This window comes from Ralstonia sp. OTU4908 (assembly GCF_038440115.1).
Lineage (GTDB): Bacteria > Pseudomonadota > Gammaproteobacteria > Burkholderiales > Burkholderiaceae > Ralstonia > Ralstonia pickettii.
The window spans coordinates 113,138-164,926 of the sequence record NZ_JASATD010000011.1; the positions used below are offsets into that span (position 1 = coordinate 113,138).

At 64.1% G+C, this 51,789-nt stretch carries 50 protein-coding genes and 1 pseudogene (1 of these 51 running past the window's edge); 35 read left to right on the top strand and 16 right to left on the bottom strand.

Translation table 11 applies throughout. From position 1 onward, the window contains the following. From AAHM38_RS12270 to AAHM38_RS12290, 5 genes are all read left to right on the top strand, one after another. On the top strand, positions 1–1,773 hold the 3' portion of the coding sequence (locus AAHM38_RS12270) for an efflux RND transporter permease subunit (protein ID WP_116576275.1). 1,323 nt of this gene lie to the left of the window's left edge; only the last 1,773 of its 3,096 coding nucleotides appear in the window; its start codon lies off the left edge, out of view; it ends in the stop codon at positions 1,771–1,773. 48 nt (positions 1,774–1,821) lie between these two features. Continuing rightward, positions 1,822–2,592, top strand: a complete 771-nt coding sequence (locus tag AAHM38_RS12275) for a crotonase/enoyl-CoA hydratase family protein (RefSeq protein ID WP_103518981.1) — start codon at positions 1,822–1,824, stop codon at positions 2,590–2,592. A 384-nt stretch (positions 2,593–2,976) separates the two neighbouring features. Continuing rightward, positions 2,977–3,660, top strand: coding sequence for a CsgG/HfaB family protein (locus AAHM38_RS12280; protein ID WP_004634882.1), 684 nt, complete (start codon positions 2,977–2,979; stop codon positions 3,658–3,660). Positions 3,661–3,709: 49 nt separating this feature from the next. Next, positions 3,710–4,075 carry a DUF4810 domain-containing protein gene (locus AAHM38_RS12285; RefSeq protein WP_004634880.1) on the top strand — a complete coding sequence of 122 codons (366 nt, stop codon included), beginning with the start codon at positions 3,710–3,712 and terminating at the stop codon, positions 4,073–4,075. After that, positions 4,075–4,737 (top strand): DUF799 domain-containing protein, encoded by a 663-nt coding sequence (locus tag AAHM38_RS12290; protein ID WP_004634877.1) that lies wholly within the window; start codon positions 4,075–4,077, stop codon positions 4,735–4,737. The genes AAHM38_RS12285 and AAHM38_RS12290 overlap by 1 nt, the downstream gene beginning before the upstream one ends. Before the next feature lie 73 nt (positions 4,738–4,810). On the opposite strand, the gene metE is transcribed toward AAHM38_RS12290, so the two are convergent. Next, positions 4,811–7,141, bottom strand: a complete 2,331-nt coding sequence (gene metE / locus AAHM38_RS12295) for a 5-methyltetrahydropteroyltriglutamate--homocysteine S-methyltransferase (protein ID WP_116576276.1) — start codon at positions 7,139–7,141, stop codon at positions 4,811–4,813. 124 nt (positions 7,142–7,265) lie between these two features. Here metE and AAHM38_RS12300 point away from each other — a divergent pair, with 124 nt between their 5' ends. Beyond that, positions 7,266–8,183, top strand: coding sequence for a LysR family transcriptional regulator (locus tag AAHM38_RS12300; RefSeq protein WP_065855413.1), 918 nt, complete (start codon positions 7,266–7,268; stop codon positions 8,181–8,183). Here AAHM38_RS12300 and AAHM38_RS12305 read toward each other — a convergent pair whose 3' ends face one another. Then, positions 8,184–9,104 (bottom strand): LysR family transcriptional regulator, encoded by a 921-nt coding sequence (locus AAHM38_RS12305; RefSeq protein ID WP_116576277.1) that lies wholly within the window; start codon positions 9,102–9,104, stop codon positions 8,184–8,186. It abuts the gene before it with no gap. A 113-nt stretch (positions 9,105–9,217) separates the two neighbouring features. On the opposite strand from AAHM38_RS12305, the gene AAHM38_RS12310 reads away from it, so the two are divergent. Both AAHM38_RS12310 and AAHM38_RS12315 read left to right on the top strand, forming a co-directional pair. After that, entirely contained in the window at positions 9,218–10,375 is a 1,158-nt protein-coding gene (locus AAHM38_RS12310) for an acyl-CoA dehydrogenase family protein (protein ID WP_116576278.1), read from the top strand. A gap of 103 nt (positions 10,376–10,478) precedes the next feature. Then, the gene (locus tag AAHM38_RS12315; RefSeq protein WP_116576279.1) at positions 10,479–11,117 is read left to right on the top strand and encodes an FMN-binding negative transcriptional regulator; all 639 of its coding nucleotides are present in this window, start codon (positions 10,479–10,481) and stop codon (positions 11,115–11,117) included. 41 nt (positions 11,118–11,158) lie between these two features. On the opposite strand, the gene fahA is transcribed toward AAHM38_RS12315, so the two are convergent. The 3 genes from fahA to AAHM38_RS12330 all read right to left on the bottom strand — a co-directional run bounded on the left by fahA (position 11,159) and on the right by AAHM38_RS12330 (position 15,558). Continuing rightward, the gene (gene fahA, locus AAHM38_RS12320) at positions 11,159–12,430 is read right to left on the bottom strand and encodes a fumarylacetoacetase (RefSeq protein ID WP_116576280.1); all 1,272 of its coding nucleotides are present in this window, start codon (positions 12,428–12,430) and stop codon (positions 11,159–11,161) included. Positions 12,431–12,738: 308 nt separating this feature from the next. Continuing rightward, on the bottom strand, positions 12,739–14,085 hold the full coding sequence (gene hmgA, locus AAHM38_RS12325; protein ID WP_116576281.1) for a homogentisate 1,2-dioxygenase: 1,347 nt from the start codon (positions 14,083–14,085) through the stop codon (positions 12,739–12,741). A gap of 63 nt (positions 14,086–14,148) precedes the next feature. Further along, positions 14,149–15,558: an MFS transporter gene (locus tag AAHM38_RS12330; protein WP_116576282.1), complete on the bottom strand. Its 1,410-nt coding sequence runs from the start codon at positions 15,556–15,558 to the stop codon at positions 14,149–14,151. A 133-nt stretch (positions 15,559–15,691) separates the two neighbouring features. Here AAHM38_RS12330 and AAHM38_RS12335 point away from each other — a divergent pair, with 133 nt between their 5' ends. Next, the gene (locus AAHM38_RS12335) at positions 15,692–16,609 is read left to right on the top strand and encodes a LysR family transcriptional regulator (RefSeq protein ID WP_116576283.1); all 918 of its coding nucleotides are present in this window, start codon (positions 15,692–15,694) and stop codon (positions 16,607–16,609) included. A gap of 210 nt (positions 16,610–16,819) precedes the next feature. After that, positions 16,820–17,872, top strand: a complete 1,053-nt coding sequence (locus tag AAHM38_RS12340; protein ID WP_116576284.1) for an aldo/keto reductase — start codon at positions 16,820–16,822, stop codon at positions 17,870–17,872. 201 nt (positions 17,873–18,073) lie between these two features. Here AAHM38_RS12340 and AAHM38_RS12345 read toward each other — a convergent pair whose 3' ends face one another. From AAHM38_RS12345 to AAHM38_RS12355, 3 genes are read right to left on the bottom strand one after another with little or no spacing between them, the layout of a single operon-like run. Next, positions 18,074–18,283, bottom strand: a complete 210-nt coding sequence (locus tag AAHM38_RS12345; protein ID WP_039375072.1) for a DUF2783 domain-containing protein — start codon at positions 18,281–18,283, stop codon at positions 18,074–18,076. A gap of 31 nt (positions 18,284–18,314) precedes the next feature. Next, positions 18,315–19,994 carry an FAD-dependent oxidoreductase gene (locus tag AAHM38_RS12350; protein WP_116576285.1) on the bottom strand — a complete coding sequence of 560 codons (1,680 nt, stop codon included), beginning with the start codon at positions 19,992–19,994 and terminating at the stop codon, positions 18,315–18,317. Between the two features lie 2 nt (positions 19,995–19,996). Beyond that, entirely contained in the window at positions 19,997–20,956 is a 960-nt protein-coding gene (locus AAHM38_RS12355; protein ID WP_116576286.1) for an MBL fold metallo-hydrolase, read from the bottom strand. A 275-nt stretch (positions 20,957–21,231) separates the two neighbouring features. Between AAHM38_RS12355 and AAHM38_RS12360 the strand changes: the two genes are divergently transcribed. The 4 genes from AAHM38_RS12360 (at position 21,232) to AAHM38_RS12375 (ending at position 25,869) form a co-directional block, all read left to right on the top strand. Then, positions 21,232–22,116 (top strand): IclR family transcriptional regulator, encoded by an 885-nt coding sequence (locus AAHM38_RS12360; protein ID WP_116576287.1) that lies wholly within the window; start codon positions 21,232–21,234, stop codon positions 22,114–22,116. Positions 22,117–22,230: 114 nt separating this feature from the next. Continuing rightward, complete coding sequence (locus AAHM38_RS12365) at positions 22,231–23,283, top strand: branched-chain amino acid ABC transporter permease (RefSeq protein ID WP_116576288.1); 1,053 nt, start codon at positions 22,231–22,233, stop codon at positions 23,281–23,283. Between the two features lie 4 nt (positions 23,284–23,287). Next, positions 23,288–25,114, top strand: coding sequence for a branched-chain amino acid ABC transporter ATP-binding protein/permease (locus tag AAHM38_RS12370; protein WP_116576289.1), 1,827 nt, complete (start codon positions 23,288–23,290; stop codon positions 25,112–25,114). 11 nt (positions 25,115–25,125) lie between these two features. Beyond that, positions 25,126–25,869 carry an ABC transporter ATP-binding protein gene (locus AAHM38_RS12375; RefSeq protein ID WP_103518993.1) on the top strand — a complete coding sequence of 248 codons (744 nt, stop codon included), beginning with the start codon at positions 25,126–25,128 and terminating at the stop codon, positions 25,867–25,869. An 18-nt stretch (positions 25,870–25,887) separates the two neighbouring features. Here the strand turns inward: AAHM38_RS12375 and AAHM38_RS12380 are convergent, their stop codons facing one another. Then, positions 25,888–26,211, bottom strand: a complete 324-nt coding sequence (locus AAHM38_RS12380) for a hypothetical protein (RefSeq protein WP_004634841.1) — start codon at positions 26,209–26,211, stop codon at positions 25,888–25,890. A gap of 104 nt (positions 26,212–26,315) precedes the next feature. Then, the gene (locus AAHM38_RS12385) at positions 26,316–26,825 is read right to left on the bottom strand and encodes a GNAT family N-acetyltransferase (protein WP_103518994.1); all 510 of its coding nucleotides are present in this window, start codon (positions 26,823–26,825) and stop codon (positions 26,316–26,318) included. Between the two features lie 164 nt (positions 26,826–26,989). Between AAHM38_RS12385 and AAHM38_RS12390 the strand changes: the two genes are divergently transcribed. Both AAHM38_RS12390 and AAHM38_RS12395 read left to right on the top strand, forming a co-directional pair. Further along, positions 26,990–27,862 carry a D-amino-acid transaminase gene (locus AAHM38_RS12390; RefSeq protein WP_116576290.1) on the top strand — a complete coding sequence of 291 codons (873 nt, stop codon included), beginning with the start codon at positions 26,990–26,992 and terminating at the stop codon, positions 27,860–27,862. A 66-nt stretch (positions 27,863–27,928) separates the two neighbouring features. After that, positions 27,929–28,483, top strand: a complete 555-nt coding sequence (locus AAHM38_RS12395; RefSeq protein WP_103518996.1) for a surface-adhesin E family protein — start codon at positions 27,929–27,931, stop codon at positions 28,481–28,483. A 48-nt stretch (positions 28,484–28,531) separates the two neighbouring features. Here the strand turns inward: AAHM38_RS12395 and AAHM38_RS12400 are convergent, their stop codons facing one another. The 3 genes from AAHM38_RS12400 to AAHM38_RS12410 all read right to left on the bottom strand — a co-directional run bounded on the left by AAHM38_RS12400 (position 28,532) and on the right by AAHM38_RS12410 (position 30,887). After that, positions 28,532–28,756, bottom strand: a complete 225-nt coding sequence (locus AAHM38_RS12400; RefSeq protein WP_009239764.1) for a hypothetical protein — start codon at positions 28,754–28,756, stop codon at positions 28,532–28,534. 171 nt (positions 28,757–28,927) lie between these two features. Beyond that, positions 28,928–29,878, bottom strand: a complete 951-nt coding sequence (locus AAHM38_RS12405) for an alpha/beta fold hydrolase (RefSeq protein WP_103518997.1) — start codon at positions 29,876–29,878, stop codon at positions 28,928–28,930. Positions 29,879–29,966: 88 nt separating this feature from the next. Next, positions 29,967–30,887: a LysR family transcriptional regulator gene (locus AAHM38_RS12410; RefSeq protein ID WP_103518998.1), complete on the bottom strand. Its 921-nt coding sequence runs from the start codon at positions 30,885–30,887 to the stop codon at positions 29,967–29,969. 106 nt (positions 30,888–30,993) lie between these two features. Here AAHM38_RS12410 and AAHM38_RS12415 point away from each other — a divergent pair, with 106 nt between their 5' ends. The 16 genes from AAHM38_RS12415 (at position 30,994) to AAHM38_RS12490 (ending at position 46,613) form a co-directional block, all read left to right on the top strand. Continuing rightward, positions 30,994–31,245 carry a DUF2798 domain-containing protein gene (locus AAHM38_RS12415; RefSeq protein ID WP_039375976.1) on the top strand — a complete coding sequence of 84 codons (252 nt, stop codon included), beginning with the start codon at positions 30,994–30,996 and terminating at the stop codon, positions 31,243–31,245. Positions 31,246–31,723: 478 nt separating this feature from the next. Beyond that, positions 31,724–32,191 carry a GNAT family N-acetyltransferase gene (locus tag AAHM38_RS12420; protein ID WP_039375977.1) on the top strand — a complete coding sequence of 156 codons (468 nt, stop codon included), beginning with the start codon at positions 31,724–31,726 and terminating at the stop codon, positions 32,189–32,191. A gap of 271 nt (positions 32,192–32,462) precedes the next feature. After that, a complete protein-coding gene (locus AAHM38_RS12425; RefSeq protein ID WP_039375978.1) occupies positions 32,463–32,768 on the top strand; it encodes a recombinase-like helix-turn-helix domain-containing protein in 306 nt (101 codons plus the stop codon). Positions 32,769–32,847: 79 nt separating this feature from the next. Continuing rightward, on the top strand, positions 32,848–33,915 hold the full coding sequence (locus tag AAHM38_RS12430) for an aromatic ring-hydroxylating oxygenase subunit alpha (RefSeq protein ID WP_004634822.1): 1,068 nt from the start codon (positions 32,848–32,850) through the stop codon (positions 33,913–33,915). Then, positions 33,908–34,681, top strand: coding sequence for an SDR family oxidoreductase (locus tag AAHM38_RS12435; RefSeq protein WP_116576291.1), 774 nt, complete (start codon positions 33,908–33,910; stop codon positions 34,679–34,681). Before AAHM38_RS12430 ends, AAHM38_RS12435 begins: the two co-directional genes overlap by 8 nt. A 32-nt stretch (positions 34,682–34,713) precedes the next feature. Continuing rightward, complete coding sequence (locus AAHM38_RS12440) at positions 34,714–35,250, top strand: cupin domain-containing protein (RefSeq protein ID WP_116576292.1); 537 nt, start codon at positions 34,714–34,716, stop codon at positions 35,248–35,250. A gap of 4 nt (positions 35,251–35,254) precedes the next feature. Continuing rightward, complete coding sequence (locus AAHM38_RS12445; protein WP_116576293.1) at positions 35,255–36,157, top strand: alpha/beta fold hydrolase; 903 nt, start codon at positions 35,255–35,257, stop codon at positions 36,155–36,157. A 12-nt stretch (positions 36,158–36,169) separates the two neighbouring features. After that, positions 36,170–36,997 carry an IclR family transcriptional regulator gene (locus AAHM38_RS12450; protein WP_116576294.1) on the top strand — a complete coding sequence of 276 codons (828 nt, stop codon included), beginning with the start codon at positions 36,170–36,172 and terminating at the stop codon, positions 36,995–36,997. 2 nt (positions 36,998–36,999) lie between these two features. Then, positions 37,000–37,803, top strand: a complete 804-nt coding sequence (locus tag AAHM38_RS12455; RefSeq protein ID WP_116576295.1) for an SDR family oxidoreductase — start codon at positions 37,000–37,002, stop codon at positions 37,801–37,803. Continuing rightward, positions 37,796–39,535 (top strand): thiamine pyrophosphate-binding protein, encoded by a 1,740-nt coding sequence (locus AAHM38_RS12460; protein ID WP_116576296.1) that lies wholly within the window; start codon positions 37,796–37,798, stop codon positions 39,533–39,535. The genes AAHM38_RS12455 and AAHM38_RS12460 overlap by 8 nt, the downstream gene beginning before the upstream one ends. Before the next feature lie 32 nt (positions 39,536–39,567). Continuing rightward, on the top strand, positions 39,568–40,371 hold the full coding sequence (locus AAHM38_RS12465; protein WP_116576305.1) for an aspartate dehydrogenase: 804 nt from the start codon (positions 39,568–39,570) through the stop codon (positions 40,369–40,371). A gap of 16 nt (positions 40,372–40,387) precedes the next feature. After that, the gene (locus AAHM38_RS12470) at positions 40,388–41,890 is read left to right on the top strand and encodes an aldehyde dehydrogenase (RefSeq protein ID WP_116576297.1); all 1,503 of its coding nucleotides are present in this window, start codon (positions 40,388–40,390) and stop codon (positions 41,888–41,890) included. A gap of 36 nt (positions 41,891–41,926) precedes the next feature. After that, complete coding sequence (locus AAHM38_RS12475) at positions 41,927–42,889, top strand: VOC family protein (RefSeq protein WP_116576306.1); 963 nt, start codon at positions 41,927–41,929, stop codon at positions 42,887–42,889. Positions 42,890–42,910: 21 nt separating this feature from the next. Further along, positions 42,911–43,861 carry a PDR/VanB family oxidoreductase gene (locus AAHM38_RS12480; RefSeq protein WP_065855341.1) on the top strand — a complete coding sequence of 317 codons (951 nt, stop codon included), beginning with the start codon at positions 42,911–42,913 and terminating at the stop codon, positions 43,859–43,861. Positions 43,862–44,037: 176 nt separating this feature from the next. Next, on the top strand, positions 44,038–45,138 hold the full coding sequence (locus tag AAHM38_RS12485; protein ID WP_116576298.1) for a porin: 1,101 nt from the start codon (positions 44,038–44,040) through the stop codon (positions 45,136–45,138). Between the two features lie 71 nt (positions 45,139–45,209). Beyond that, on the top strand, positions 45,210–46,613 hold the full coding sequence (locus AAHM38_RS12490; RefSeq protein WP_116576299.1) for an MFS transporter: 1,404 nt from the start codon (positions 45,210–45,212) through the stop codon (positions 46,611–46,613). Between the two features lie 66 nt (positions 46,614–46,679). On the opposite strand, the gene AAHM38_RS12495 is transcribed toward AAHM38_RS12490, so the two are convergent. After that, the gene (locus tag AAHM38_RS12495; RefSeq protein ID WP_116576300.1) at positions 46,680–47,558 is read right to left on the bottom strand and encodes a 2-hydroxy-3-oxopropionate reductase; all 879 of its coding nucleotides are present in this window, start codon (positions 47,556–47,558) and stop codon (positions 46,680–46,682) included. 300 nt (positions 47,559–47,858) lie between these two features. Between AAHM38_RS12495 and AAHM38_RS12500 the strand changes: the two genes are divergently transcribed. Further along, on the top strand, positions 47,859–47,981 hold the full coding sequence (locus AAHM38_RS12500) for a hypothetical protein (RefSeq protein ID WP_009239746.1): 123 nt from the start codon (positions 47,859–47,861) through the stop codon (positions 47,979–47,981). Here AAHM38_RS12500 and AAHM38_RS12505 read toward each other — a convergent pair whose 3' ends face one another. After that, on the bottom strand, positions 47,982–48,500 hold the full coding sequence (locus tag AAHM38_RS12505; protein ID WP_103519009.1) for a cupin domain-containing protein: 519 nt from the start codon (positions 48,498–48,500) through the stop codon (positions 47,982–47,984). A 17-nt stretch (positions 48,501–48,517) separates the two neighbouring features. Beyond that, positions 48,518–49,723, bottom strand: coding sequence for a sterol desaturase family protein (locus AAHM38_RS12510; RefSeq protein WP_103519010.1), 1,206 nt, complete (start codon positions 49,721–49,723; stop codon positions 48,518–48,520). A 305-nt stretch (positions 49,724–50,028) separates the two neighbouring features. Between AAHM38_RS12510 and AAHM38_RS12515 the strand changes: the two genes are divergently transcribed. Both AAHM38_RS12515 and AAHM38_RS12520 read left to right on the top strand, forming a co-directional pair. After that, positions 50,029–50,601 (top strand): DUF4337 domain-containing protein, encoded by a 573-nt coding sequence (locus AAHM38_RS12515; RefSeq protein WP_009239743.1) that lies wholly within the window; start codon positions 50,029–50,031, stop codon positions 50,599–50,601. 126 nt (positions 50,602–50,727) lie between these two features. After that, positions 50,728–51,430: pseudogene (locus AAHM38_RS12520) on the top strand (hypothetical protein). Positions 51,431–51,789 lie beyond the last annotated feature (359 nt).

Sequence of the window (51,789 nt, forward strand, 5' to 3'; positions counted from 1 at the left end):
GCGGTGTTTCTGCCGACGGCGTTCATGGGCGGTATCTCGGGCAAGTTCTTCAAACAGTTCGGATGGACAGCCTCGCTGGCGGTGCTGGCCTCGCTGCTGGTGGCGCGGCTGCTCACACCCATGATGGCGGCTTATATGCTCAAGCCGCAGGACGAGCCCAACCGTGACGGCTGGGTCATGACGCGCTATCTGCAGGCGGCACGCTGGTGTCTCGAGCATCCGTGGAAGACAGGCGGCATGGCCGCAGCGTTCTTCGTCGTGTCGGTTGCCATCATCGGGCTGATTCCTGCAACGTTCCTGCCACCCGAAGACTGGGCGCAGCTGCAGATGACGGTGGAAAGTCCGCCCGGCAGCACCATCGCCCAAACGCGCGACAACACCGAGCGCGTGCGCAAGATCGTGATGCAGCACAAGGAAGTCCGTCACGTCTATACGGCCATCGGCTCCGGTGTGATGGCCGGCGTGCCGGGCTCCAGCGGGGGAGAGGTTCGCACCGGCACGCTCACGATCTCGCTCACTGACCGGCATGACCGGCACATCAAGCAGCAGGGCGTTCAACGGCAGTTGCGCGAAATGCTGGAAGGCGTGCCGGGCGTGCGGATTTCGTTCGGCGCGGTGGGCTCCGGCGAGCAACTCCAGGTGGTGCTTGCCGGCGACGACCCGGCCACGCTTCAGCAAGCCGCACGCGATGTGATGCGTGATCTGCGCACCGTGCCCGGGCTCGGCGCAGTGACCTCTTCGGCAAGTTTGCTGCGGCCCGAAATCGTCATCCGCCCGGACTTTGCGCGCGCGGCACAGCAAGGTGTAACGGCCGCCGCCATCGGCCAGGCCGTGCGCGTGGCCACCGCCGGCGACTACGACGTCAACCTGCCCAAGCTGAATCTGCCCGAGCGGCAGGTGTACATCCGCGTTGAACTCGATCCGAAGGCACGCAACCAGATCGACACGATCCGGCAGTTGCGCGTGCCGGGCCGCAACGGCGCGGTGCCGCTGGAAAACATCGCCGATATTTCCATCGGCAGCGGCCCCGCACAGATCGACCGGTATGACCGCAGCCGCAACGTCACCATCAGCGTCGGGCTGGAAGGGCGCGCGCTGGGCGACACCAACATGGCGGTGGAGGCGCTGCCGTCCATCAAGAACTTGCCGCCGGGCGTGCGCCGCATTGCCTCGGGCGATGTGGAGGGCATGCAGGAGCTGTTCAGCAGCTTCTTCCTCGCCATGTTTGCGGGGGTGCTGTGCGTGTACGCGGTGCTGGTGCTGCTGTTCCACGACTTCACACAGCCGGTGACGATCCTGGCGGCGCTGCCGCTGTCGGTGGGTGGCGCGTTCGGGCTCTTGGCGCTGTTTGGTTTCAGCTTGTCGTTGCCGGCGCTGATCGGCTTGCTGATGCTGATGGGCATCGTGACCAAGAACTCGATCCTGCTGGTCGAATACGCCATCGTTGCGCGGCGCGATCTCGGCATGTCGCGCACCGAGGCGATCATCGACGCCTGCCACAAGCGCGCCCGCCCCATCGTCATGACCACGGTCGCCATGACTGCCGGCATGGTGCCGATGGCGCTCGGCCTGGAGGGCGATGCAGGTTTCCGCGCGCCGATGGCGGTGGCGGTGATCGGCGGTCTGCTGACGTCCACGCTGCTGAGCCTGCTCGTGGTGCCGGTGGTGTTCGAGAAGGTCGACGACTTCAAGGAGTGGGCGCTACGCAAGTTCCGCGGTGCGCGCCATCACGGGCACCGGGCCAAGGCCGCGTCGGAGCAAGGGCTGCGCTAGGTGTAGCATCGGGCGGACCGTCAACATACCGCGCTGTGGAGACCGCCCATGCCCGATGCCGTGCTGTTCCAGACCGATGGCCCGGTCTGCACCATCCTGCTCAATCGGCCCGAGTGCCGCAATGCGGTGGACGGGCCGACCGCCGCGGCGCTGCTCAACGCGTTCGAGCGTTTCGAAGCCGATAGCGCGCTACGCGTTGCCGTGCTGGGCGGCACCGGCGGCCACTTCTGTGCCGGCGCCGATCTGACGGCCGTGGGCGATCCTGGCCGACGCAATCATCTCGATCCCGATGGCGGCATGCCCGGCCCGATGGGCCCTTCGCGCATGGCGCTGTCCAAGCCGCTCATTGCTGCGGTCAGCGGCTATGCCGTGGCGGGCGGGCTGGAACTTGCGCTGTTGGCCGACCTGCGCGTGATGGAGCGCGATGCCGTGTTCGGCGTGTTCTGCCGCCGCTGGGGCGTGCCGCTTATCGACGGCGGTACGGTGCGCTTGCCGCGCATCATCGGCATGGGTCGCGCACTGGACATGATCCTGACTGGCCGTGCCGTGCCCGCTGACGAGGCGCTCGCCATGGGGCTTGCCAATCGCGTGGTCGGCCCCGGCGAAGCGCTGGCCGCGGCGCAGAAGCTCGCCCGAGACATCGCCGCGTTTCCGCAGCAATGCATGCTGGCCGATCGGGCATCGGCGTATGCACAGTGGGATTTGCCGTTGGCGGCCGCGTTGCAGCAGGAGGGCGCTCGAGGTACGCCGATCGTGTTTGCCGAAGGGGTGGAAGGCGCCGCGCGATTCGTGGGCGGCGCCGGGCGGCTTGGCGAATAACCGAATTGCGCGCCGAGCGGGTTTTTGCCTCTAAAAAGTCAACCCGAAATCCGAGGGGGCTTTGAGTTGACCGATTGCTGCTTTCATCAATGGCATCAGCCGTTACAATTCTCGCTTTCCTGAAAATAATGGACGCAATGACGTCCAGATAATGTAAGGGTGGTGTGGGAGTTTCGTCGCGACATACAGCGTTGCCAACGCTGTCGGCGCTGCATCCGCGACGGTTTTGCCTCTCGCGCGGAGCGTTGCGGGCCGATGCAAAATTTCCTCTGTTTTCAATCAAGCGCGGGTCATCCCGTGCCGATAGTGCCTGGGCGCTTTGCGTGAGTGCTCGAAATAACATTTTAGAAAATCAGATTTAAGTGTTTTTAAGGGAGAAGTCGAATGAAGCAAACCTCGAAATTGATGATTGCCGGCGCCGCAGCGGTGGCACTCGGTATGCTCGGCGGGTGCGCGACCGAATCGTCGCAGGCGCTGCCGGTTGCCAAGGTGGAAAGCGCAAGCCGCCCATACGCTGGCGTGCGGGCCCCGATTGCGGTGGGCAAATTCGATAACCGCTCCGCGTACATGCGCGGCGTGTTCTCGGACGGCGTGGACCGCTTGGGCGGCCAGGCCAAGACCATCCTGATCACGCATCTGCAGCAGACGAACCGCTTCTCGGTGCTGGACCGCGACAACATGGCCGAGATCAAGCAGGAAGCCGCCATCAAGAACACCGCGCAGAAACTGAAGGGCGCCGACTACGTCATCACCGGCGATGTGACCGAGTTTGGCCGCAAGGAAACCGGCGATCAGCAACTGTTCGGCATCCTCGGTCGCGGCAAGGAGCAGGTCGCCTACGCGAAGGTCGCGCTGAATGTGGTCAACATTTCGACGTCGGAAGTCGTGTATTCGGTGGGCGGCGCGGGTGAGTACAAGCTGTCGAACCGTGAAGTGATCGGCTTTGGCGGAACGGCCAGCTACGACTCGACGCTCAACGGCAAGGTGCTGGACCTGGCGATGCGTGAAGCGGTGAACAACCTGGTCAACGGCATCGAAAGCGGTGCGTGGAAGCCGGGCGCGCAATAAGCGCAGACGCAGTCAAAACGAAAACACGAAATAAGGGGTAACAACTGTCATGAGCAAGGTGTTTGCGATGTGGCGCGTGGCGGCCGGCGTGGCCGTCGGGAGTGCAATGCTGGCCGGTTGCGCCGGCCCCAAGCCGTTGTACCAGTGGGAAGGCTACCAACCGCAGGTGTATCAGTACTTCAAGGGTGAGGCGAAGGAAGCCCAGGTGGCTGAACTCGAGCGCGGCCTGGAGAAGATCAAGGCCACGAATGGCGCCGTGCCGCCGGGCTATCACGCCCAACTGGGCATGCTGTATTCGGGCCTCGGCAAGGACGACCAGATGGTCCAGGAGTTCAATACCGAGAAGGCACTGTTTCCGGAATCGGCAACGTACATCGATTTCCTGATGAAGAACGTGAAGAAGGGGACCAACTGATGGCCAAGCGCTTTCTGAAACTGTTTGCCGCGGCCGGTGTGGTGACCCTGATGGCGGGTTGTGCTGTGCCGACCAAGAACGTCGACTATGCAGCCTTCAAGGCCAGCAAGCCGCGTTCGATCGTGGTGCTGCCGCCGCTGAATGAATCGCCAGACGTGGGCGCCACCTACGGCATGCTGTCGCAAGTGACGGTGCCGCTGGCAGAGGCGGGTTATTACGTACTGCCGGTCGCGCTGGTGGACGAAACCTTCCGCCAGAACGGCCTGAATACGGCAGGCGACATCCACGGCGTGCCGGTGGCCAAGCTGCATGACATCTTCGGTGCAGATGCGGCGCTGTACATCACGGTCACGCAGTACGGCAGCAAGTACATGGTGGTGAGCAGCTCCACCGTCGTGTCGGCCGATGCCAAGCTGGTCGACCTGAAGAGCGGGCAGACGCTCTGGACTGGCCGCGCCAGCGCGTCCAACAACGAAGGCGGAAACAACTCGGGCGGCGGTCTGATCGGCATGCTGGTGTCGGCGGCGGTCAACCAGATCATCGCCAACGTCACCGACCAGGGCTATAAGGTGGCCGGTACGACGAGCGCGCGTCTGCTGTCGGCCGGGCAACCGGGCGGGCTGCTGTATGGTCCGCGCTCGCCGAAGTACGGCACGGACTAAGCTGCCGTCTGCCGCAAGAAAAAACGCCAACCAGCGCAAGCCGGTTGGCGTTTTTATTTGGTGCTATCGACTTTTAAGCCGTCGCACCTTCGTCCTGCGTCGCCTTGCTGCCCGCATGCAGCGCCTTGGCATGCTTGGCGCGCAAGCGGCGCGTGGCTTCCACCATGCCTTGCAGTGCCGCTTCCACTTCCGGCCAGCCGCGCGTTTTCAGGCCGCAGTCGGGATTCACCCACAGGCGTTGCACCGGCACAACCTGCGCGGCCTTGTCGAGCAGCGCTTCCATCTCTTCGACACGCGGCACGCGCGGCGAATGGATGTCGTACACGCCCGGGCCGATCTCATTGGGGTACGCAAATTCGCCAAACGCGTCGAGCAGTTCCATGTTCGAACGCGACGTCTCGATGGTGATCACGTCAGCATCCATCGACGCGATGGCCGGGAGGATGTCGTTGAACTCCGAGTAGCACATGTGCGTGTGGATCTGCGTGTCGTTGCGCACGCCGGAGGCCGATACGCGGAACGCACGCGCCGCCCACTCCAGGTAGCCCGGCACATCGGATGCGCGCAACGGCAGGCCTTCGCGGAAAGCCGGTTCGTCGATCTGGATGGCGGCAATGCCGGCGGCTTCCAGGTCGCACACTTCGTCACGCAGGGCCAGGGCGATCTGCAGCGCGGTCTGCTCGCGCGGCTGGTCGTCGCGCACGAACGACCACTGCAGCATCGTCACGGGGCCGGTCAGCATGCCCTTCATCGGCTTGGCGGTCAGGCTTTGTGCGTACTTGGACCACTCGACCGTCATCGCTTCCGGGCGATACACATCGCCGTAGATCACGGGCGGCTTCACGCAGCGCGAGCCGTAGCTCTGCACCCAGCCGTTGGCAGTGAAAGCGTAGCCCCACAGCAGCTCGCCGAAGTATTCGACCATGTCGTTGCGCTCGGCTTCTCCGTGCACGAGCATGTCGAGGCCGAGCGCTTCCTGGCGGCGCACCACGTCGGTAATTTCGGCGCGCATGCGCTGCAGGTAATCCAGCGCAGGGAGTTCGCCACGCTTGTGTTGCGCGCGCGCCTGACGAATTTCTGCTGTTTGCGGGAACGAGCCGATGGTGGTGGTCGGCAGCAGCGGCAGGTTCAGGCGGGCTTGCTGGGCTTCTGCGCGGTCGGCGTAAGGTGCTGCGCGTTCTGCGTCTTCTGCGCGGATCGCGGCCACGCGCTTCTTGACGCTGGCGTTGTGCACGCGGCGCGATTCGGTGCGCGAGGCGATGGCGGCGCGATTGTCGTCGAGCGCCTGCTGCACGGCGGCCGGGCCTTCGACCAGCGCGAGCCTGAGGATCGCCAGTTCGTCCAGCTTCTGGCGCGCGAAGGCCAGCCAACCCTTGAGTTCGTCGTCGAGCTTGGTTTCGGCGGACAGGTCGACCGGCACATGCAGCAGCGAGCAGCTCGGCGCCACCCACAGCCGATCGCCAAAGGCGTCGGCCAGCGGCGCCACGCGCTCCAGCACGCGCGCGAGATCGGAGCGCCAGATGTTGCGGCCGTCGACCACGCCAACGGAGAGCACCTTGTCTGCGGGCCACGGCGCGAAGGCGCCAAGCTGTTCGGGCGCACGCACGAGGTCCAGGTGCACGCCATCGACCGGCAGGGATTTGATGAGCGCGGCGTGGTGGGACGCGGCTTCGAAGTACGTCGCCAGCAGCACCTTCGGGCCGTTGGCAGCGGCCAGCGCCTGGTAAGCGGGGCCGAATGCATCTACCCAGGCTTGCGGGAGATCCAGCACCAGCGCTGGTTCGTCGATCTGCACCCATTCCACATTCAGGGCGGCCAGGCGCTGCAGCACAGCGGCGTAGGCCTGAAGCACTTGCGGCAGCAGCGCGAGCTTGTCGGTCAAGCCGTTGCGCGCCTTGGCCAGATGCAGGAACGTGACGGGCCCGGTGAGCGCAACCTTCACGCGGTGCCCAGCGGCCTGTGCCTCGCGCACTTCGTCGAACAGCCATTCGGTGCCGGGGCCCCATGGGCGATCGAGGAGGTCCGGCGTGAGTTCGGGCACGAGATAGTGGTAGTTGGTGTCGAACCACTTCGTCATTTCCATGGCGGCGTGGTCGGCATTGCCACGCGCAAGGACGAACGATTGCGCCAGCGTGAGCTGCGCGGCGTCAAAGCCGTAGCGCGTCGGAATGGCGCCGAGCAGGGCGGCAGTCTGCAACACCTGGTCGTACCAGGCGAAATCGCCCACGGTCACGAAGTCGAGGCCGGCCTCGCGCTGGGCAGTCCAGTGGCGCTCGCGCAGGGCGCGGCCGGTGGCCCGCAGGTCGTCTTCGGACGAGGCCCCCTTCCAGAACGATTCGAGCGCGAACTTCAGCTCGCGTTGGGCGCCGATGCGCGGGTAGCCGAGGGTATGGATGGTCGTCATGGTGGTCGCAGGAGAGGCGATTCGGTTTTCAGTCCAGCGATGATCGGCGACCCGCTTTCATGAATCAAATGATATTATTTTCGATAGCCTTGAATGAGATTCATACATCGGAAGTCGCACGAACATGCTTGAAATTCGCCATCTGCGCACGCTGATCGCCCTGGCCGACGGAGGCTCCGTCTCGCGCGCCGCCGAGCGGCTGCACCTAACGCAATCGGCGCTGTCGCATCAACTGCGCGCACTGGAGTCGCATTACGGGCTGGCCGTCGTGCGCCGCAAGGGGCAGACGGTGGAATTGACCGAAGCCGGGGAGCGCATGCTGGAACTCGCGCAAAAGGTCGTCGCCGACATCCAGGCCGCCGAGCGCGACCTTGAGCGCATCAAGGGCCGCGCGGCCGGCACGCTGCGCATCGCGCTGGAATGCCACACCTGCTTTGACTGGCTGATGCCCGTGATGGACGCCTTCCGCCAGCGCTGGCCCGAAGTGGAGATGGATCTTGTGTCGGGTTTTCACACCGATCCGCTTGCGCTGCTCAAGGACGGACGCGCCGACGTCATCATCGGCTCTGATGCCAAGATGCGGCGCGGCGTGGTGTTTGCGCCGCTGTTTCGCTTCGAGATCCTCGCCGTGCTGCCCGTCGACCACGCCCTGCGCAACAAGAAGTGGCTCGACGCGAAGGACTTTACGGACCAGACGCTGATCACGTATCCCGTGCCCGAAGAGCGCATCGATCTGATCCGCCAGGTGCTGACACCGGCCGGCATCGTATTCAACCGCCGCACGGCGGAGCTGACCATCGCCGTGCTGCAGCTCGTTGCCAGCCGCCGCGGGCTGGCCGCGCTGCCGAGCTGGGGCATCAAAAACTACGTCGATTACGAATACGTGGTGGCCAAGCGTGTCGGCAAGGAAGGCCTGTGGAGCGATCTCTACGCCGCCATGACGCGCGACTATGCGCAGGCGCCGTTTGCCCAGGACTTTATCGAGACGGCCAAGTCGATTTGCTTTGCGCAGCTGCCCGGGCTGATGCCGCTGGAGGCGTGATCAGGCGCGTTCCTTCTGCGGCAGGCGCGGCAGCTTGCCTTGCAGCCCGTCCTTCAGGAAGTCCAGCAAGTGTCGCGTCGCGAGCGTCCGGTATCGACTCGGCATCGCCAGCATGTAAAGGCGGCTGCCAAACACGCTGAACCGATATCCGGGCAGCACGCGTTTGACGTGACCGTCGCGCAGATCATCGGCTGCGGCGTAATAGGGCAGGATTCCGAGGCCATTGCCCGAACGCACGGCGGCTTGCAGAAACAGGTAGTTGTCGGAAGAGACGCCCGGGTCCAGCGTCACGAGTGTCCGTTCATCGCCCAGTTGCGCCGACAGCCGCAACGGTTGTCCGACCGCGGGCGCGCTGACGATGGTGTGGGCTGCGAGCGCGTCGAGCGTTTTCGGCACGCCATGCACGGCCAGGTAGTCCGGCGCGGCGCACAGCACCCAGTCGACTTCATCGAGCAGCGTGGCGACCAGCGATTCCGGCGGGTTCGAGACAATGCGCAGCGCCACGTCGACGTCCTCGCCAATCAGGTCCGACACCCGGTTGTCGAACCGCACATCCAGGCGGATATCCGGATACGCCCGCTTGAAGGCCACCAGCAGCGGCGACACCAGCAAATGCCCCAACCCAGTCGGCACCGACAGCCGCACGCTGCCTTGCAGCGATTTGCCGAGCGACGAGACCAGCGCGTCGGCGGCAGCCATTTCGCGCAGGATGCTTCGGCCGTGTTCATAGATGCCGGCGCCGACCTCCGTGGGTTCCACGCGGCGCGTGGTCCGGCGCAGCAGTTGCACGCCCAGTGCGCGCTCGAACGCCTTCAACCGGTGGCTCACGTTGGAACGTGTGGTTTGCAGCCGGCGCGCCGCCGCCGACAGGTTGCCCGCATCGACAATTTCCACGAACAGCTTGAGCGCATTGAGATCCATGACCGCCCGTCAGATTGGTGAATCGAATTCGACATTCTGTTGATGCCGGCGCGGATTGTCAAAGTGTGCCAACCCGGTAACATCCCCCCGCATATCCCACAGGAGCAGGTGACATGGCGCTCGACGACGAATCCTTCGGCTTGCTGCAGCAATCGGTGCAGCGCTTCATCCAGGAACGGCTCGTGCCGGCGGAGAACATCCTCGAGGAAGAGGACGACGTGCCCGCCGACATCGTTGCCGACATGAAAGAGATGGGCCTCTTCGGCCTGTCGATTCCGGAAGAGTACGGTGGCATTGGCCTGGCGATGGTGCAGGAATGCGAGGTGGCGTACGACCTCGGGCACACGGCGCTGGCGTTTCGCTCGGTGTTCGGCACCAACGTCGGCATCGGCTCGCAGGGCATCCTGATGGACGGCACCGATGCGCAGAAGGCCGATTACCTGCCGCGCATCGCCAGTGGCGAACTGATCATCTCGTTTGCGCTGACGGAACCGAACGCGGGGTCGGATGCGGCGTCGCTGCAGACGCGCGCCACGCTGGACGGCGATCACTACGTCATCAATGGCACCAAGCGCTACATCACCAACGCGCCGCGCGCCGGGGCGTTCACGCTGATGGCGCGAACGGGAAGCGAAGGCGCGGGCGGCATCTCGGCCTTTATCGTGCCGGCCGACACGCCGGGCATCACGCTGGGCAAGCCCGACAAGAAGATGGGCCAGCGCGGCACCAAGACGTGCGATGTGATGCTCGACAACGTGCGGGTGCCCGCCGCCAACATCATCGGCGGCGTGGCGGGGCAGGGCTTCAAGACGGCGATGAAGGTGCTGGATCGGGGCCGTCTGCATATCTCGGCGCTGGCCTGCGGCATGGCGCATCGGCTCATCACCGATGCGGTGGCCTACGCCAAGGAGCGCAAACAGTTCGGTCAGCCTATCGCAGACTTTCAGTTAATTCAGGCCATGCTCGCCGATAGCCAGACTGAGCTGTACGCCGGCATGTCGATGGTGCGGGATTGTGCGCGCCGCTACGACGCAAAGCCCGTCGGCAAACAGGATCACGAGGTCAGCATGCTGGCTTCCTGCACCAAGATGTTCTGTACTGAGATGGTCGGTCGCGTGGCGGATCGTGCAGTGCAGATTCACGGTGGCGCGGGCTACATTGCCGAGTACAAGGCCGAGCGCTTCTATCGCGATGTGCGCCTGTTGCGCCTGTACGAAGGCACCACGCAGATCCAGCAGCTCATCATCGCCAAGAACCTGCTGCGCGATTAGGTTGGCTCTAATAATCCGCCGGAATCTGGCTCTATGTTGGAGCCACGTTCGGGTTCAGAATAGGTGCTTCCTGTCAGATTGCACGGTTGCTGCCGGAGTCGCCATGTACATTCCCGCCCACTTTGAAGAATCGCGCCCTGACGCGCTGCACGACCTGATCGCGCAGAATCCGTTCGGGACGCTCGTCACGCATGGCGAGCATGGGCTGGACGCGAACCACATCCCGTTCTTGCTGCTGCCGGAAGAGGGCAAGCTTGGCGTGCTGCATGCCCACGTGGCGCGCGCCAACCCGGTCTGGAAAGACGTGGCGAATGGCGATGAGGTGCTCGTCATCTTCCGCGCGGGCGATGCGTATATTTCACCGACGTGGTATCCGAGCAAGCACGAAGCCCACCGGCAGGTGCCGACATGGAACTACCGCGTCGCGCATGCGCATGGCCGTATCACCGTGCGTGACGACGAGCGTTTTGTGCGCGGCGTCGTGGCTCGCCTGACGCGCGTGCATGAGGCATCGCAGCCGACGCCGTGGAAAATGTCCGACGCCCCAACGGACTACACGGACGCGCTGCTCAAGATGATCGTCGGCATCGAGATCGAGATCACGCGCATCGAAGGCAAGCTCAAGCTGAGTCAGAACAAAGAGACGCGAGATATCGTCGGCGCCGGTGAGGCGCTCAGGGCCAGCGGCGAGCGTGTGATCGGCGATGCGATGCTGGCCTGCGCCGCTGCCAAGACGGAATAAAAGCGGAGCGACGGACTGTTGATCCGTCGCTCTGCACTGCCTTACTTCACACTGCGCGCCGGCAGAATCTCGCCGCGCACTTCCCCGAAACCCACACGATAGCCATCGCCCTGGCACCAGCCGGTCATGGTGACTTCGTCGCCGTCTTCCAGGAAGGCGCGCGTGGTGCCGTTGCCGAGGTCCAGCGGCTGCTTGCCGTTGACAGTCAGCTCCAGCAGGCTGCCGTAGGAATCCGGCGTTGTTCCGCTGATGGTGCCCGAGCCCATCAGGTCACCCACGCGCACGTTGCAGCCGGACACCGTGTGGTGCGCGAGCTGCTGCGCCATCGTCCAGTACATCGCGCGAAAGTTTGTGCGGGCGATGGTGGTGCGTTCGCCACCGTGGGGCCGCAATGCAGTTTCGAGAGCGATGTCGTACGCGTTGGGCCGGCTCTGCCGCAGGTACTCCAGCGGCTCGGGCGACTGCACCGGGTTGGCCACGCGGAACGGTTCCAGCGCCTCCATCGTGACGATCCACGGCGAGATCGATGTACCGAACCCCTTCGAGTTGAACGGGCCGAGCGGCACGTATTCCCATTGCTGAATGTCGCGTGCGCTCCAGTCGTTGAGGAGCACGACGCCGAACATGTAGTCCGGTGCCGCGTCGACGGAAACCGGCTCACCCAGCGCGCTCGGCTTGCCAACCACAAAGGCCATCTCGAGTTCGTAGTCCAGCTTGCGGCAGGCCGTGAAGATCGGACGCGGCTGGTCGGGCAGCTTGATCTGGCCCATCGGGCGGTGCAGCGGTGTGCCGCTCACCACCACGGAGCTGGCGCGGCCGTTATAGCCGATCGGGATTTCCAGCCAGTTGGGCAGCAGCGCGTTCTCGGGATCTCGGAACATGCGGCCGACGTTGGTGGCGTGTTCTTTCGATGAATAGAAATCCGTATAGCCGGGGATGTCGATCGGCAGATGCATCACGGCATGTGCCTGCGGCACCAGCGCGCGAGCGTGCAGCGTGGCGTTGTCGCGCACGTGGGTGTCGGCCACGCTGAACAGCGCTTGCAGCTTCTTGCGCGTTTCCGCCCAGACGGGCTTGCCGAGTGCGATGAAGGTGTTGAGCTTGCCAGTGCGGAACGTGCCGCGTGTTGCTGCGGGGAGCAGGCCGGCGTCATCCAGCACGCCGAGATCGATGACCTGATCGCCCAGGGCCACGCCTGCGCGTGGCGACGGGTTTTCCTTGGTGGAGAAGATGCCGAAGGGCAGGTTTTCCAGGGGGAAGTGGGTGTCGGGGGTGTTGGCGGATTCTAGCCAGCTTAGTTGGCGGGTGGTCATGATGGGGGCGATGGTTTGTTTGTTGAGTCGGCTATTGCTTGACGTTGCTGGTGCATCCCTTGTTTCACCCCCTGCCGGGGGCGACTTACTTTCTTTGTCTTGCCAAAGAAAGTAAGCAAAGAAAGGCGCGCCCGAGATGGCGAAAGACTCCTTGAATTTCCGTAACCGGGCGGAGAAGGACCGAAACTCGCTGCGCTCAGACAGCGGTCCTTCTTTTTTCCGCCCGCTTACGAAAATTCAAGGGGCCATCTAGGGCAGGGTACGGCCACACCTTCGCGGCGCTGACCTTGGCGTCAAGGTTGATTTGCTTAACGCTTGGTGGGGTCGAAATGCTTCTTCAGGCCTTGCCAGCATTCGAAGTACTTGGCTTGCAGTTGCGCGGATTCCGCTGCGAAGCGCGTGGGGCGGATCACGGCTGGCGTTTCGAACATGAAGGCCATCGTTGCGTCGACCTTGTGCGGCTTGGTGGTGTCGCCGTTGCTGGCTTTCTCGAACGTGTCGGCGTCGGGGCCGTGGCCGCTCATGCAGTTGTGCAGGCTGGCGCCGCCGGGCACGAAGCCTTCGGCCTTGGCGTCGTACACGCCCTGGATCAGGCCCATGAATTCGCTCGCGACGTTGCGGTGGAACCAGGGCGGGCGGAACGTGTTTTCGGCGGCCAGCCAGCGCGGCGGGAAGATCACGAAGTCGATCGTGTCCACGCCTGGCGTGTCGGAGGGGCTCTGCAGCACCAGGAAGATCGACGGGTCCGGATGGTCGTAGCTGATCGAGCCGATGGTGTTGAACAGGCGCAGGTCGTACTTGTACGGCGCGAGGTTGCCGTGCCAGGCAACAACGTCAAGCGGCGAGTGGCCGATCTTCGCGCTCCACAGGCTGCCCTGGAATTTTGCGACGAGTTCGAAGTTGCCCTCGCGGTCTTCGTACCACGCGTGCGGGGTGAGGAAGTCCCGCGGGTTGGCCAGGCCGTTCGAGCCGATCACGCCCAGGTCCGGCAAGCGGAAGAGCGCGCCGAAGTTCTCGCAGATGTAGCCGCGCGCGTCGCCATCCGGCAGTTCGACGCGGAAGCGCACGCCGCGCGGGACAACGACAATCTCCAGCGGTTCGACATCGACCACGCCCATCTCCGTCAGCAGGCGCAGGCGGCCTTGCTGCGGGACGATCAGCAGTTCGCCGTCGGCGTTGTAGAAGAAGCGCTCCGTCATCGACGCATTGGCGGCGTACAGGTGGATGCCGCAGCCGGTTTGCGCATCCGGCCCGCCGTTGCCGGCGAAGGTGACGATGCCGTCGATGAAATCGGTGCCGGCGGCAGGTGCGGGCAGCGGATCCCAGCGCAGCTGGTTGGGCGAGGGCGGCACCTCGTTGAAGTTGCTGTGGAACCGCCCCTGCGCCATGGCCTCGAACGGCAGATGCACGGCGCCCGGACGGATGCGATACAGCCACGAGCGGCGGTTGTGCGCGCGCGGGGCGGTGAATGCCGTGCCGGAAATCTGTTCCGCATACAAGCCATACGGTGCCTTCTGCGGGGAGTTCTGGCCGTGCGGCAACGCGCCGGGCAGCGCTTCGGTGGCGAACTCGTTGCCGAAGCCGCTCTGGTAAGCAGGCCGGTCCAGCGACGCGGGGGTGAATGCGTTCTTGACCGTCGGGGCGAGCATATTCATGGTGAAGTCCTTGGAGAAAAAGTCAGGAGCGTCTTAAGGGAAAGCGTAGTCGTTACCGGGCCATCAGGCGGGCTTGCCGGTTGCGCGACCTGAGGCAAAGCGTGCGGCGTCCGGGCCACTGGCGGCCAGCGTAAGCGCCAGCACCATGCCGAACGACACCATCGCCGGCACCGCGGCGGCCGAGAACAGCGCCGGGCCGCTCCACTGCATGGCAATCAGTTGCCCGCCGATCACGGGGCCGATGACGGAGCCGATGCGGCCCACGCCAAGGCTCCAGCCGATGCCGGTGGCCCGCAGCGTGGTGGGGTAATACGTGGCGGCGAGCGCATTGACCGCAGGCTGTCCGCCGACGATGCAGAAGCCCGCCACGAACACCACCGCCACCAGCACGGGTAGCGCAGCCGCCACATGGCCGATCAGACCGACGGTGACGCAGGCGATCAGGAAACAGACGGCCAGCACGCGCACAAAGCCCAGGCGATCGATCAGCCGGCCCAGCGTGAGCGTACCGATCACACCGCCTACCTGCAGCGCGGTGGCGACCAGCACAGCGGTATCCGTCGGATATCCGGCATCGCGAATCAGCGTCGGCAGCCAGTTCGACAGGAAGTACAGGTCGATCAGGTTCATGAAGTTGATGACCCACAGCACGAGCGTGACCTTGGCGCGGCCTTCCGTGAAGAGCGCGGAGACCGGCATACCGCGCGCGGGCGCCTCGGGCACCACGAATTGCGTCTGCGCGTTCACCTGGAGTTGCGGCGCCAGCTTGCCCAGCCAGCGAGCCAGACGCTGATGGCGCGTTTGTCGCATTTGTCCATGGCCCTTGAGCACCAGGTATTGCAGGGATTCCGGCAGCCACAACACCATCATCACGCCAATGACAAGAGGCACCAGGCCGCCCACCAGAAACACCGCATGCCACCCAAAGCGCGACAGCAGCGCCGCGCTCACAAAGCCGCCAAGCGCCGCGCCGACAGTAAAGCCGCATGACACCAACATCATCCACGTTACGCGCGTGCGTGCGGGGCTGAACTCGCCGGCCAGCGCCATCGCGTTGGGCATGATGCAGCCCAGCCCCAGGCCCGTGACAAAGCGCAGGATAAGCAGGGCGTTCACCGTTTCCACCTGCGTGGTGGCCAGCATGCACGCTGCAAAAAAGAAGGTCGCAACGATCAGCACCGGCCGCCGCCCGAAGCGGTCGCCCAGCACGCCAAACACCAGCGAGCCGACCAGCATGCCGAACAGCCCCGCGCCGAACACCGGCCCAAGGCTCGCCTTGGTGATGTTCCAATCCTTGATGATGGCGGGCGCCACATAGCCCATGGCCTGCACATCAAAGCCGTCGATGATCAGGCACAGCCCGCAGATGGCGAGCAGCAGGATCCGGAAGCCGCCGACCTTGCCCTCATCAATCAGGCGGGCGAGGTCGATGGGCGTGGATGGCGCTTCATGAGCAGTGGCGGCAGGGCGCATGGTGGTCTCCGGTGGCGGCGTTGCCGCTCTGTTTTGGATTCTTGGTATGCGCGTATTGTCCGGATCAGGTGAAAATTTGGAATATCAATGCGAGAATGCATGCTATTGATATTGTGAATGTTGGGGCGCTGCCATGCTCAATCTGCGCGATGTGGACCTGAACCTGCTGGTGCTGTTTCAGGAAATCCTGCGCGAAAAGCGCATCTCCGTCGTGGCCGAGCGGCTGGGCCTGTCGCAGCCGGCGGTGAGCAACGCGCTGTCGCGCCTGCGCCAGACCTTCGATGACGAACTCTTCGTGCGCACCCCGCGCGGCATGATGCCGACCGCACTTGCCGAGCAGTTGGCCGAACCGGTGGCGATGGCGCTCGACACGCTGCAACGCGCTTTCGGCCAGCGCACGCATTTTGATGCGGCCACTTCCACGCGCAACTTCACGATTGCCATGAGCGATGTCGGCGAGGTGTATTTCATGCCGGTGCTGGCGCAGTTATGTGCCGAGCAGGCGCCCGGCGTGCGCATCGATACCATGCGGGCCGGCGGGTTCGACATGAAGGCCGAAATGGAGGCTGGCGCCATCGACCTTGCCATCGGCGCGTTCGATGATCTTTCCGGCGAGAGCATCTTCCAGCGCCGCCTGTTCCAGCAGGATTATGTGACGATGTTCCGGCGCGGCCATGCGCTGTCGGAAGGCAGGCTCACGCTGGAACGCTTTCGCGCCGCGTCGCATCTGGTGGTGGCGAGTTCGGCCAGCCCTTACAACGCCATCGGGCCGCTGCTGGACAAGGCGGGGATCACGCAGTCGGCGCGTTTTTCAGTGCCGCACTTCGTGGCGGTGCCGTACATCGTCAGCACGACCGATCTGGTGGTGACGGTGCCGCGCAAGCTGGCCGAGCGGGCAGCGCCGCCGTTCGGGCTCGAGTTCGTTGCGCCGCCGCTCAAGCTTCCGGCACTGCAGACCAATGTGTTCTGGCACCGGCGCTTCCATCAGGACGCCGGCAACCAGTGGCTGCGCAACCTTGTCGCGCAGCGCTTTGCAGAGCTGGAACGCTAGGCATCAGCTTGCCCAGGCCGTGCGCTGCAGTCATCCGCGCGATGACCGGTAGGCTTGCCTAGGCTGGTCTTCTCCTTGCGCCTGGGCCATCACCCTGCATCCGACCGAGCGCTCTGCAGGATCAGCCGGTCCGTCTTATCCTCTGCGTTGTCTTTCGCATCTGAGCCTGTGCGCTCAGCATTCCGTTCCCACCGTATTGGAGTCGATCACATGCGTTACAACCGACTGGGCCGGACCGGCCTGTTTGTTTCTGAGCTATGCCTCGGCACGATGACCTTCGGCGGCAGCGATGGCATCTGGCAGCACATCGGCGATTTGCAGCAAGCCGATGCCGAGCGCCTGATTGGGCGCGCCCTCGACGCCGGCATCAATTTCATCGATACGGCGGATGTGTACGCCAATGGCGTCGCTGAACAGTTGACGGGGCAGGCGCTCAAGAACCTGAAGGTGTCGCGCGACAGCGTGGTCGTCGCCACCAAGGTGTTCGGGCAGACCGGCGACAGCGTGAACGCGCGCGGCGCCTCGCGGTTCCACATCATGGACGGCATCAAGGCGAGCCTGAAGCGCATGCAGCTCGACCATATCGATCTTTATCAGATCCATGGTTTCGATCCCGCCACGCCGATCGAAGAAACCGTGCGTGCCCTCGACACGCTGGTCCAGCATGGCCACGTGCGCTATGTGGGTGTATCGAACTGGGCGGCGTGGCAGATCGTCAAGGCGTTGGGCATTGCGGAGCGGCTGGGCTGCGCTCGCTTCGAAAGCCTGCAGGCGTATTACACAATTGCCGGCCGTGACCTGGAGCGCGAGTTGGTGCCGATGCTCAAGAGCGAAGGCCTGGGCCTGATGGTGTGGAGCCCGCTGGCCGGTGGCCTGCTCAGCGGCAAGTACACACGCGAGCAGCACGGCGAGCAAGACAGCCGCCGCAACAAGTTCGATTTCCCGCCGGTGGACCGGGCACGTGCCTACACGTGCGTGGATGCCATGCGCGTCATGGCCAATGCGCGCAGCGTGTCGGTCGCGCAGATTGCGCTGGCGTGGCTGCTGCATCAGCAGGCAGTGACCACCGTGATCGTCGGTGCCAAGAAGATCGAGCAGCTCGACGACAACATCGCGGCCACCAAGGTTGAACTGACGGCGGAAGAACTCGCTCAGCTCGACGAGCTGAGCAAACTCCCGGCCGAATACCCGGGCTGGATGCTGGAGCGGCAAGGGGAGTACCGGCGTGGCCAGCTTGCCGGAATGCGGCAAGCTGTGCGCTAGTCTGCCGGCTCAAATCGTTCGCCTTTGAACACGCGGCGCGGATTGCCGCGCTCCACCTGGTGATGGAGCGCGCGCCGTTGCGCACGCTGCGCCACATCGGCCGCCGCGTTATCGTTTTGGTGGAGCGCGCTCCTCTTCGCGCCAACCCCAGCCGCAAGTACGATCAAACGTAAGCGTTGGATTGATGAAACGTGATGACGCTCAGGTTGCCGTTGCTGCCGGCAATGCCAGCCGCGCCGCCGCCAGCGCTTCACGCAATACCGCCATGTCGCCGATATGGTTCGCGAGCAGCAGGATGAGCTGCGCGTTGAGCATCGCGCTGTGCTCCTCGTCGAGGTTGCGGTGCGCGTCGATCAGCGCTTCGTAAAAGTCATCGGGGCGCGGCAGGTTCGGTTGCGTATTCAGCGGCATGGCGATCGGTGATCGGTGATCGGTATTCAATTCAGGCGGCGACTGTGGCATGCGGCTGTGCTGCCGGCGCGGTTTGGCCGGTGGCGCGAAGCAACGCAGCGGCCAGCTTGGCAGGCTCAAGCGCGCGCCAGCGTGCGCAGACGTGCTGATCTGGCCGGATCAGGTAGATCGTGCCGGGGCGCGCGTCATAGCGTTGCGCGACCAGCCCGTCGATGTCTTCCAGCGCCGCCACGTTGGCCGAGACTGTGCCCATGCCGCCGGCCGGGAAGATGGCCAGCGTCGGCAGCGGTAGCGCGTCGACGTGTTCTCCCGCGCCGCAGAAGCGCAACGCGGTGAAGCTGCCGTGCAGATGGCTGAGCAGCCAGTCGGCGCGGCCATCGGCATGGCGTACCGGCGCATCAAGTGCGACAGCGCCGGGCACGAGCGTGCAGGCGAAAGGCGCCTCATCCGCTGTCTGCAACGGAGAACCTTCAAGCACCGTCGGCATCGAGAGCCGCCCGCTGTTGACCAGCGTCCGCGCAAACGGATAGTGCTTGGCCAGGCGCAGCGTGGCATCGCGAAAGAGCCGGCTGACCGCACTTTTTGGCGTGATGAAATCGGTCGAGCGCGTGGAGTGGCGGATGTTGTCGTCGGCGGCGAACTCGCGCTCGCTCGCGTAGGTGTCGAGCAGCGTGTCGGGCGCATCGCCGGCCAGCACCATGCGCAATTTCCACGCGAGGTTTTCGGCGTCTTGCAAACCGCTGTTGGCACCACGTGCGCCGAACGGCGAGACGCGATGTGCCGCATCGCCGATGAAGAGCACACGGCCGTGGCGGAAGCGGTCCATGCGTTCGCACGAAAATGTATAGACGCTGACCCATTCCAGCTCGAAATCGACGCCTTCCCCCAGCAGCGCGCGCACGCGTGGGATGACGCGCTCGGGTTGCCTCTCGGCCACGGGATCGGCGTCCCAGCCGAGCTGGAAATCGATGCGCCAGACGTTGTCGGGCTGATGGTGGAGCAGCACCGATTGATTCGGATGGAACGGCGGATCAAACCAGAACCAGCGCTCGCTCGGGAAGGGCGCATCCATGCGCACGTCGGCGATCAGGAAGCGGTCTTTGAACGTCTGGCCGCGGGCTTCGAGGCCCATCATGTGCCGCACCGGGCTGCGCGAGCCATCGGCGGCGACCACGTACTGCGCGCGCTGTGCGTACGTGCCATCGGGCGTCTCAATGCTGAGCGTCACGCCATCGGCATCTTGCGTGAGGGCCGTCACCTTGTTCTTCCAGCGCAGTTCGATGTTCGGCAAGGCTTGCGCGCGTTCAACGAGAAAGCCCTCGACGTAGTACTGCTGCAGGTTGATGAAGGCCGGCCGGCGGTGGCCGGTTTCGGGCAGCAGGTCAAAGCTGTAGAGCAGCTCGTCCTTCAGGTAGACCTTGCCGACGTTCCAGCTCACGCCCTTGTCGACCATGCAGTCGCCGCAACCGAGCCGATCGAAAATCTCCAGCGAGCGCTTGGAGAAACAGATCGCGCGTGAGCCGGTCGACAGCGTGCAATCGTCGTCGACGACGACCACGGCCACGCCCTGCTGCGCCAGATCGATGGCCGTGGCCAACCCCACCGGCCCGGCGCCGACGATGACGACGGGGCGCGCTTCAGTGGCCGCGCCGGGTTGCTGTTCGGCGCACGGCGCATACGCGAAGACGCGGTTCTGGAAGTCGGGATTCATGTTCAGCCTTGCAGGGCGGCCCACATTTCCTTGTCGCGCTCGGCGGTCCAGATGCGCGGGTGCTTGATGCCGCTGGCCTCGTCAAAGGCGCGCGTCACGTCAAACGGCAGGCAGTGCTCATAGATGAAGACGCTGCCGAATTTCGGGTCCATCGCCGCGCGGGTATGCGCCATGGCGGCCTTCAGGTCCATCTTTTGCGCGACGGCTTCCTTGCCACGTTGCAGCAGCGTAGACACAAAATCGCGTGTATAAGCGAGGCCCTTCTCGACTTCGCCCGGATTGAGCAACGCGGGGCCACGGCCCGGCACGAGCTTATCGGCGCCGAGCGCGCGCAGCGCATCGAGTGTGGCGGGCCATTCTTCGAGCTGCGCATCGCCGCAGTAGCAGGCGGCGTCGTACTCGACGAGGTCACCGGAGAACAGCACCTTCTGCGACGGAATCCACACCACCGTGTCGCCCTTCGTGTGGCCGGGGCCGAGGTGCAGGATCTTCACTTCCAACTTGCCCAGAAACAGTGTCAGCTCGCGCTCGAACACCAGCGTCGGCCACGTCAGGCCCGGCACGGTTTCCACGCCGGCAAACAGGCGCGGGAAGCGCTCGATTTCGGACTTCATATCGGCCTCGCCGCGCTCAACGATCATTTCGTACGTGCCGCGGCTGGCAATGATGTTCTGTGCGCCCTCGGCAAAGTAGGCCGACGCGCCCAGCACGCGCACCGCGTGATAGTGCGACAGCACCACGTGCTTGATCGGCTTGTCGGTGATGGCGCGGATGCGGGCGATCAGGTCTTGCGCCATCGCGGGCGTGGCGGTGGTGTCGACGATCAGCACCGAGTCGTCGCCGATGATGACGCCGGAGTTTGGGTCGCCCTCGGCTGTATAGGCGTAAGCGTTGGGGGAGAGCTGGGTGAAGGTGACTTGTTTGGCCTCGAGGTCGGCTTGCGAGGCGAAGGCTTTGGCCATTCTGTCACTCCTGGTGTAGTGGATTACGGTTGGGGGAATTACTTTTCAACATGCATGGCTCGGGAAGCCTGCGTTGGGTTGGGCTGAGGGCAAGCCATGCCGAACGCTGGCAATCATAGACCGCACGGTCTGGAGACGCGCCTAGGGTATACGTTGATTATGGTTAGAAGCATTGTTTATACAATGCATAAAAACCAAAAACGGCCGTCTACGCGTTGCCGCGTGCTACGCTCGCAGCACTTTGTCGGCCCCGCCCAGCCAATACGCCCCGAGACATGGAGACCACGGAAGTCGAAGACGACCTGCCCACCGATGGCGATGCAGAAGACGCGCGCGCAAACCGCGACCGTTCGGGCATCCAATCCATCGAAGTCGGCTCTCAATTACTGGTGGCGCTCACGCGTGCCATTCGGGCAATGGCGCTCGGCGATCTCGCGCGCGCGGCCGGTATGCATCCTTCCAAGGCGCATCGTTATCTGGTGAGCCTGCAGCGCGTGGGCGCGGTGTCGCAAGATCCGCTGACCGGCCGCTACGAACTGGGCCCGTTTGCGCTTCGCCTGGGCCTGGCCAGCCTCAACCGTTCCGATGCCATCGTCCGCACGCGGCCGTTGCTGGCCAGCCTGCGAGACCAGACCGGTCACACCATCGGCATTGCCGTGTGGAGCGATCGCGGCCCGACTGTCGTGCATTGGGAGAAGGCGGGTGGTGCGCCCGGCGTGAACCTGCGCATCGGCGACGTCCTGCCGATGCTCAATTCCGCCACCGGCCGCTTGTTCGGCGCCTATCAGCCGATGGAACAGACGCTGCCCTTGGTGGAACGCGAACTGCACGAGCGTGCCGGTGACGATCTCCCCGGTTTGCCGCGGTCTCTGACGGATTACTACCGCCTGTGCGAAGACGTCCGCACCGAAGGCGCATCGTGGGTGTCGGGCAGCCTGCTGCCGGGCGTGAACGCACTGTCGTTGCCGGTGTTCGGTGCACGCGGGCAGCTCGTGCTGGTGTTGATCGCGCTGAACCTGCAACCGCTGTTTCACGCGCAGCGCGGCGGCGAGCTGGAGCACACGTTGCGCACGTTCGTGATGCGCTTGTCTGCCATGCTGCAGGCACCCGCGGAACGCCCTGCGAAAGCCGGCAGCCGTCGAAGCAGGGCGGTGCGTTAGGGTTGTCGCCAATTTCATCCTGTCGTAAGAAATTTACTATCTCGTAACGCGTGGCGCCCCCTCGCCCGGCTCACATCCGGCGCGAACTCCACGATTACAAGAACGAGGAGCTTCATGGATTTGTCGATTGCCGCCATCCTGGCGCAAGACGGCGTGACATCGGGCGCGATCTACGCGCTGCTGGCGCTGGCGCTCGTGCTGGTGTTTTCCGTCACGCGCGTGATCTTCATCCCGCAGGGCGAATTCGTCGCGTACGGCGCGCTCACGCTGGCTGCCATCCAGGCCAACAAGGCGCCGCTGTCCGCCAGCATGCTTGTAGCGCTGGGCGTCCTGACGTTCCTCGTCGAGATGGGGCGTACGCTGCTGCAACCGGAACTGCGCCTGCATGCGCTGCGCACGGGCGCCGTCTATGCAGGCAAATACCTTGTTTTTCCGGTTGCCGTGTACGTCGCCGCTCGCATGCTGGGCCCGATGACGCTGCCCATGCTTGCGCAGGTGGCGTTGACGCTGCTGATCGTCATTCCGATGGGCCCGATGATCTACCGCCTGGCCTATGAGCCGTTGACCGAAGCCAGCACGCTCGTGCTGCTGATCGTTTCGGTGGGCGTGCACTTTGCGATGGTCGGCCTCGGCCTCGTGATGTTTGGCGCAGAAGGCTCGCGCACGGAGGCGTTTTCCGATGCGCGCTTTGATCTGGGCGCGCTCAGTGTGTCGGGCCAGAGCCTTTGGGTGGTGGCTGTATCGGTGCTGATGATCGCGGCGCTGTACTTTTACTTCGGCCGTACGGTTTCGGGCAAGGCGCTGCGGGCCACGGCGGTGAACCGGCTGGGTGCGCGGCTGGTCGGCATCGGGACCACACAGGCCGGGCGATTGGCTTTCACGCTGGCGGCGGCGCTCGGCGCGCTGTGCGGCATCCTGATTGCGCCGCTGACCACGGTCTACTACGAGTCCGGTTTCCTGATCGGCCTGAAGGGCTTCGTTGGCGCCATCGTTGGCGGGCTCGTGAGCTATCCGGTGGCCGCGCTGGGTGCGCTGCTGGTGGGGCTGCTGGAGTCGTATTCATCGTTCTGGGCGTCGGCGTTCAAGGAGGTGATCGTGTTCACGCTCATCATTCCGGTGCTGCTGTGGCGATCGCTCACCACCAAGCATGTCGAGGAAGAGGAATAAGCCGATGAACACGCTGACCAAATCTTCCGAAGGCGCGGCGCAGCGCGGCTGGCTTTCGCGCAACCGCGTGCTGACCGCGCTGTTCGTGGTCGTGCTCGTGCTGATCCCGATCGTGCCCACGCCCGAGTTCTGGATCACGCTTCTGAACTACATCGGGCTCTATAGCCTTGTCGCTCTGGGGCTCGTGCTGCTGACGGGTGTCGGCGGGCTGACCTCGTTCGGGCAGGCAGCGTTCGTTGGCCTCGGTGCATACAGCACCGCCTATCTGACAACGCAGTACGGTGTCTCGCCGTGGATCGGCTTGTTGGCCGGGTTGGCGATCACCGTGGTCAGCGCCTACGTGATCGGCCTGATCACGATGCGCATGTCGGGGCATTACCTGCCGCTGGCGACGATTGCCTGGGGCCTGTCGCTCTTCTTCCTGTTCGGCAACCTGGAGTTCCTTGGCAAGTACGACGGGCTGAACGGCATTCCGGTGCTGAACGTGCTGGGTAAATCGCTGCAGACCGGCCGCGAGATGTTCTACCTGATCTGGGCTGTCGTTGTCGTGGCGGTGCTGGCGGTGCAAAACCTGCTGAACTCGCGCCCAGGCCGCGCCATCCGCGCGCTCAAGGGTGGCGGCTCGATGGCCGAGGCAATGGGTGTGAACACCGCGTGGATGAAGGTGGTGATCTTCGTGTTTGCGGCGGTGCTGGCGTGCATTTCGGGCTTTCTCTATGCGCATCTGCAGCGCGCGGTGAACCCGACGCCGTTCGGCCTGAACTACGGTATCGAATACCTGTTCATGGCGGTGGTCGGCGGCGTGGGCCACGTGTGGGGCGCGGTGCTTGGCGCGGGTCTGCTGACCATCCTGAAAGACAGCCTGCAAAGCATTCTGCCGAAGCTGCTGGGCTCCAACGGCAACTTCGAGATCATCGTGTTCGGCGTGCTGCTGGTGCTGTTGCTGCAGTACGCGCGTGATGGCGTCTGGCCGTTCATCCGCAAGCTGTTTCCATCGTCTCCGACGGCGCGCGCTCCCGACGATGCACCGGCACTGAAGCAGCGCGAGAAGCCGCAAGCCGGTGAGCTGATCCTCGACGTGCGCGCTGCACGCAAGGAGTTTGGCGGCCTGGTTGCCGTGAACGATGTCAGCTTCCAGGTGAAAGCCGGCGAGATCATCGGCCTGATTGGCCCCAATGGCGCGGGCAAGTCGACCACCTTCAACCTGGTGACGGGCGTGCTGCCGGTCACGCGTGGTGAGGTGCTTTACCGTGGCGAGCACATCAGCGGCAAACCTTCGCGCGAGATCGTCAAACGCGGTATCGGCCGCACCTTCCAGCATGTGCAATTGCTGTCGGGCATGACCGTTTTGGAGAACGTGGCCCTTGGCGCCCACCTGCGCGGCGATTTTGCGGCGCAAGGCGGGGTGCTCGCCAGCGTGGTGCGCATGAACCAGGCCGAAGAGCAGAAGCTACTGTTCGAAGCGCGCCGTCAACTGGAGCGCGTGGGTCTGGCCGATTGCATGTATCAGGAAGCCGGCAGCCTCGCGCTGGGTCAGCAGCGCATTTTGGAAATCGCCCGCGCGCTGTGTTGCGACCCGGCGCTGCTGCTGCTCGATGAGCCGGCCGCCGGCCTGCGCTACAAGGAAAAGCAGGCGCTGGCTGCGCTGCTCACCAAGCTCAAAGCCGAAGGCATGAGCGTGTTGCTGGTCGAGCACGACATGGACTTCGTCATGAACCTCACCGATCGGCTGGTCGTCATGGAATTCGGCACCAAGATTGCCGAAGGGCTGCCGCAGGAAGTGCAGCAGAACCCCGCGGTGCTGGAAGCCTACCTGGGCGGCGTGGAATAAGGAGAACGCGCATGTCAGTCATCCTGGAAGTGAAGGACCTGCACGTCCGCTACGGCAAGGTGGAAGCGCTGCACGGCGCCAACCTAAAGGTAGAGGCGGGCCAGATCGTGACCGTCATCGGCCCGAACGGCGCCGGCAAATCGACCATGCTCGGCGCCGTCATGGGCGCGCTACCGACCAACGGTTCGGCCAGCGGCGTGGTCTCGTATCTCGGTCACAACCTGAGCGGTCTGCCGGTGGAAAAGCGCGTGGCACGCGGTATGTGCCTCGTCCCGGAAAAGCGCGAGCTGTTTGCCACCATGAGCGTGGAAGACAACCTCGTGCTGGGCGCGTACCGCCGCAAGCGTGCGGGTGAGCGCAACTATCTCGACCAGATGGAGGTGGTGTACGACTTGTTCCCGCGCCTAAAAGAGCGTCGCGTGCAGGAAGCCGGCACGCTCTCGGGCGGCGAGCGCCAGATGCTCGCCGTGGGCCGCGCGTTGATGGCCAAGCCCCAGTTGCTGATGCTCGATGAGCCGAGTCTCGGTCTTGCCCCGCTCATCGTCAAAGAGATCTTCCACATCATCAGCGACCTGCGCAAAACCGGCGTGGCAACGCTGCTGATCGAACAGAACGCACGCGCCGCCCTGCAGGTGGCCGACTACGGCTACGTATTGGAAACGGGCGATATGACGCTCGAAGGCCCGGCGCAGGAATTGGCCGTCAACCCCCGCGTGATCGAAACCTACCTGGGCTTGGCGAAGAAGGCCGCCTGAGCGCTGCGGGGAGCCGGATCAATCGTCGTCGTCATGACGATGGTGCCGGCGCCATTCACGCTCACGCCAGCGTTGTTCGCGCCATTGGCGTTCCTGCCATTCGCGGCCGCGCCCATCGTCGTAGTAGCCGGGGGCAACGATGACCGGCTGCGGCGCGACATAGACAGGGGCCGGCGCATAGTAGGCCGGCGGCGGAGGCGGGGCGTACACCGGCGCGGGCTCGACATAAACCGGTGCGACGGGCACACCGATTCCAATATCGACATTGACACGGGCCAGGGCCGCCTGCGACGACAGCGCTGCAGCGGCTGCCAGCACGTACAGCGCGAAGTTCTTATGCATGTGGGAATTCCTCAAGACGCTGCACTGTAGTAGAAGCGGGCGCGCGCAGTCTTACAGAAGCGATACGGGTGTTGCAAATTGTAACGGAGTGACGCCATGGCCGCTCACGGCAACGCGCGCCCCATCAGTTCTGCGTCCTCTCCGTACACCGCGTGCAGAGCGGCCAACGCGGCACCATCCACGTCGGCGGGCTGATACCCAAGGCGCCGCCAGAACACATCCGCGCCTTGCACCGCTACCAACCGGGATTGGCGCAGCCCCTGCGCATGGGCGCTGGCGGATGCCGTGGCGTAAAGCTGCTCGCCCAAACGCTGGCCACGGCCTGCCGGCGCGATGGCCATGTCGTGCACGAACCAGAGCACATCGACCGCATCCGGGGCGGGGAGTGGCACGTGCAATTTTGGCGGCGTCCATGCGTGCCACGCATGCGAGAGCAGGTATCCCACCACGTCGGCCCCGTGCAGCGCGACCAGGCACACAGCCGGACTGCGCGCCCAGCGGCTGGCGAGCGCATCGCCCGGTTCCAGAAACCCCTCGCCGTAACAGGCCTGCTGCACGGCGAGGATGCCAGGCAGGTCGTCTGCGACGATCGGGCGGATGGTGATTTCGGACATGGGTGCGCGTTGGGCCGAAAGCGGCAGAGTTTACCGGACAGGTCGCACGCATCATGCCGTTTTCGCATAACGTGGGCACACATCGGTATTCGCTGGATCGCGCACGTATCCTGTAGATTCGTTGGCAGGGCAGTCCCGCCCACACTTGAATCCTCTCTCCCAGCATGTCGCGAATCATCTTCCTGAACGGCCAATACGTGCCGGCCGCCGAAGCCACCGTCTCCGTCATGGATCGCGGCTTCACCTTTGCCGATGGCATCTATGAAGTCACCGCCGTGGCGCGCGGCAAGCTCGTCGACAACGACGCGCACCTCGCCCGCCTGACACGATCGCTGTCCGAGATCGGCATCGACAACCCGTACACCGACGCCGAATGGACGCGCGTGTGCGAAGAGCTGGTGGCGCGCAATGGGCTGGACGAGGGTGTGGTCTACATGCAGGTCACGCGCGGCGTGGCCGAGCGCGATTTCGGCATACCGGCTGACATCTCGCCGACGGCCGTGGCATTCACGCAGGTCAAGTCCATCGTCGACAGTCCGCTCGCAAAGAAGGGCGCAACTGTGGTGACGGTGCCCGATCTGCGCTGGAAGCGTTGCGACATCAAAAGCGTGGGCCTGTTGCCGCAGGTGATGGCCAAGCAGATCGCCGCCCGCGCCGGCGCGCACGAAGCCTGGATGACCGACGGCGACCGCGTGACCGAAGGCGCGTCGTCGACTGCGTTCATCATCACCCCCGATGGGCGCCTGATCACGCGTCCGCTGTCGAACGCCGTGCTGCCGGGCATCACGCGTGTGTCGGTCCTGGCGCTGGCGCGTGAACATGGCCTGACGATGGAGGAGCGCACCTTTACCGTCGCCGAAGCTCAGCAAGCCGCCGAAGCGTTCTACACGAGCGCGTCGACGTTTGTGATGCCCGTCGTGTCCATCGACGGCGTGCAGATCGGCAGCGGCCAGCCGGGCCCGCTCACGCAGGCGCTGCGAACGCTGTATCTGCGTTTTGCCGGCGTGGACGTTGCCGAGCCCGTCGACCAGATGTGACGTAAGCGGTTGCGCCAGCGCGGTAGAATCGCCCGCTGAGTTTTTTGCAGCAAGGCGAGACACCCCATGAAGACAGGAGGCTGGCGCTGGCAAAGCGCCATCGCGGCGACCGCTCTGGTTGCCGCGCAGTGGGCAGCGATGCCCGTATCCGCACAAACCAATTCTGCGTCGGCCGCTGTGCCGACGGGGGCCGCGCAACCCGTTTCGGGCGATGCGGCACCCACCCTCGAATCCGCCCGCGCCGATTCCCGGTGGCGCCGGTTCGAGAGCATCAACGGCATCGTTTCGTACATCGACCGGCAATCGGTCAAGCCGCAGCCCGGTGCCGCGGCCGATGCCAATTCGCACACCGTGCACTTTCGGCTGCTGCGCAACGTGCTGCCCGACTTCACGATCAAGACAGCAGATGGGCAGCCGATCCGTTCGTCGGTCAAGCAGGTCGTGCTGGACTGCGCGCGACATAGCTATACGGTAATTGCGCAAACGCTCTATCGCGCGCGCAACGCTACCGGCAAGCCGCTTTACCAGATCCATTACGGCGACGAGGCGCAAAGCCGCTCGCTGCGCGAAGGCAGCGTGTTCGAATGGATCGCCGGGCGCTTTTGCGGCGCGGGCCACTAACGCTGGGGGCGGCATGGGCGGCATAAATGCCGCCCGGCGCGTTCCCGTTCAGATGGGCGCGGCTTCCCGGCTGTCGCTGCCGTTCTCGCTTTCCTCGCGGCCCCGCGCGTAAGGCTGCCGCTCCTGCTCAAGCTCCGGATAACGGCGCGAGGCGAAGCCCATGGCGGCTTCGTACGAGCCGAACTGGTTGGATTCGGCGGCCACACCGTCGTTGACCAGGATTGCGTACCACTTCCCGTAGAGCGGGCCGTACACCACGACCTTGCTTTTCATCGTCTTGTCCCTGTTTCTTGTATCGATGGCCGACTACGCGGTTTGCGCAAAGCGGCGGCTCGAGCCGTCCGGGCGTCAGGTCATGGCGCGCCGTCAGCGTTGTGGCGGACGATGATTACAGTGTGTTACACGCGCGTCAACGTTTGCGTTGGGCGCAATCCTCTAGTGGCGTTAGGCCGGTGCCAGCGTGCCTGCTACGCGCGCCTGCCGCAGTTCGGGGGGCTCGTGCCCTGAGTCGACGTAGTCGGCAAAGCAGCGGATGCAGTCGGCCACCCAGTCAGGGCGGCGCAGGGGTAGCCAGTGACCCGCGTCCACCTCATGGCGCCAGTAGTGCGATACCCAAGCTTCCACAGCGCGCGTAACCGCGGGGCTGACGTAGCGGTCGCGCGTCGGCACGATCAACTGCACGGGGGCATGCGGCGCACGTGCCCGGGGGCGGGCGAGGCGCTCACGAAAATTTGCGCGATACATTCGCACGCCGTTGCAAGCATCGCGCACAAGCGTCGGCCGCTGCGCTTCGATGCGAATGCCTTCCGTCTTGCGCAGCCACCACGGCCAGGCACGTGCCACCCACAGTCGCCACGACCATTCGGGCACCAGCGGCAGGTGGAAATAGCCGACGTACCACGATTGCAGCCGCTGCTTCCACACTGCACGTTTAGCGGCCCATGTGCCGGCGTCGAGCTGCGTGCGCATCCAGTGGCCGACGTGGTCCAGGCACGGCCCCGAGATCGACGTGTAAGACGCGATGCGCCCACGCAACCGGTCGGTCGTCACCGATTCCCAGCTATGGATGGAGCCCCAGTCGTGACCGACCAGATGGAAGCGCTCGCCGGGCAGCAGCGCGTCGGCCACGGCGGCAAGGTCGTCGACAAACTGCGGGATGCGGTAACCGGTGGTGTTTGCGGGGGCGTCTGACAGGCCGGCACCCCGCACGTCGAAGGTGAGCACACGGCGCTCGTGCGCCAGCGTGTCGCGCACGCCGTCCCAGACGGAGCTGTCGTCCGGATAGCCATGCACGAGAACGATGGCAGGGCGCTCCCGAGCGGAATGGTCGGCGGGCTGTGTCATGCGGGCATGCAGGCGAATGTCGCCGGAGCGCACCACGTGGCTGCTGTGCATCGAGAGGCCTCCTGGAAAAGGGATGCGGTGCAATCTCTGCAGCCTACGAAGTAACGGGGCGATGCGGCAACGCGTGTTTTTACCCGTTTCAAGCAGCGCCTGACGCACCCGCTGGAGGGTCGGCCTGCAACAACGGCGTGGCTGCGGTGAAAGCTGCCAGATACTCCAGCAACGTACGCACCTTGCGCGGCAACTGTTGTTGCGGCCACACCGCGTAGATGGGTCGCTGCGGCGTACGCCAATCGGGCAGCAGGCGCACCAGCCGGCCGGCCTCCAGCGCTTGATGGCAGAGCGTGCGAGGGCAGTACAGCAGGCCGAGGCCCGTTTCCGCCAACGTCACGCCCAGTTCGATGTCGTTCAGGTCGCAGCGTCCATGAGGCTGCAGTTCGATGGTCTCCTCGCCATCGGGTGAGGTGAAGCGCCATGTCGAGAGCGGCGACGACACCAACAGCCGATGCGCTTGTAATTCATGTGGATGGGTCGGCGCGCCATGCTCGGCCACGTACGCGGGCGACGCCACCAGCACCATCCCGATGACACCGAGCCGCCGCTGCCGCAGCTTCGGGTCGTCCTGCTGGCCGACGCGGATGGCAAGATCGGCGCCATGCCGCCACACGTCTTCATTGCGGTTGCTGAGCGATAGCTCCAGGCGGATCTCCGGCCACGCCGCCATGAAACTCGCATACGCGGGTGCGAGGAGCCCGCGCGACAGGTTCAACGGCGCAAGAACACGCAGGGTGCCCTTCACCTGGTTGAGATCGTCGTCGAGCGTGGCCGTTGTTTGCGCAAGCGCGGTCAACAGCGGGCGGCATTGCTCGTAATACAGCTGGCCCTCCGGCGTCGGTTTCAGGCTGCGGGCGCTGCGCAGCAGAAGCTGGCAGCCGAGCGAGGTCTCGAGCTTCTGCAGGCGCCGCGTCAGCGTGGCGGGCGGCAGGTTGGCGTGACGGGCCGCTGCCTGCAGGCTGCCGTGGTCCACGATGGAAACAAAAAGAGCCAGATCGTCGAGCATGATTCCATTTTCGGAATTTAAGATTCAATAAACGTCTATAGTTTCTATAAGAGCGGTTGTTTAGCATACCGTCAATCACATTTGATGGCTTGCAAGGAGAACCGCCATGTCGATGCCCGTTTCCACCGCCACACGTCTTCGCATCATCTTTGCCTGGATGATGTCGGGCCTGATGTCGTTGTTGATGACGGGCTGGATCGGCTGGATCAACGCCGGTATCAGCTCCAGCTTTCTTGCCCGTTGGGCGCGTGCCTTCGTGCTGGCCTGGCCGGCGGCCTTCACCATCGTGCTGATTGCTGCACCGATGATGCAGCGGCTGACCCAGCGCCTTGTGTTGCCCGATCCGGTGCAGCCCTGAAAAGAAAACAGCCCACCGGGAGGACGGTGGGCCGCAAGGTTGACAGCAGGAAAGACCGATTGAAACGGACGCCGGACCGACATCCCGTAGGGTCCGGCGGTATAGCTGGTACAACACCCGACCCTTATCGCGATGACGCTGATGTGCGTGGAGATCGCACTGCCCGATACCGGGTCATGACCGGGCCATGCAGCGCACTGTAGAGGGTCGATGCTTTCAGCAAACTTTCTTCGGGCTGCGGGTCGTCTCCGGACAATCCCTAGGGTATGAACGCTGCTCGGACGCTCCAATGGCGCGCTCCGCACATGCAGCCGACAAGGCGCGCGGGCGCGAATTGGCATAGTCAACAGCAACGCGCCGTGCTGTTGGGCAGGTCCGATTCTCAACGCTAAGGGGCTAGCCATCGGTAGGAAAGACGGCTGCATGCAGGGCGGCCGGCTGGCAGAATGCCGTAGCGTTGCTAGCCGTCCTGCCCACCATGCCCGCACCTGCCGACCTCCACATCCGCTCTGTTCACCAAGACGACTTCGCTGCGTGGAAACCGCTTTGGGATGGCTATAACGCTTTTTACGGCCGTGCGGGCGAGACGGGCTTGCCCGACATCGTCACGCAGACGACATGGCAGCGCTTCTTCGACGAAACGGAGCCGGTGCACGCGCTGGTGGCCGAGCGTGGGGGCGAGCTGCTCGGCATCGTGCATTTCCTCTACCACCGCAGCACCACGCAAATCGGCATGAGCTGCTATTTGCAGGATCTGTTCACTGCGCAGGCCGCGCGCGGGCAGGGCGTGGGGCGGGCCTTGATCGAAGCGGTCTACCGTCGCGCGCAGGCCGACGGCTTGCCGCGCGTCTATTGGCAGACACACGAAACCAACGCGACCGCCATGCGGCTGTACGACACGCTGGCGGACAAGTCGGGCTTCGTGGTGTATCGCAAATTGTTCTGAGCCGTTCCGGCCTCAACAATCGAGTTTCGGCACGTCGAAGTGCTTCCAATCGCTACCGCCTTCGGCTCCGTACCGCTAGCGCGGTGCCAAGACCTTTGTCCATTGCGCGATTTGGCGGATGGGTCGCCCACGGTGGACGCAATTTCCCGCAAGCCATAGGGTAATCCCGCATCTGCGATTTCGAAGAGGCGGTCTATAGTTGCACCTGTGTTCCAGATATTAACAGACGTTTCATCGGTAAAACAAGCGAAACGTGATGGAGTCGACAGAAATGCAACCGCAATACAACCCCGACCTCGCTCCGTGGGAGCCCATTTCTCCGAACAACGTCGCTGGCAAGGGCCGTGTCGAACGCCCGGGTCACGTCGCCAATCTGGTGTGGCAAACACGCGCCGCCGAGCCGACGGCCTATGAGAACCAACTGGCCGATTCGCTGGAAGCGGCATTCCTCGGTGGTGCACAAACGCCGGCCGACATCGTGGCCGTGCTGAACGAGCGCGGCCCGCGCAATGCGGCCGGTGGGGAGACCTGGACGGAAGACAGCTTCCTGGCCGAGATGCGCCGCCTGGGTGCCTGAGCCGAGGCCGGTTCCAACACGATTCGACGCCGCTTTGCCCGCAGAGGCGCACGGCTCAAACCATCAGAAGAGGCAAGCAATGGAAGGCAACAAGGAAGCGCAGAAGGAAGCGCGCATCAACACCGGTCTGCGCAACTACTGGTATCCGGTGGCGGCGTCGTGGAATGTGAAAAACGCCCCGGTGGGCATCACGCGTTTGAGCCAGAACATCGTGTTGTGGCGTGACACCGCCGGCCAGGTGCATGCGCTGGAAGACCGCTGCCCGCATCGCGGTGCGCGCCTGTCGATGGGTTGGAACCTGGGCGACCATGTGGCTTGCTGGTACCACGGCGTTGAAGTGAACGGCCAGGGTACGGTAACCAGCGTACCGGCTGTCGACGCGTGCCCCATGGAAGGCAAGACCTGCGTGCGCAGCTACCCGGTGCAGGAGCGTGCCGGTGCCATCTTCCTGTGGTTTGGCGACAAGGCTCCGTCCGAGTTCGACGACGCGGTCGGCACGCTGCGCTTGCCCGAAGAATTGACCAGCGACGAGCACAGTCACTTCCTCTGCTTTGCGCATTGGAACGTCAACTACCGCTACGCCATCGACAACGTCATGGACCCGATGCACGGCGCCTACCTGCACGCCGTGTCGCACTCGATGGCGAGCGGCGAGAAGAAGGCCGTGATGGAAGTGGTTGAAACCGACCACGGGATCATGTTCCAGAAGACCGGCCAGCGCGGCGTGAACTTCGATTGGACGGAGTTTGGCGAGACCGGCACGATGTGGCTGCGCCTGTCGATTCCGTATCAACCGAAGGTCGGCCCCGGCGGTCCGTTCACGATCATCGGCATCGTGACGCCAGTGGATGAGGAGCACTGCATCGTCTACTTCTGGCGCACGCGCCACGTGCAGGGTTGGCAGCGCGATGTGTGGCGCTTCCTGTATCGCAATCGCCTCGAAGGCCTGCACTGGGATGTGCTGGAACAGGACCGTGTGGTGCTTGAGTCGATGGCACCCGAAGCGCGCGAGCACGAGACGCTGTATCAGCACGACATCGGCATCACGCGTATCCGCCGTGTGCTTGCACGTCGCGCCGCGGCTGAACTGGCCGACGCGCCTGTCGCCATGCTCAAGCCCGTGCCCACGGAAGCCCAACATGCCTGAGCGCAATTCCACCGCCGGGCTGCTGGCTGGCCGCAAGGTGCTCGTGACGGGCGCCGCGCGCGGTCTGGGTCTGGCCTTTGCCAAGTCGATTGCCGAAGCCGGTGGTGCTGTCGCGCTGGCCGACATTCTTGCTGAGCGCGTGCAGGAAGAGGCGGCGGCGCTGCGTTCGGCAGGTTTCGATGCGCATGGCTTCACGCTTGATCTTGAAGATCCGGCTTCCATTCAGGCATGCGCTGCTGCGGCTGCACAGGCACTGGGTGGGCTCGACGGGCTTGTCAACAACGCGGCCATCACGAACTCTGGCGGGCGCGATGCATCGTCAATCGACATCGAGACCTGGGACCGCGTGATGAACGTCAACGTGCGCGGCACATGGTTGATGACGACGGCCTGCCTGCCGGCGCTCAAGGCTTCGGGCCGCGCCGCCATCGTCAATTTGTCGTCGGACACCCCGCTGTGGGGCGCGCCGAACTTGCTGGCGTATGTGGCGAGCAAGAGCGCCGTCATCGGCATGACGAAGTCTCTCGCGCGCGAATGCGGCGCAGACGGCATCACCGTCAACGCCATTGCGCCGGGCCTGACGCTGGTGGAAGCCACCGAATACGTGCCGTCGCACCGCCATGCGCTGTACCGCGACCAGCGCGCCATCTCGCGCGATCAACTGCCGGACGACGTGTGCGGCGCCGTGCTGTTCGCGCTGTCCGACCTTTCCCGATTCGTGACGGGCCAGACGCTGGCCGTCAACGGCGGTTTCGTCATGCAGTAATGCATCCACACACCATTCAGAAGAGGTATTCAATGAGCGATCTCTCCGAACAACAGCAAGTGCAACGCACGTGGGACCGCCCGGAAGGCGCGTCGTTTGAAGACTGGATGAACAGCCGCGTGGCGCGTTTTTCCACCCGCCGCTACGACTGGGACGCCCTCAAGTTCCAGGCCGACTTCGATCCAAAATACCGCCGTGCGCAAATGCGCTACCTCGGCACGGGCGGCACGGGCGTGGCAGCTGACACCAACACAGTACCGGCGGAGCACTTCACGTTTTCGACCATGGTCATCCCGGCGGGTCACGAAGGCCCGTCGCACCTGCATACCGATGTGGAAGAGGTGTTCTTCATCATTCGCGGCAAGGTCAAGCTGGTGCTGGAGAAGGACGGCGAGCGCTACGAAACCATTCTGACCGATCGCGATCTCGTCTCGGTGCCGCCCGGCGTGTACCGCGAAGAGATCAATATCGGCGATGAAGACGCGCTGATGTGTGTGATGCTCGGTGCCAAGAAGCCGATCACGCCGACGTATCCGCCCGAGCATCCGCTCGCCAAGATCAAGCGTTGATGCGATGAACGCGCAGGCTGTCATGTCCTCCCATCCGCTCCGTGTTGCCGACGCGCTTGCCGCGCTGGGCGCCGGGTTTGCCGAACGCACCGTCGCCATTAACGACCACGGCGAGCGCATCGGCTATCGGCAATGGGGCGAGCGCGGACCGCTGGTGGTGCTGTTGCACGGCATCAGCTCCAGCGCTGCGTCATGGCTGCCTTGCGCGCAGGTTCTTTCGCACAACATGCGCGTGCTGGCATGGGATGCGCCGGGCTACGGCAGCTCCACGCCGCTTGCAGACGTTGCACCGCGCGCTGCCGACTACGCTGGGCGGCTGCAGGCTTGGCTTGCGGCGCTGGACGTGACGCCCGATGCGATCGTCGGTCATTCGCTGGGCGCGCTGATGGCATCGGCGTATGTGGCCGCCGCACCAGCGGCGATTCAGCCGAAGTGCCTGCTGTTGCTGAACCCCGCGCAGGGCTACGGCCAGCCGGGGCAGGAAGATCAATCCCGCAGCGTGCAGGCCCAGCGTCTTGCAACGCTCGACCAGCTTGGCATCGACGGCATGGCGGAGTCGCGCCACGCGCATCTGCTGCGCCCGAATGCCACCGACGAAGAACGCGCCTGGGTGCGCTGGAACATGAAGCGCCTCAACGACGGTGGCTATCGCCAAGCCGTGGCGATTTTGAGCGGCGACGACATCGGCGCCTATCTGAGCAAACGCCCCGCATCCACACCTGCACAGATTGCTTGCGGCGATGTCGACGGCATTACACCGCCGGAAGGTTGCGAAGCGCTGGCCAAGATGTTCGATCTGCCGTTTGCGCTTGTGCCATCGGCCGGGCATGCCTCCTATATCGATGCGCCTGACGCTGTTGCAGGCTGGATCGAACACGCTGTTCTCTCCCAATCCCAAAACGCCTAAGCGCCAAGACGTATGAGCAACGACCTCATCCCAGAAGACGTGCAGGAAAAGTACATCGTGCCGGGGCTCGAACGCGGCCTGCGCCTGCTGTGCGAGTTCAGCCACAAAGACCGTGTGCTGTCTGCACCTGAACTGGCGCGCCGCCTGAAGGTGCCGCGCTCCACGGTGTTCCGCCTGCTGACCACACTTGAAGTGATGGGCTTCATCGAACGCGTTGACGGCGGTCGCGATTTCCGTCTCGGCATGGCGGTGCTGCGCCTGGGCTTTGAGTATCTCGCCTCGCTGGAACTGACCGAGTTGGGCCGTCCGCTGCTCGATCGCCTGCGCGACGACATTCATTACCCATGCAACCTCGTCGTGCGCGATGGCCGCTCGATCGTCTACGTGGCGAAATCCGTCGCGCCCACGCCGTTCACCAGCTCGGTAAATGTTGGCACGCGCCTGCCGGCACATGCCACGGTGCTGGGTCGTGTGCTGCTGGCCGATCTGTCGCTGGCTGAGCTGCGCCAGCTGTATCCGGAGCCGCAGCTGGAGGTGTTCTCCGCCAACACGCCGCGCACGGTGGAAGAACTGTTCGAGATGGTCCAGCGCGACCGCGAACATGGCTACGTGCTGCAGGAAGGTTTCTTTGAGGCCAACATCTCGACGATTGCTGCGCCGGTACTGGACCGCGCAGGCAAGGTGGTGGCGGCGCTCGGCACGACCATTCCGTCGCCGCGAATCGAGCCCGCGCAGCTCGACCTGATGATCGACAAGGTGCGCGCCGCTGCCGGTGAGCTGTCTTACCTGCTGGACTACCGCCCCGCAGGCGGCAAGGTCGTCAACCTGTTCCGCGAATGACCATGCCGATGATCGACCTGACTGGCAAGACCGCCGTCGTGACGGGCGGCTCCTCCGGCATCGGCCTGGCCACCGTTGAACTGCTGCTGGAAGCCGGCGCCGCCGTGGCGCTGTGCGGCCGCAATGCCGAACGCCTCGGGCTAGCCGAACAAGGTCTGCGCAACCGCTTCCCGAACGCGCCGCTGTTCGCCGCAACGTGCGACGTGCTCGACGCCGCGCAGATGGCAGCCTTTGCCGACGCCGTGGAGCAAGCCCTCGGCCCCGTCGACATGCTTGTCAACAACGCGGGCCAAGGCCGTGTCTCGACGTTTGCCGATACCGACGATGCCGCGTGGACGCAGGAGCTGCATCTCAAGTTCTTCTCCGTGATCCATCCCACGCGCGCTTTCCTGCCGCAACTCGAGCGCTCGGCGCACGGCGCGATCGTCTGCGTGAATTCGCTGCTGGCGCAGCAGCCCGAGCCGCACATGGTGGCAACCTCTGCCGCGCGTGCGGGTGTGCTCAATCTCGTGCGTTCGATGGCGACCGAATTTGCACCGAAGGGCGTGCGCGTCAACGGCATCCTGATCGGCCTGGTGGAGTCCGGCCAATGGCGCCGCCGCTTCGAGGCTCGACCCGAAGAAGATCGCCATCTCGACTGGGCCGCTTGGACGCGCCGCTTGGCCGCGCAGAAACACATTCCCCTTGGGCGCCTGGGCCTGCCCGAAGAAGCAGCCCGCGCCATTCTGTTCCTTGCCTCGCCGTTGTCTTCGTACACCACGGGCAGCCACATCGATATTTCCGGAGGACACTCCCGTCATGCTTAACAGACAACAACAGGAACAACAGCTGGTCACGGTGGGCCACGCGATTGCAGCATTCCTGGAAGCCTGCGAGGTCAAGGCCGCCTTTGGCGTCATCTCGATCCACAACATGCCCATCCTCGATGCGATGGGCGAGCGCGGCAAGATTCGCTTCGTCATGGCGCGCGGTGAAGCCGGCGGCGCGAACATGGCCGACGCTTATGCCCGGACCACAGGCGGCCTCGGTGTCTGTCTGACCAGCACCGGCACCGCTGCCGGGAATGCGGCGGGCGCCATGGTTGAAGCCCTGACCGCCGGCACGCCGCTGCTGCACATCACGGGCCAGATCGAAACGCCGTATCTGGACCAGAGCCTTGCGTACATCCACGAAGCGCCGGACCAGCTCACGATGCTCAAGGCCGTCTCCAAGGCTGCCTTCCGCGTGCGCAGTGCGGACACGGCGATCAGCACGATGAAGCTGGCCGTGCAGACCGCGCTGACCGCGCCGGCCGGCCCGGTGAGCGTGGAGATTCCCATCGACATCCAGGCCGCGCTGATCCCCATGCCGGATGACCTGCGCCCGCTGCTGGTGCCGCAGCATGTGCCGTCTGCCCACGCGCTGGACGAACTGGCTGAGCGCCTGTCGCACGCGCGCCGTCCGATGCTGTGGCTGGGCGGTGGTGCCCGCCACGCTTCAAAGCAGGTCAAGCGCCTGATGGACCTTGGCTTTGGCGTGGTCACCAGCACGCAGGGCCGCGGCATCGTGCCGGAAGATGACCCGCGCTCGCTGGGCGCATTCAACCTGCACAAGCCGGTCGAAGCGTTCTACCAGACGTGCGACGCGATGGTCGTGGTCGGCTCGCGCCTGCGCGGCAATGAAACGCTCAAGTACGAACTGAAGCTGCCGCGCCCGCTGTACCGCATCGATGCGGATGCATCGGCAGAAGGCCGTTGCTACGCCAGCGACTACTTTGTGTGCGGAGATTCCGCCCTCGCGCTGGATGGCCTGGCCGATCGGCTGGAAAAGAAGATGCACATCGATGCAACATTCGCCGCCGACCTGCGGGAGGCACACGGGGCGGCCGTAAGCGGGCTGATCGATGGGCTTGGCCCGTACGCCAAGCTGGTGGAGGCGTTGCAAGCCGCAGTGGGCCGCGAGTTCAACTGGGTGCGCGATGTGACGGTGTCGAACAGCACCTGGGGTAATCGCCAGCTCCGTATTTTCGATTCGCGCGCCGGCGTGCATGCGCTCGGTGGCGGCATCGGCCAAGGCCTGGCGATGGGCATTGGTGCGGCCATCGGTGCGGCCGCGACCGAATCCGGCAAGACGACGTTCTGCCTGGCTGGCGACGGCGGCTTCATCCTGAATCTCGGTGAATTGGCGACTGCGGTGCAGGAGCGCGCCAATCTCGTCATCGTGCTGATGAACGACAAGGGCTACGGCGTCATCAAGAACATTCAGGACGCGCAGTACGGCGGCCGCCGCCATTACGTGGATCTGCACACGCCGGACTACGCGGCGCTCGCGCAGTCCCTGCAACTGCGTCATCGCCGCGTGTCAGATCTGGCCGACGTGGGCAGCGCATTGAAGGAAGCCACCAGCGGCGAGGGGCCGTTCCTGATGGAGATCGACATGCTCTCCATCGGCAGCTTCAAGACGATCTTTGCAGGCCCGCCGGTCAACCAGCAGGCCAAGGATGGCCGGGGCGAGCGCGCTGCTGCATGCGCCGCGGACGGCACGACGGTGGTGGCGTGAACCTGCAACCGAGCCAACTGAAGGAGCCGGACATGCTGCATGTATCGATGGTCGGGTGCGGAGCGATCGGGCAGGGCGTACTGGAACTGCTCAAGAGCGATCCGGATGTGTGCTTTGACGCCGTGATCGTGCCCGAGCACGCGATGGACAAGGCGCGCGAGGCCATCGCCCCGTTCGCACCAAATGCGCGTGTCACGACGCATCTGTCGCTCGACGCGCATACGGATCTGCTGGTCGAGTGCGCTGGCCATGACGCGCTTGAAGAACATGTGTTGCCGGCGTTGGAGCAGGGCATCGACTGCCTGGTCGTATCGGTGGGTGCGCTGTCGGAACCCGGCGTGGCCGAACGGCTGGAGGCTGCGGCCCGCCGTGGCAACGCGCAGGTGCAGCTGCTGTCGGGCGCCATCGGCGCCATCGACGCACTGGCCGCTGCGCGCGTCGGCGGGTTGGACGCCGTGGTCTACACCGGCCGCAAGCCGCCGCGCGCCTGGAAGGACACGCCGGCCGAGCAGCAGTTCGACCTTGATGCGCTGCGCGAGCCGACCGTGATCTTCGAAGGCAACGCCCGTGAAGCCGCGCGTCTGTTCCCGAAAAACGCCAACGTGGCGGCCACGCTGTCATTGGCGGGCCTCGGTCTTGAGCACACGCACGTCAAGCTGCTGGCCGATCCAACGGTGGACGAGAACATCCATCACGTCGAGGCGCGGGGTGCCTTTGGCGGCTTCGAGCTGACGATGCGCGGCAAGCCGCTGGCGGCTAATCCCAAGACTTCTGCGCTGACGGTGTTCAGCGTGGTGCGTGCGCTGGGCAACCGCGCGCACGCCGTTTCGATTTAAGCGAGGCCATTGCGCCATGACTGTTTCCAACCCGAACGCAACCGCAACGTGCGTGTTGCCCATCTGCATCGCCGGTGATTGGCGCCTGGGCACGGGCGAGCGCTATGCCACGCGCTACCCGGCCACGGGTGAAGTCGTTGCAGAACTCAATGCCGCCAGCGTCGCTGATGTGGAAGAGGCCGTGGCGGGCGCCTACCGCGCCTTCCTGTCCAGCGGCTGGGCGCAGCGCAAGCCGCACGAGCGCGCGGCCGTTCTGTACCGCGTAGCTGAGCTGATCCGCTCGCGCAGTGAAGCGCTGGCACAACGCCAGCGCCTGGATAACGGCAAGCCGATCAACGAGACGCGCGCGCTGGTGGCGAGCGCTGCTGCCACGTTCCAGTTCTTCGGCGCCGCATGCGAGACGCTGGAAGAGTCGCTCACGCCCATGCGTGGCGATTGCCTGACGATGAGCGTGCATGAACCCATGGGCGTGGTGGCCGCCATCACGCCGTGGAATTCGCCGATTGCCAGCGAAGCGCAAAAGATGGCGCCCGCGCTGGCCGCGGGCAACGCCGTCGTCGTCAAGCCTGCGGAAGTCACGCCGCTGATGGCGCTGGAACTCGCTGCCATCTGCGAAGAGGCGGGCGTGCCCAAGGGCATGATCAGCGTGCTGCCCGGCAAGGGCTCCGTGATTGGCGATGCGATTACGAAGCATCCGCTGGTGCGCCGCGTGTCGTTCACGGGTGGCACGAACACGGGCAAACACATTGCCCACATTGCCGCTGACAAGATGATGCCGGTGTCGCTTGAGCTCGGCGGCAAGTCCCCAACGATGGTGTTTGAAGATGCCGACCTCGACCACGCCGTGAATGGCGTGCTGTACGGCATCTTCAGCTCGTCGGGCGAGTCGTGCATCGCAGGCTCGCGTCTGTTCGTGGCGCGTTCGCTGTACGAGCCCTTCATGGATCGCCTCGCCGCTGCCGCAGCACGCCTGCGTGTCGGCAATCCGGCCGATGAATCCACGCAGATGGGTCCGCTGATCACCGATCGCCACCGCGAGACCATCGAGTCGTACGTTGCGATGGGCGTGGAAGACGGCGGTCACCTGCGCACGGGCGGTTTGCGCCCAGCAATCGCCGGCTGCGAGTCGGGCTATTTCTACACGCCGACCATCATCGAAGGGCTCACCAACAGCGCCCGCATCTGCCAGGAAGAAATCTTCGGCCCGGTGCTGGTCGCCATGCCGTTCAACGATGAAGACGAATTGATCGAACAGGCCAACGACAGCGTCTACGCATTGGCCGCCGGGATCTGGACGCGCGACTACAAGCGCGCATGGCGCATCGGCCGCGCGGTGCAGGCCGGCAACGTGTGGATCAACACATACAAGCAGTTCTCGATTTCGACGCCGTTTGGCGGCTGGCGCGACAGCGGCCTGGGCCGCGAGAAGGGCCGCCTCGGCATCCTGCAATACATGGAGCAGAAGAGCCTTTACTGGGGCTTGAACGAACAACCGCTGGCCTGGGCCAACGCCAACTGAAGCTGAAACAAAACACCCAGACCACAGGAGATGAAGATGAACACGATTCGAGGCATCGACGAAATCGTCTACGGTGCCGACGACCTCGCCGCCTGCAAGCAGTTCTTCCTGGATTGGGGGCTCGCCCTGCAATCGGAAGACGCCAGCGGCCTGCTGTTCGAGACGCTCAACGGCTGCCGCGTGCGCGTCAAGCGCAGCGACGATGCTGCGCTGCCGCCGGCCATGGAAGCCGGCCCGACGCTGCGCGAAGTGATCTGGGGCGCCGATTCGCAGGCTGTGCTCGATCGCCTGGTCGACACGCTGGCTGACCAGCCCGGCTACGTCGACGCCAACGGCCGCGTCGGTTGCACCGACCCGAACGGCCTGGCCGTGCGCGTGCAACTGACCACCAAGCGCGACGTCGACGTGCAATGCGCTGCCATGAACACGTGGACAGACAAACCGCGCCGCAACCAACCGAGCCCCATCTACGAGCGCGCCACGCCCATCGAAGTGGGCCACGTGGTCTTCTTTGTGAAAGACGTGGCGGCCACGGAGCGCTTTTACATCGACAAGCTCGGCTTTGTGCCGTCCGACCACTACCCGGGCCGCGGGGCGTTCCTGCGCTGCGCGCCGGAGGGTGGCCATCACGACCTGTTCCTGCTGCAGACGCCGCAGGCCAAGAGCGGCCTCAACCACGTCGCCTTCACCGTGCGCGACATCCACGAAGTGTTCGGCGGTGGCATGCATGTGTCGCGCTGCGGCTGGGAAACGCAACTAGGCCCGGGTCGTCACCCGATTTCGTCGGCGTACTTCTGGTACTTCAAGAACCCGGCTGGCGGCCTGATCGAGTACTACGCCGATGAAGACCAGCTCGACGGTAACTGGCAGCCACGCGACTTCGAACCTGGCCCGACCGTGTTTGCCGAGTGGGCCATTGATGGCGGCATTGACGGCAACACCCGCCGTCAGAGAAACGTAGTCAGCCCGGAAGGCAAGTTCCTGACGGAAAAGCGCTGAAACGTTGCAGAGAGACGTGCTATGAATCCCCCCCTCAACCTGCGCGTGCACGCCATGCGCTACGAAGCCCAAGGCATCGTGAGCGTGGAGCTGCGCGATGTCGACGGCAAGACGCTGCCCGAGTACGCACCCGGCGCGCATATCGAACTGCATCTCGGCAACGGGCTGGTGCGCAGCTATTCGCTGTGCGGTGCACCGGAGGTGCGTGACCGTTATGTGGTCGGCGTGCTGCTCGACCGCAACAGCCGCGGCGGCTCGCGCTATGTGCACGAGCAGTTGCGCGTCGGTTCGACGCTGAAGATCGGCGGCCCGCGCAATCACTTCGAGCTGGACGAAACCGCGCCGCACACCGTGCTGGTTGCAGGCGGCATTGGCGTGACGCCCATCGTCTGCATGGCGCGTCGTCTGGCCGAGCAAGGCAAGGCGTTCTCGATGCTGTACTGCGCCCGCTCGCGCGCCGAAGCTGCGTTTGCCGATGAGCTTGCCGGGCATGGCGATGCAGTGCGCTTCCACTTGGACGCGGAAGCCGGCGGCCCGCCCGATCTGAAAGCGCTGCTTGCAGGGCATTCGACCGATACGCATTTCTATTGCTGTGGCCCTGGCCCGATGCTGCGCGCTTTTGAGGCCGCATGTGAAGCGCTCGGCTACACCAACGTCCATATCGAGCGCTTTGCCGCGGACCCGGGTGTGGAGTCGGTGCAGGACGGTGAGTACCAGGTCAAGCTCGCGCGCAACGGCGCTGAACTGTGCGTGCCGGCTGGCAAGTCGCTGCTCGACGCGCTGCTGGAGATTGGCGTCGAGGTGGAACACAGCTGCAAGGAAGGCGTATGCGGTTCGTGCGAAACGCGCGTGCTGGAAGGGGAACCCGACCACCGTGACAGCGTGCTCTCCAAGAGCGAGCGCGCATCCAACCAAACCATGATGGTTTGCGTGTCCGGATGCAAAGGCAAGCGCCTGGTGATTGATCTGTAAGCGCAGGATGGTTTAGGCGTTGGCCTGACCAGCCGCGCCCTCTTTTTTTACGCCGTGTTTTTCTTTTAAACGCCGTTTCACATACGGAACAACGCAAGTACCACAACCAGCTCGTCCACCAAGACGGCGATAACAACTGGCGGGGCGGACACCTTGTCCAGTGGAGGAAACAGCAAATGAAGACAACCTTGTTCGCCATTGCGGCGATGAGCCTGGCGGGCACGGCAGCGGCCCAGAGCAACGTGACGCTGTACGGCAGCATTGATGAAGGCGTGGCCTACATCAACAGCCTCAAGAGCGGCGCGTCGAGCGGCTCGGCTCTGCGCATGGACCCCGGTACGATGCAGCCGGACCGCTTCGGCCTGCGCGGCTCGGAAGATCTCGGCGGCGGTACGCAGGCCATCTTCCAATTGGAGTCGGGGTTTCTGGGCGACACCGGTAGCAGCGTGGTCGCCGGCAAGCTGTTCAACCGCACGGCGTGGGTGGGCCTGACGAACGATCGCTTGGGCAATATCCAGCTTGGCCACCAAGCGGACTTCTTGTTCGACTACCTCGGCCGCCTGAGCAACGGGTTCCAACTCACCAACTTCTACCTGTTCCACCCCGGCAACTTCGACAACCTGGCCAACCAGTTCCAGATCGACAACGCTGTGCGTTACGTCTCGCCCATCTTCGGCGGGCTGCAGCTGGGCGGCATGTACGGCTTTGGCCAGGTACCCGGTTCGCCGTCGAAGAGCCGCAGTTACAGCCTCGGGGCGTACTACACCAATGGCGGTTTCCGCGCAGCCGCGGCCTATACCGCATCCAATGATCGCGCGCTGGATGTTGCTGGGCGCCTGGGCATCACCAACACACTGGGCACGACACTGGTGCCCGGCGTGATGACGCCGATGAGTTCGGTCAAGTCGTTCGGTGCTGGCACGCTGTATCAGTTCAGCGGCCTACCGCTCCAGATCAACGCGGTCTATACGCAGACGCGCATCACGCTCGGTGGCGCCAACGCCCGGGCGCAAAACGTCGACCTCGGTACCGCGTGGCATTACAGCGCCGCCAATACGCTCAACGTGGGCTATACCTTCAGCAAGTACGAGGGCGCCCGTTGGAACCAGTTCAGCCTGGGCAACGTGTATGCGTTTTCCAAGCGCACGCAGGTGTATGTGCAAGGCACGTATCAGCGTGCGTCCGGCGATGCGCAGTCTGCTGCCATCAACGGCGTGGGTGTAGCGGCGCAGCGCAACCAGCTCGTTGTCAGCACCGGGGTGCATCACTCGTTCTGACGTCCTGACCCAACGCGCGCCGCTGGGCAGCGACCCAGTGGCGCATCAACTTCCTCCGGAAGGAGCTTCACATGAAGCCAGGTGTTTTGATTGATAGCGGAATTGACCACGATGCGTCGCTGGGCGCGATGAGCCTGGGCAAGATCGTTGCCCGCATCGAGCGGCTCAAGAGCAACGGCATGCACGTGCGCGCGCGTCTGCTGATCGGGCTGGCGACGTTCTTCGATGGCTTTGACGTGATCGTCATTGCCGCTACGCTGCCGCTGCTGATCGCGCAATGGCATCTGACCCCGGCGCAGATTGCTTTTGTGATCGGTGCCCCCGGCATCGGTCAGTTGATCGGTGCGCTGGTGTTCCCGATGTTTGCGGAGCGATTCGGCCGCGTGCGCATGATCGGCTATAGCGCGGGCATCATCGGTTTGATGAGCCTGCTGTGCGGCGTGGCGCCCAGTTTTGCCGTGTTTGCAGCGCTGCGTATCGTGCAGGGCATCGGCTTGGGTGGCGAGCTGCCCGTAGCGGCCACATACATCAACGAAGTCACGCGTGCCCATGGCCGCGGGCGCTTCGTGCTGCTCTACGAGGTGGTGTTCCCGATTGGTTTGCTGGTGTCTAACGCGCTTGGGGCCTGGCTTGTACCGCATTTGGGCTGGGAGGTGATGTACTTTCTCGGCGGCATTCCGCTGGTGCTGTTCTTCACACTGCCCAAGGCCGTGCCGGAATCTCCGCGCTGGCTGGCGACCCATGGGCGCATGGCCGAGGCCGATGCCGCGCAGGCACGCTTTGAAGCCAAGGCGAAGGGGCCGCTGCCTCCGCTGGGCGATACCTCGGCCTTCGAGCAGATGTCGCACCGCCACCCGAAGCGCGGCATGCGCGATCTGTTCGGCCCCGTGTACGTCAAGCGCACGGTGGTCGTGGCCATGCTGTGGGCGACGTGCGGTTTCATCCAGTACGGTCTGTCGACCTGGCTGCCGACGGTCTACAAGACGATCTATCACGCACCGCTCCAACTGGCGCTGAACCTGGCGGCGCTGGCGTCGGTGCTGGGTGTGGTCGGTTCGCTGGTGTGCGCGATGATCGTCGACAAGGTCGGCCGCAAGCCCGTGATGGTGGTGTCGTTTGTGCTGTGCGGTTTGGCGCTGGGTCTGGCTGGGCTGCTGCACGAGCAGTCGCTCTATGTGGTGGCGGGGTTGTGCTCGTTGGCGCTGGGGTTGATGGCGTGCGGCTTCATCACTGCCTATGTCTATACGCCGGAGCTGTACCCGACCAACATCCGGGCGATCGGCTGCGGCATGGGCGGCGCATGGTTGAAGATTGCGGCCATCTTTTCGCCAATGCTGATCGGTTCGACCATCGGCTCGGGCAACGTCAGCAATGCGTTTCTGCTCCTGGCCTTGGTGCCGATCCTGGCGGCAATCACGATCCACTTCCTCGGCATCGAAACCAAGGGGAAAGTGCTGGAGCAGCTTGAGCTGTAAGCCGGAGGCGGTTGAAGGTCGTATACGGGGAGGGGCGGCTTTGGTGCGGCCCCCTCCCGTTTTGCTTCAGGCAATGGTGTGATCTGCCATCAATTCCAGCGCGCGCACCATGGCGGAGTGGTCCCACGCCTTGCTGCCATTGGCCGCACATACGTTGAAAAGCTGCTGCGCGGCGGCAGTGTTGGGCAAGGCGATGCCGAGCTTGCGGGCGCCTTCCAACGCGAGGTTCAGATCTTTCTGATGCAGCTCGATGCGGAAGCCGGGATCAAACGTCCGCTTGATCATCCGTTCACCGTGCACTTCGAGAATGCGCGAGGAGGCAAAGCCGCCCATCAACGCTTGGCGCACACGTGCCGGATCGGCCCCGGCCTTCGATGCGAACAGCAGCGCCTCGCCCACGGCTTCGATGGTCAATGCCACGATGATCTGGTTGGCCACCTTGCAGGTCTGTCCGGCGCCGGATTCGCCCACGTGCGTGATGTTCTTGCCCATCAGGGTGAACAGCGGTTTGGCGCGCTCGAACGCCGCTTCCTTGCCGCCGACCATGATCGTGAGGGTGGCATCGCGCGCGCCGACTTCACCGCCTGAAACGGGCGCATCGAGGTAATCCGCCCCCAGCGCTTCGACGCGCTTGGCAAAGTCCTGCGTTTCAATCGGCGAGATCGAGCTCATGTCGATGAAGAGCTTGCCTGCCGCCAGGCCCTGAGCGACTCCGTCTTCCCCAAACAGTACTTCGGCCACGTCTGGCGTATCCGGCACCATGGCGATAACGATGTCGGCTACCTGCGCAACCGCCGCCGAATTCGCGGCAACGGTGGCTTGCGAACGCAGATCTTCCGGCACGGAATGTTTGCCGTTGACGATCAGGGTGTGGTCGCCCTTGAGCAGGTTGCGAGCCATGTGGGCGCCCATGATGCCCAGGCCGATGAATCCGATGGTTGCCATGATGTTCTTCCGAAAGGGTCTAGGTGGATGTGGATGAGGAGGGTGGGTCAAGCCGCGGCGCTTGTCACAAGCGTAGATCAGATGCAGCAATGAAGACCAGCCGGAGCCCGATGCTGTGCGTTCCAAGATGCATGCGAGCCGCGCTCGGCGGGCGTTTGCGACGCGCGATGCTATACGGAGATGAGGTCCCGAAATAGGGACCAAGAAGCGTCATTGCTCTTGCAATGGTTTTGGGGCCCCCTCTCATAGACTGGAAACGTGCCGATAGGAAGCGATCGGACCGACGAGATGGGAGGAAATATGTCCACCGCAGCAGCCAACTGGATCGTCGTCCTGACATGCGCGTACATGGAGTACAGCACGTGGCGCGGCATGAGCGTCTACCGCCGCACGGTCGGCTATGAAAGCGTGGTGTGGTGCTGACTAACGCAACGCGGGGCGGGGCAGCAACCTCCGGATGAGATCGCCATGTGCCGAATACTTTGCCAGCAGCGCGCTATCGTCGGCGAGTTCGAACTCGCTGAACTTGAACCCCGGCGCAACGGTGCAGCCAGCAAGCGCATACCCATGTTCACCCGGCACGCGCTCGGCTGCAAACCAGCGGCCAGCCGGGACCACCGCCTGGTACACCGCCATCGCATCCTCGGCCGCGTGGCCCAGGCGATGCGTGCTCATCGTACCGTCAGCCTCCAACACATGCACATTGAGTGAGTCCCCCGAATGGAAGTGCCACAACTCGTCCGACTGGATCCGATGCCAGGCGGAATATGCATCATCCGCCAACAGGTAATAGATGGCGGTGGCAGCCGCACATTCGACGGGCGGGATGCCTCGTTGGATGCGCTCCTCACTGCGATAGGTTTCGCGATAGAAGCCGCCTTCCGGGTGCGGTTCGAGCCCGAGGCGGGCGATGAGGATCTGGGCGGCTAGGGCGAGCGGCATGATGGGAAACTTTCGACTCAGTTCTGCTGACGCCGGAACGGAAAGCGCTGCTGGTTGACGAAACCGTCGGGCATGTAGTCGCCTACCACGCCGTACTTCTCGGGGAAGGCCTTTTTCGATTTCACCGCAGTACCGAACAGATAGTCGATGAAGGCGAAATGGGCGGCGTAGTTCTTGTCGATCGCTTCGTCTTCCGATGAATGGTGCCAGTGGTGAAAATCCGGCGTCACAAAGATGTACTTTAATGGCCCCCACGGCAAATGCACGTTGGCGTGATTGAACACCGCCTGGAAGCCCACGATGATGATGTAGACATCGACAACGGCCTTGTCGAATCCCAGCACGAACAGCGGGCCCAGCACGGCTACCCGCGTGACGATCAGTTCAAGAATGTGCTGACGCGAACCGGCCAGCCAGTCCATCGTCTTCACGCTGTGATGCACGGCATGGAAGCGCCAGAGGAACGGCACCTCGTGATACGCGCGGTGCGTGACGTACTCCATCAGGTCGGCCACCAACATGCACAGCAGCAACTGCGGAATGAACCAGATGTGCTGCACCATCTGCTGGAAATCCGCATGCACCATCCATCCGAACACCCGGTGAATCAGGAAATTCACCACCAGCAGCACCAGCCCCACGATGAAGTGGTTCACCGCGAAGTGCATCATGTCGGTCTGCCATTCGGCGCGGAACACCGGCTGCTTCTTGTAGAGCGGGAACAGCTTCTCAAGCAGCACGAAAATCGCTGTCGAACCGAGCAGGTCGAGAATGAACCAATCCATGCCGATGTACGGTGTGTGATCCGGAAAATCGCCCACCGGCACGCGCGAGCCGCCCAGCGCAACGGCAACCACCACAAACAGGAATGCCAGGCCATTCAGGCGACGGCGGTTATCCAGCACGATATTCGCCAGCGATAATCCGCCTGAAATCAACAGCGAGACAAACAGAATCTGCCGAATGACATCCACGGAATATGCGCGCCGCAATTCGGGCGTCGTCAGATACTGCGGGAAGTGAAACGCCAGCACGCCCAGCAAGCACAGAAAGCCCAGCACCAGCGCCAGGATGGTTCCGATCATGCCCCGGCCAAACTTCAGGCCGCCGTTGGCATGGAGCAGCGCATTGGCATCGCGGATCGTCGCGTCGGCCACGCGAACGATGGCAGGGTGGTGTTCCTCTTCGGGCAATGGCGCCAAAGGCTTTTGGGACGCATCCATGGATCTGACTCGCAGTATTGTTTTGTTTTATTAACAATGCGATTGCCAATCGAATATTGGCCCTCATTCGCACTGCTGCGCGATTATACGGACCAGTTTTGCGTATTCAACGGCGCTATTCTTCTGCGTACAAATGATTTGCGATTGCTGCACTTTTTTCCCGTGTGCGTCAATGTCGGGAAATCGCCTCTGCAGCGTTGGCGGCGCACCGCAGGGCGTTGCCTTTCCGTGCAAGGCCATGCATTGTGAGGCCCGTGCCTGACGGGCGCACGACGGTACAAGACCAGATAAAAAGGGGAGCAACCATGTCAGAGGAATTTCACGTGCACGGCGCGCACGATCATGCGCTTGAGCACGCAGCAGAAAGCGGCCACGCCGACAGCTTTGCCGGGCGGATTGCCGTCATGACGGCGATTCTCTCGACAGCCGGCGCTATCTTCGGTTACCAGGGCGGTGCCACGCAAAACGCCGCGCTACTGGCCAAGAATGAAGCCGCCATCCACAAGACCGAGGCCGCAAACCGCTGGGCCTACTACCAGGCCAAAGGTCAGAAGCAGGCGATTGCCGAGCTGACCGCCCAACTGCCCGGCACCGATCAGGCCGCCGCCAGGCGCGAAGCCCAGCGTTACGCCGCCGAAAAGGAAGACATCCGTCGCCAGGCCGAAGACCAGGAGCGCTTGGCCAAAGAGGCCGACGACGCCAGCGAGCTCGCCGTGCACCATCATCATCGGTGGGCGCAAGCGGTGGTCGCCATTCAGGTGTCGATCGCGCTGGCGGCTATCACGTTGCTTTCCCGCCGGCGCTGGATGCAGGTGCTGTCGTACGGCGTGGCCGCTGTCGGTGGTGTCGTGGCTGTGCTGGCGCTGCTTCACATCTGACAGCCTCGGGCGCGCTCTTCGTCCGATAAGTTGCGTGCCGACATGCCGGATAGCCAGAATGGCGCTCGTGCAGGAGGCACCGTCCTCCAGGAATCCGGAATGAACACCATGACACTTCGAATGGTGATGTGGCGCACATGGATGATGGCCGGCTTGTTGGCTAGCGCGTGCGTCATGGCGGCCGGCCCTGCCGTCGAGCCGGGCGAGTATGTCTACATTCTGGGTGGCAGCGCAAGCGGCACGATGACGGTCAAGGGCGGTAGCTTCAACATCACGACAATTGGCGGCAACTGCCACACGTGCGCGATCGAAGGCACGTTTCGGGGGGCGCGTTGGCGTCGACAAGGATGAGGGCGAGTGCCACATCGCCGTGTCAGGTAATAAGGATGGGCTCAAGCTGGATTCATCTGCGACCGCCGAAGCCTGCCGAGAATTCTGTGGCATGCGCGCTATGTTTGATGGCGACTACCGCCGCGCACCCGCCGCCTGCACTGACCGCCAGCGGCAAGCCCGCATCGGCCACGCCCGCAAGCAATATGCCGCCAAGGATTACGACGCAGCACTTACAACGCTGCGTTCGCTGCTCGCCGATTGCGATCCCTTCATGGACCGGATCGAGCGCGACAAGGCTCGCAGCGACTTGGCCGTGACTGAATACCATCGTGACGACACCGCCCAGTGCCTCACTGTGCTGTCCGAGACGACTGCGATCACAGCGCAGAAGGACGCATCGCTGATCCTTCCGCCGTGCGACGCCGACAATGACGCGTCCACTAGCAAGGCCATCCTCTACAACCAGAAGCTGTGCCAGTCGCCGGGCAAACATTGATGCCAACTGCATCTCTATGAGTAACGAAGCGGCGGGCGATGGCCAGGCCCAATCCGTGTCGCAGGTTGGTCGGGCGCGGCGTTCGGTGGCCTCTCAACCTGCCATAACGCAAGCGGCCCACGGCGAAGCGAGCAGGCGATCAACAAGATTTTTGCGAGTGACTCACAAAAGTGCTTGCCAGCCGCGCTTGCGCGCATTAGTATTCGCCCCTCGCTGCAAAACACAGCGCCGAAACGCAAGTGGCGGTGGTGGTGTTGAGTGGTGGAGAGGCAGGTGTGGGGCGGGTTTGCGGTCGATTGGGTGGTAGGTGATCGACAGTAAATCGAGTGGTAGTTGGCAGCGAGTTGACGGATAAAAAT

Excerpts from the sequence above, each read along its gene's own strand:
- AAHM38_RS12275 (WP_103518981.1), top strand. The coding sequence starts at position 1,822 with ATGCCCGATGCCGTGCTGTTCCAGACCGATGGCCCGGTCTGCACCATC.
- AAHM38_RS12280 (WP_004634882.1), top strand. The coding sequence starts at position 2,977 with ATGAAGCAAACCTCGAAATTGATGATTGCCGGCGCCGCAGCGGTGGCA.
- AAHM38_RS12285 (WP_004634880.1), top strand. The coding sequence starts at position 3,710 with ATGAGCAAGGTGTTTGCGATGTGGCGCGTGGCGGCCGGCGTGGCCGTC.
- AAHM38_RS12290 (WP_004634877.1), top strand. The coding sequence starts at position 4,075 with ATGGCCAAGCGCTTTCTGAAACTGTTTGCCGCGGCCGGTGTGGTGACC.
- metE (WP_116576276.1), bottom strand. The coding sequence starts at position 7,141 with ATGACGACCATCCATACCCTCGGCTACCCGCGCATCGGCGCCCAACGC.
- AAHM38_RS12300 (WP_065855413.1), top strand. The coding sequence starts at position 7,266 with ATGCTTGAAATTCGCCATCTGCGCACGCTGATCGCCCTGGCCGACGGA.
- AAHM38_RS12305 (WP_116576277.1), bottom strand. The coding sequence starts at position 9,104 with ATGGATCTCAATGCGCTCAAGCTGTTCGTGGAAATTGTCGATGCGGGC.
- AAHM38_RS12310 (WP_116576278.1), top strand. The coding sequence starts at position 9,218 with ATGGCGCTCGACGACGAATCCTTCGGCTTGCTGCAGCAATCGGTGCAG.
- AAHM38_RS12315 (WP_116576279.1), top strand. The coding sequence starts at position 10,479 with ATGTACATTCCCGCCCACTTTGAAGAATCGCGCCCTGACGCGCTGCAC.
- fahA (WP_116576280.1), bottom strand. The coding sequence starts at position 12,430 with ATGACCACCCGCCAACTAAGCTGGCTAGAATCCGCCAACACCCCCGAC.
- hmgA (WP_116576281.1), bottom strand. The coding sequence starts at position 14,085 with ATGAATATGCTCGCCCCGACGGTCAAGAACGCATTCACCCCCGCGTCG.
- AAHM38_RS12330 (WP_116576282.1), bottom strand. The coding sequence starts at position 15,558 with ATGCGCCCTGCCGCCACTGCTCATGAAGCGCCATCCACGCCCATCGAC.
- AAHM38_RS12335 (WP_116576283.1), top strand. The coding sequence starts at position 15,692 with ATGCTCAATCTGCGCGATGTGGACCTGAACCTGCTGGTGCTGTTTCAG.
- AAHM38_RS12340 (WP_116576284.1), top strand. The coding sequence starts at position 16,820 with ATGCGTTACAACCGACTGGGCCGGACCGGCCTGTTTGTTTCTGAGCTA.
- AAHM38_RS12345 (WP_039375072.1), bottom strand. The coding sequence starts at position 18,283 with ATGCCGCTGAATACGCAACCGAACCTGCCGCGCCCCGATGACTTTTAC.
- AAHM38_RS12350 (WP_116576285.1), bottom strand. The coding sequence starts at position 19,994 with ATGAATCCCGACTTCCAGAACCGCGTCTTCGCGTATGCGCCGTGCGCC.
- AAHM38_RS12355 (WP_116576286.1), bottom strand. The coding sequence starts at position 20,956 with ATGGCCAAAGCCTTCGCCTCGCAAGCCGACCTCGAGGCCAAACAAGTC.
- AAHM38_RS12360 (WP_116576287.1), top strand. The coding sequence starts at position 21,232 with ATGGAGACCACGGAAGTCGAAGACGACCTGCCCACCGATGGCGATGCA.
- AAHM38_RS12365 (WP_116576288.1), top strand. The coding sequence starts at position 22,231 with ATGGATTTGTCGATTGCCGCCATCCTGGCGCAAGACGGCGTGACATCG.
- AAHM38_RS12370 (WP_116576289.1), top strand. The coding sequence starts at position 23,288 with ATGAACACGCTGACCAAATCTTCCGAAGGCGCGGCGCAGCGCGGCTGG.
- AAHM38_RS12375 (WP_103518993.1), top strand. The coding sequence starts at position 25,126 with ATGTCAGTCATCCTGGAAGTGAAGGACCTGCACGTCCGCTACGGCAAG.
- AAHM38_RS12380 (WP_004634841.1), bottom strand. The coding sequence starts at position 26,211 with ATGCATAAGAACTTCGCGCTGTACGTGCTGGCAGCCGCTGCAGCGCTG.
- AAHM38_RS12385 (WP_103518994.1), bottom strand. The coding sequence starts at position 26,825 with ATGTCCGAAATCACCATCCGCCCGATCGTCGCAGACGACCTGCCTGGC.
- AAHM38_RS12390 (WP_116576290.1), top strand. The coding sequence starts at position 26,990 with ATGTCGCGAATCATCTTCCTGAACGGCCAATACGTGCCGGCCGCCGAA.
- AAHM38_RS12395 (WP_103518996.1), top strand. The coding sequence starts at position 27,929 with ATGAAGACAGGAGGCTGGCGCTGGCAAAGCGCCATCGCGGCGACCGCT.
- AAHM38_RS12400 (WP_009239764.1), bottom strand. The coding sequence starts at position 28,756 with ATGAAAAGCAAGGTCGTGGTGTACGGCCCGCTCTACGGGAAGTGGTAC.
- AAHM38_RS12405 (WP_103518997.1), bottom strand. The coding sequence starts at position 29,878 with ATGCACAGCAGCCACGTGGTGCGCTCCGGCGACATTCGCCTGCATGCC.
- AAHM38_RS12410 (WP_103518998.1), bottom strand. The coding sequence starts at position 30,887 with ATGCTCGACGATCTGGCTCTTTTTGTTTCCATCGTGGACCACGGCAGC.
- AAHM38_RS12415 (WP_039375976.1), top strand. The coding sequence starts at position 30,994 with ATGTCGATGCCCGTTTCCACCGCCACACGTCTTCGCATCATCTTTGCC.
- AAHM38_RS12420 (WP_039375977.1), top strand. The coding sequence starts at position 31,724 with ATGCCCGCACCTGCCGACCTCCACATCCGCTCTGTTCACCAAGACGAC.
- AAHM38_RS12425 (WP_039375978.1), top strand. The coding sequence starts at position 32,463 with ATGCAACCGCAATACAACCCCGACCTCGCTCCGTGGGAGCCCATTTCT.
- AAHM38_RS12430 (WP_004634822.1), top strand. The coding sequence starts at position 32,848 with ATGGAAGGCAACAAGGAAGCGCAGAAGGAAGCGCGCATCAACACCGGT.
- AAHM38_RS12435 (WP_116576291.1), top strand. The coding sequence starts at position 33,908 with ATGCCTGAGCGCAATTCCACCGCCGGGCTGCTGGCTGGCCGCAAGGTG.
- AAHM38_RS12440 (WP_116576292.1), top strand. The coding sequence starts at position 34,714 with ATGAGCGATCTCTCCGAACAACAGCAAGTGCAACGCACGTGGGACCGC.
- AAHM38_RS12445 (WP_116576293.1), top strand. The coding sequence starts at position 35,255 with ATGAACGCGCAGGCTGTCATGTCCTCCCATCCGCTCCGTGTTGCCGAC.
- AAHM38_RS12450 (WP_116576294.1), top strand. The coding sequence starts at position 36,170 with ATGAGCAACGACCTCATCCCAGAAGACGTGCAGGAAAAGTACATCGTG.
- AAHM38_RS12455 (WP_116576295.1), top strand. The coding sequence starts at position 37,000 with ATGCCGATGATCGACCTGACTGGCAAGACCGCCGTCGTGACGGGCGGC.
- AAHM38_RS12460 (WP_116576296.1), top strand. The coding sequence starts at position 37,796 with ATGCTTAACAGACAACAACAGGAACAACAGCTGGTCACGGTGGGCCAC.
- AAHM38_RS12465 (WP_116576305.1), top strand. The coding sequence starts at position 39,568 with ATGCTGCATGTATCGATGGTCGGGTGCGGAGCGATCGGGCAGGGCGTA.
- AAHM38_RS12470 (WP_116576297.1), top strand. The coding sequence starts at position 40,388 with ATGACTGTTTCCAACCCGAACGCAACCGCAACGTGCGTGTTGCCCATC.
- AAHM38_RS12475 (WP_116576306.1), top strand. The coding sequence starts at position 41,927 with ATGAACACGATTCGAGGCATCGACGAAATCGTCTACGGTGCCGACGAC.
- AAHM38_RS12480 (WP_065855341.1), top strand. The coding sequence starts at position 42,911 with ATGAATCCCCCCCTCAACCTGCGCGTGCACGCCATGCGCTACGAAGCC.
- AAHM38_RS12485 (WP_116576298.1), top strand. The coding sequence starts at position 44,038 with ATGAAGACAACCTTGTTCGCCATTGCGGCGATGAGCCTGGCGGGCACG.
- AAHM38_RS12490 (WP_116576299.1), top strand. The coding sequence starts at position 45,210 with ATGAAGCCAGGTGTTTTGATTGATAGCGGAATTGACCACGATGCGTCG.
- AAHM38_RS12495 (WP_116576300.1), bottom strand. The coding sequence starts at position 47,558 with ATGGCAACCATCGGATTCATCGGCCTGGGCATCATGGGCGCCCACATG.
- AAHM38_RS12500 (WP_009239746.1), top strand. The coding sequence starts at position 47,859 with ATGTCCACCGCAGCAGCCAACTGGATCGTCGTCCTGACATGCGCGTAC.
- AAHM38_RS12505 (WP_103519009.1), bottom strand. The coding sequence starts at position 48,500 with ATGCCGCTCGCCCTAGCCGCCCAGATCCTCATCGCCCGCCTCGGGCTC.
- AAHM38_RS12510 (WP_103519010.1), bottom strand. The coding sequence starts at position 49,723 with ATGGATGCGTCCCAAAAGCCTTTGGCGCCATTGCCCGAAGAGGAACAC.
- AAHM38_RS12515 (WP_009239743.1), top strand. The coding sequence starts at position 50,029 with ATGTCAGAGGAATTTCACGTGCACGGCGCGCACGATCATGCGCTTGAG.